This window comes from Thioalkalivibrio sp. AKL9 (assembly GCF_000377825.1).
Lineage (GTDB): Bacteria > Pseudomonadota > Gammaproteobacteria > Ectothiorhodospirales > Ectothiorhodospiraceae > Thioalkalivibrio > Thioalkalivibrio versutus.
Genome location: NZ_KB905109.1, coordinates 55,819 through 111,804 on the forward strand (window position 1 = coordinate 55,819; position 55,986 = coordinate 111,804).

General features: G+C 67.8%; 52 protein-coding genes and 2 pseudogenes (2 of these 54 cut by a window edge). 32 read left to right on the forward strand and 22 right to left on the reverse strand.

Translation table 11 applies throughout. The features are described 5' to 3' along the window. The 6 genes from D573_RS0107940 to D573_RS0107965 all read right to left on the reverse strand — a co-directional run. On the reverse strand, positions 1 to 264 hold the start of the coding sequence (locus D573_RS0107940; protein WP_018938456.1) for an alanine--glyoxylate aminotransferase family protein. The gene continues 921 nt to the left of window position 1, outside the view; 264 of the gene's 1,185 nt are visible here — the first part of the coding sequence; the start codon lies at positions 262 to 264; the stop codon falls past the left edge of the window. A gap of 64 nt (positions 265 to 328) precedes the next feature. Beyond that, positions 329 to 1,594 (reverse strand): glycolate oxidase subunit GlcF, encoded by a 1,266-nt coding sequence (gene glcF / locus D573_RS0107945; protein WP_018169391.1) that lies wholly within the window; start codon positions 1,592 to 1,594, stop codon positions 329 to 331. 4 nt (positions 1,595 to 1,598) lie between these two features. Next, positions 1,599 to 2,708 (reverse strand): glycolate oxidase subunit GlcE, encoded by a 1,110-nt coding sequence (gene glcE / locus D573_RS0107950; protein WP_018938457.1) that lies wholly within the window; start codon positions 2,706 to 2,708, stop codon positions 1,599 to 1,601. Positions 2,709 to 2,731: 23 nt separating this feature from the next. Next, positions 2,732 to 3,136, reverse strand: a complete 405-nt coding sequence (locus D573_RS0107955) for a DUF302 domain-containing protein (protein ID WP_018146111.1) — start codon at positions 3,134 to 3,136, stop codon at positions 2,732 to 2,734. A gap of 28 nt (positions 3,137 to 3,164) precedes the next feature. Then, a complete protein-coding gene (locus tag D573_RS0107960; protein ID WP_018939184.1) occupies positions 3,165 to 5,948 on the reverse strand; it encodes a TRAP transporter permease in 2,784 nt (927 codons plus the stop codon). Then, the gene (locus D573_RS0107965; protein ID WP_018938459.1) at positions 5,941 to 6,948 is read right to left on the reverse strand and encodes a TAXI family TRAP transporter solute-binding subunit; all 1,008 of its coding nucleotides are present in this window, start codon (positions 6,946 to 6,948) and stop codon (positions 5,941 to 5,943) included. Before D573_RS0107965 ends, D573_RS0107960 begins: the two co-directional genes overlap by 8 nt. 147 nt (positions 6,949 to 7,095) lie before the next feature. Between D573_RS0107965 and D573_RS0107970 the strand changes: the two genes are divergently transcribed. From D573_RS0107970 to D573_RS0108015, 10 genes are all read left to right on the forward strand, one after another. Beyond that, on the forward strand, positions 7,096 to 7,890 hold the full coding sequence (locus tag D573_RS0107970; protein ID WP_018146108.1) for a transglutaminase family protein: 795 nt from the start codon (positions 7,096 to 7,098) through the stop codon (positions 7,888 to 7,890). 280 nt (positions 7,891 to 8,170) lie between these two features. Beyond that, entirely contained in the window at positions 8,171 to 9,430 is a 1,260-nt protein-coding gene (glyA, locus tag D573_RS0107975; protein WP_018938460.1) for a serine hydroxymethyltransferase, read from the forward strand. Between the two features lie 33 nt (positions 9,431 to 9,463). Then, entirely contained in the window at positions 9,464 to 10,045 is a 582-nt protein-coding gene (gene nrdR / locus D573_RS0107980) for a transcriptional regulator NrdR (RefSeq protein WP_018176383.1), read from the forward strand. Next, entirely contained in the window at positions 10,045 to 11,220 is a 1,176-nt protein-coding gene (gene ribD / locus D573_RS0107985) for a bifunctional diaminohydroxyphosphoribosylaminopyrimidine deaminase/5-amino-6-(5-phosphoribosylamino)uracil reductase RibD (protein ID WP_018938461.1), read from the forward strand. Before nrdR ends, ribD begins: the two co-directional genes overlap by 1 nt. A 361-nt stretch (positions 11,221 to 11,581) precedes the next feature. Beyond that, positions 11,582 to 12,265, forward strand: coding sequence for a riboflavin synthase (locus D573_RS0107990; RefSeq protein WP_018938462.1), 684 nt, complete (start codon positions 11,582 to 11,584; stop codon positions 12,263 to 12,265). Positions 12,266 to 12,289: 24 nt separating this feature from the next. Next, positions 12,290 to 13,396: a bifunctional 3,4-dihydroxy-2-butanone-4-phosphate synthase/GTP cyclohydrolase II gene (gene ribBA, locus D573_RS0107995; protein ID WP_018938463.1), complete on the forward strand. Its 1,107-nt coding sequence runs from the start codon at positions 12,290 to 12,292 to the stop codon at positions 13,394 to 13,396. Positions 13,397 to 13,494: 98 nt separating this feature from the next. Further along, entirely contained in the window at positions 13,495 to 13,974 is a 480-nt protein-coding gene (gene ribE / locus D573_RS0108000; RefSeq protein WP_018169400.1) for a 6,7-dimethyl-8-ribityllumazine synthase, read from the forward strand. Positions 13,975 to 14,021: 47 nt separating this feature from the next. Beyond that, entirely contained in the window at positions 14,022 to 14,558 is a 537-nt protein-coding gene (gene nusB / locus D573_RS0108005; protein WP_018938464.1) for a transcription antitermination factor NusB, read from the forward strand. Between the two features lie 25 nt (positions 14,559 to 14,583). Next, complete coding sequence (gene thiL / locus D573_RS0108010) at positions 14,584 to 15,570, forward strand: thiamine-phosphate kinase (RefSeq protein WP_018938465.1); 987 nt, start codon at positions 14,584 to 14,586, stop codon at positions 15,568 to 15,570. Between the two features lie 20 nt (positions 15,571 to 15,590). After that, positions 15,591 to 16,112, forward strand: coding sequence for a phosphatidylglycerophosphatase A (locus D573_RS0108015; protein ID WP_018938466.1), 522 nt, complete (start codon positions 15,591 to 15,593; stop codon positions 16,110 to 16,112). Positions 16,113 to 16,566: 454 nt separating this feature from the next. On the opposite strand, the gene codB is transcribed toward D573_RS0108015, so the two are convergent. Continuing rightward, positions 16,567 to 17,829 carry a cytosine permease gene (codB, locus tag D573_RS0108020; protein ID WP_026287966.1) on the reverse strand — a complete coding sequence of 421 codons (1,263 nt, stop codon included), beginning with the start codon at positions 17,827 to 17,829 and terminating at the stop codon, positions 16,567 to 16,569. A gap of 45 nt (positions 17,830 to 17,874) precedes the next feature. Next, positions 17,875 to 18,003: pseudogene (locus D573_RS14580) on the reverse strand (flavodoxin family protein); the annotation flags it as partial. Between the two features lie 155 nt (positions 18,004 to 18,158). On the opposite strand from D573_RS14580, the gene D573_RS0108030 reads away from it, so the two are divergent. Then, complete coding sequence (locus D573_RS0108030; protein WP_018169409.1) at positions 18,159 to 19,106, forward strand: sodium-dependent bicarbonate transport family permease; 948 nt, start codon at positions 18,159 to 18,161, stop codon at positions 19,104 to 19,106. Between the two features lie 4 nt (positions 19,107 to 19,110). Continuing rightward, positions 19,111 to 19,401, forward strand: a complete 291-nt coding sequence (locus D573_RS0108035; RefSeq protein ID WP_018169410.1) for a hypothetical protein — start codon at positions 19,111 to 19,113, stop codon at positions 19,399 to 19,401. 193 nt (positions 19,402 to 19,594) lie between these two features. On the opposite strand, the gene D573_RS0108040 is transcribed toward D573_RS0108035, so the two are convergent. The 7 genes from D573_RS0108040 to dksA all read right to left on the reverse strand — a co-directional run bounded on the left by D573_RS0108040 (position 19,595) and on the right by dksA (position 26,660). Next, positions 19,595 to 19,819, reverse strand: coding sequence for a hypothetical protein (locus tag D573_RS0108040; RefSeq protein ID WP_018938469.1), 225 nt, complete (start codon positions 19,817 to 19,819; stop codon positions 19,595 to 19,597). A gap of 360 nt (positions 19,820 to 20,179) precedes the next feature. Beyond that, a complete protein-coding gene (gene thpR / locus D573_RS0108045) occupies positions 20,180 to 20,701 on the reverse strand; it encodes an RNA 2',3'-cyclic phosphodiesterase (protein ID WP_018938470.1) in 522 nt (173 codons plus the stop codon). 4 nt (positions 20,702 to 20,705) lie between these two features. Continuing rightward, positions 20,706 to 22,067 (reverse strand): sigma-54 dependent transcriptional regulator, encoded by a 1,362-nt coding sequence (locus D573_RS0108050; RefSeq protein ID WP_018938471.1) that lies wholly within the window; start codon positions 22,065 to 22,067, stop codon positions 20,706 to 20,708. Beyond that, complete coding sequence (locus D573_RS0108055) at positions 22,064 to 24,991, reverse strand: ATP-binding protein (protein WP_018938472.1); 2,928 nt, start codon at positions 24,989 to 24,991, stop codon at positions 22,064 to 22,066. Before D573_RS0108055 ends, D573_RS0108050 begins: the two co-directional genes overlap by 4 nt. Then, positions 24,981 to 25,154, reverse strand: a complete 174-nt coding sequence (locus tag D573_RS14680) for a hypothetical protein (RefSeq protein WP_018146090.1) — start codon at positions 25,152 to 25,154, stop codon at positions 24,981 to 24,983. The genes D573_RS0108055 and D573_RS14680 overlap by 11 nt, the downstream gene beginning before the upstream one ends. Positions 25,155 to 25,246: 92 nt before the next feature. Next, positions 25,247 to 26,194: a tRNA glutamyl-Q(34) synthetase GluQRS gene (gene gluQRS / locus D573_RS0108065; RefSeq protein ID WP_018938473.1), complete on the reverse strand. Its 948-nt coding sequence runs from the start codon at positions 26,192 to 26,194 to the stop codon at positions 25,247 to 25,249. Between the two features lie 13 nt (positions 26,195 to 26,207). After that, positions 26,208 to 26,660, reverse strand: coding sequence for an RNA polymerase-binding protein DksA (gene dksA, locus D573_RS0108070; protein ID WP_018146088.1), 453 nt, complete (start codon positions 26,658 to 26,660; stop codon positions 26,208 to 26,210). Between the two features lie 168 nt (positions 26,661 to 26,828). Here dksA and D573_RS0108075 point away from each other — a divergent pair, with 168 nt between their 5' ends. After that, positions 26,829 to 27,599 (forward strand): HAD family hydrolase, encoded by a 771-nt coding sequence (locus tag D573_RS0108075; protein WP_018938474.1) that lies wholly within the window; start codon positions 26,829 to 26,831, stop codon positions 27,597 to 27,599. A gap of 13 nt (positions 27,600 to 27,612) precedes the next feature. Here the strand turns inward: D573_RS0108075 and D573_RS0108080 are convergent, their stop codons facing one another. After that, the gene (locus D573_RS0108080; RefSeq protein WP_018169417.1) at positions 27,613 to 28,320 is read right to left on the reverse strand and encodes a MarC family protein; all 708 of its coding nucleotides are present in this window, start codon (positions 28,318 to 28,320) and stop codon (positions 27,613 to 27,615) included. Between the two features lie 389 nt (positions 28,321 to 28,709). Between D573_RS0108080 and cysM the strand changes: the two genes are divergently transcribed. The 10 genes from cysM to kdsB are packed head-to-tail and all read left to right on the forward strand — an operon-like array spanning position 28,710 to position 37,739. Next, positions 28,710 to 29,621 (forward strand): cysteine synthase CysM, encoded by a 912-nt coding sequence (gene cysM / locus D573_RS0108085; RefSeq protein WP_018169418.1) that lies wholly within the window; start codon positions 28,710 to 28,712, stop codon positions 29,619 to 29,621. After that, a complete protein-coding gene (locus tag D573_RS0108090; protein WP_018938475.1) occupies positions 29,618 to 30,424 on the forward strand; it encodes a 3'-5' exonuclease in 807 nt (268 codons plus the stop codon). The genes cysM and D573_RS0108090 overlap by 4 nt, the downstream gene beginning before the upstream one ends. Next, positions 30,424 to 31,752, forward strand: coding sequence for a 23S rRNA (uracil(1939)-C(5))-methyltransferase RlmD (gene rlmD / locus D573_RS0108095; protein ID WP_018938476.1), 1,329 nt, complete (start codon positions 30,424 to 30,426; stop codon positions 31,750 to 31,752). The genes D573_RS0108090 and rlmD overlap by 1 nt, the downstream gene beginning before the upstream one ends. A gap of 27 nt (positions 31,753 to 31,779) precedes the next feature. Beyond that, complete coding sequence (locus D573_RS0108100) at positions 31,780 to 32,418, forward strand: MotA/TolQ/ExbB proton channel family protein (protein ID WP_018938477.1); 639 nt, start codon at positions 31,780 to 31,782, stop codon at positions 32,416 to 32,418. Then, entirely contained in the window at positions 32,415 to 32,843 is a 429-nt protein-coding gene (locus tag D573_RS0108105) for a biopolymer transporter ExbD (RefSeq protein WP_018650355.1), read from the forward strand. The genes D573_RS0108100 and D573_RS0108105 overlap by 4 nt, the downstream gene beginning before the upstream one ends. Further along, positions 32,833 to 34,614, forward strand: a complete 1,782-nt coding sequence (gene msbA, locus D573_RS0108110) for a lipid A export permease/ATP-binding protein MsbA (protein ID WP_019568513.1) — start codon at positions 32,833 to 32,835, stop codon at positions 34,612 to 34,614. Before D573_RS0108105 ends, msbA begins: the two co-directional genes overlap by 11 nt. Beyond that, positions 34,604 to 35,740, forward strand: coding sequence for a glycosyltransferase N-terminal domain-containing protein (locus tag D573_RS0108115; RefSeq protein ID WP_018938479.1), 1,137 nt, complete (start codon positions 34,604 to 34,606; stop codon positions 35,738 to 35,740). Before msbA ends, D573_RS0108115 begins: the two co-directional genes overlap by 11 nt. 2 nt (positions 35,741 to 35,742) lie before the next feature. After that, positions 35,743 to 36,765: a tetraacyldisaccharide 4'-kinase gene (lpxK, locus tag D573_RS0108120; protein ID WP_018938480.1), complete on the forward strand. Its 1,023-nt coding sequence runs from the start codon at positions 35,743 to 35,745 to the stop codon at positions 36,763 to 36,765. Between the two features lie 3 nt (positions 36,766 to 36,768). Next, a complete protein-coding gene (locus tag D573_RS0108125) occupies positions 36,769 to 36,963 on the forward strand; it encodes a Trm112 family protein (protein WP_018169424.1) in 195 nt (64 codons plus the stop codon). A gap of 8 nt (positions 36,964 to 36,971) precedes the next feature. Continuing rightward, entirely contained in the window at positions 36,972 to 37,739 is a 768-nt protein-coding gene (kdsB, locus tag D573_RS0108130; protein ID WP_018938481.1) for a 3-deoxy-manno-octulosonate cytidylyltransferase, read from the forward strand. Positions 37,740 to 37,934: 195 nt separating this feature from the next. On the opposite strand, the gene D573_RS0108135 is transcribed toward kdsB, so the two are convergent. From D573_RS0108135 to D573_RS0108155, 4 genes are all read right to left on the reverse strand, one after another. Beyond that, entirely contained in the window at positions 37,935 to 38,795 is an 861-nt protein-coding gene (locus tag D573_RS0108135) for a PA4780 family RIO1-like protein kinase (protein WP_018938482.1), read from the reverse strand. Positions 38,796 to 39,271: 476 nt separating this feature from the next. Beyond that, complete coding sequence (locus tag D573_RS0108145; protein ID WP_018938483.1) at positions 39,272 to 42,724, reverse strand: AAA family ATPase; 3,453 nt, start codon at positions 42,722 to 42,724, stop codon at positions 39,272 to 39,274. Positions 42,725 to 42,731: 7 nt separating this feature from the next. Beyond that, positions 42,732 to 44,012, reverse strand: coding sequence for a DNA repair exonuclease (locus D573_RS0108150; RefSeq protein ID WP_018938484.1), 1,281 nt, complete (start codon positions 44,010 to 44,012; stop codon positions 42,732 to 42,734). Between the two features lie 199 nt (positions 44,013 to 44,211). Next, positions 44,212 to 44,958: an HAD family hydrolase gene (locus D573_RS0108155; RefSeq protein ID WP_026287967.1), complete on the reverse strand. Its 747-nt coding sequence runs from the start codon at positions 44,956 to 44,958 to the stop codon at positions 44,212 to 44,214. 127 nt (positions 44,959 to 45,085) lie between these two features. Here D573_RS0108155 and D573_RS0108160 point away from each other — a divergent pair, with 127 nt between their 5' ends. The 3 genes and pseudogenes from D573_RS0108160 (at position 45,086) to D573_RS14980 (ending at position 47,938) form a co-directional block, all read left to right on the forward strand. After that, entirely contained in the window at positions 45,086 to 45,670 is a 585-nt protein-coding gene (locus tag D573_RS0108160; RefSeq protein WP_018938486.1) for a cytochrome b, read from the forward strand. Between the two features lie 13 nt (positions 45,671 to 45,683). After that, the gene (locus D573_RS0108165; RefSeq protein WP_018938487.1) at positions 45,684 to 47,279 is read left to right on the forward strand and encodes a hypothetical protein; all 1,596 of its coding nucleotides are present in this window, start codon (positions 45,684 to 45,686) and stop codon (positions 47,277 to 47,279) included. 376 nt (positions 47,280 to 47,655) lie between these two features. After that, a pseudogene (locus tag D573_RS14980) lies at positions 47,656 to 47,938 on the forward strand (hypothetical protein). 300 nt (positions 47,939 to 48,238) lie between these two features. Here the strand turns inward: D573_RS14980 and fabA are convergent. Both fabA and D573_RS0108175 read right to left on the reverse strand, forming a co-directional pair. Beyond that, positions 48,239 to 48,751, reverse strand: coding sequence for a 3-hydroxyacyl-[acyl-carrier-protein] dehydratase FabA (fabA, locus tag D573_RS0108170; protein ID WP_018146069.1), 513 nt, complete (start codon positions 48,749 to 48,751; stop codon positions 48,239 to 48,241). A gap of 92 nt (positions 48,752 to 48,843) precedes the next feature. Continuing rightward, a complete protein-coding gene (locus tag D573_RS0108175) occupies positions 48,844 to 49,158 on the reverse strand; it encodes a hypothetical protein (RefSeq protein WP_018938677.1) in 315 nt (104 codons plus the stop codon). Positions 49,159 to 49,358: 200 nt separating this feature from the next. On the opposite strand from D573_RS0108175, the gene D573_RS0108180 reads away from it, so the two are divergent. The 6 genes from D573_RS0108180 to D573_RS0108205 all read left to right on the forward strand — a co-directional run. Beyond that, positions 49,359 to 50,693 carry a hypothetical protein gene (locus D573_RS0108180; RefSeq protein WP_018938678.1) on the forward strand — a complete coding sequence of 445 codons (1,335 nt, stop codon included), beginning with the start codon at positions 49,359 to 49,361 and terminating at the stop codon, positions 50,691 to 50,693. A gap of 110 nt (positions 50,694 to 50,803) precedes the next feature. Next, positions 50,804 to 51,505 (forward strand): TIGR04211 family SH3 domain-containing protein, encoded by a 702-nt coding sequence (locus tag D573_RS0108185; RefSeq protein WP_018146066.1) that lies wholly within the window; start codon positions 50,804 to 50,806, stop codon positions 51,503 to 51,505. A 254-nt stretch (positions 51,506 to 51,759) separates the two neighbouring features. Next, positions 51,760 to 54,060 (forward strand): putative monovalent cation/H+ antiporter subunit A, encoded by a 2,301-nt coding sequence (locus D573_RS0108190; protein ID WP_018938679.1) that lies wholly within the window; start codon positions 51,760 to 51,762, stop codon positions 54,058 to 54,060. Then, positions 54,057 to 54,482, forward strand: a complete 426-nt coding sequence (locus D573_RS0108195; protein WP_018146064.1) for a Na+/H+ antiporter subunit B — start codon at positions 54,057 to 54,059, stop codon at positions 54,480 to 54,482. The genes D573_RS0108190 and D573_RS0108195 overlap by 4 nt, the downstream gene beginning before the upstream one ends. Further along, positions 54,482 to 54,829 carry a Na+/H+ antiporter subunit C gene (locus D573_RS0108200; RefSeq protein WP_018146063.1) on the forward strand — a complete coding sequence of 116 codons (348 nt, stop codon included), beginning with the start codon at positions 54,482 to 54,484 and terminating at the stop codon, positions 54,827 to 54,829. The genes D573_RS0108195 and D573_RS0108200 overlap by 1 nt, the downstream gene beginning before the upstream one ends. After that, positions 54,826 to 55,986: the 5' portion of a Na+/H+ antiporter subunit D gene (locus tag D573_RS0108205; RefSeq protein ID WP_018938681.1), read on the forward strand. Its footprint extends 345 nt past the window's final position; the window shows 1,161 of its 1,506 coding nt (coding positions 1–1,161); it begins with the start codon at positions 54,826 to 54,828; the stop codon falls past the right edge of the window. The genes D573_RS0108200 and D573_RS0108205 overlap by 4 nt, the downstream gene beginning before the upstream one ends.

Genomic DNA, 55,986 nt, shown 5'->3' on the forward strand with positions numbered 1-55,986 from the left:
GACCTTGTCGCCCGGTTCGACCAGGTTCACGAAGCAGGTCTCCATGCCGGCGGAACCGGGGGCGGAGACCGGCAGGGTCAGGGCGTTGTTGGTCTGGAAGGCGTACTGCAGCAGGCCCTTCATCTCCTCCATCATGCCGACAAACACCGGGTCCAGATGGCCGATGATCGGGCGGCTCATCGCGGCGAGCACGCGCGGATTCACGTCGGAGGGGCCGGGGCCCATCAGGGTGCGCTGCGGGGGGAGAAAGGATTTTGCCTGCATGGATGCGTCTACCGGATTGGAAAAGGGGGAATCTAGAGTGCTGTCGGGGCTTGGGCAAGCGCCCCTACGCACCGGCGGGAGTTGCGCCGCAGTGGCGTTCGAGCAGTGTGAGCCAGTGCTCGACCGGCGTATCGGTCCCGTACTGCAGGTGCGTCTGGCAGCCGATGTTGGCGGTCACGATGCGCGCGGGGCCGCTGGCCTCGAGGTTGTCCAGCTTGCGCTGGCGCAGACGGCCCGCCATCGCCGGCTGGAGAATGGAATAGGTTCCGGCCGAGCCGCAGCACAGATGCGGCTCGGCGACCGGCACCAGGTGGAAGCCGGCGGCCTGCAGTAGCGGTTCCACGCGGCCGGCCAGGCCCTGGCCATGCTGCAGGGTGCAGGGCGCATGCCAGGCGACGGGCGGGTGATCTGCCGGCGCCCGGATGCCGAGGCTGCGGATGGTCTGGATATCGAATAGCTCAACCGGGTCGCGGACCTGCGCCGTGAAGCGGGCGGCGCGTGCGGCATACGTCGGGTCGTCGGCGAGGATGTGCGCGTAGTCGCGCAGCATCACGCCGCAGCCGCTGGCGGTGCTGACGACGGCGTCCACCCCGTCCGCAAGAATCGACTCCCAGGCGTCGAGGTTGGCCCGGACCCGCTCGCGGGTGCGCTCCGCGAACGCCAGGTGGTGTTCCACCGCGCCGCAGCAGCGGGCCTCGCCGGCCTCGACCACCTCGATGCCAAGGCGCCCGAGCAGGCCCCGGAGTGCGGCGTTGATGCGGGCGTCGATCGCATCGTGCACGCAGCCGCCGAGCAGCAGCACGCGCCCGTGGGGAAAGCCCGCCGGAGTCGCCGCGCCAATGTTGGTTGCACCGGCCCGGGCACCGTGGCGTGCGGGCACGCGGCGCTTCAGGGTGGCGGGCAGCAGTGGGCGGGCCAGGCGGCCCAGCCCCAGGGCTAGACGGAACGGCCAGCGCGCCGGCAGCGCGCGGACCAGCAGGGTGCGCAGCAGCCGGTCGCGCCAGCCGCGCGGGAGGTCTTCCTCGATCACCTCCCGGCCAAAGGCGACCAGGTGGTTGTAATCGACCCCGGAGGGGCAGGTGGTCATGCAGTTGAGACAGGTCAGGCAGCGGTCCAGGTGGGTGCGGGTGGTGGTATTGGCCTCGCCGCTCTCCAGGACCTGCTTGATCTGGTAGATGCGTCCGCGCGGGCCGTCCAGCTCGTCACCCTGTTCCTGATAGGTGGGGCAAGTCGCGTTGCAGAAGCCACAGTGCACGCAGGCACGCAGGGCGTCTTCGGCGATGCGCGCCGCCGGATCATTCTCGAAGCGCGGGTGCAGGCGAGTTTCCATGGCCTCAGCTCGCCGGCACGGTGCGTGGATGAGGGGTGATCAGCGGGGCGAAGAACACGCCGTCAGGGTCCAGGGCGGCGCGGACTTCGCCCTCCAGGCGCGCATGGGCCGGTGCGCGGGGGTGCAGCCAGGCCGCCCCGGCCGGATCGCCGGACCAGAGGCGGGCGTGTCCGCCCGCTTGCTCGGTGGCAGCGCGCACTGCGTCCGGGGTGGCCGTGGAGCGCAGCCAGCGCTCGCCGCCGCCCCAGTTGAGCAGCCATTCGCCGGGCAGATCCAGCGGCGGGGTGGCGGGCGGCAGGCTCAGACGCCACAGGCGCTCGCCGCGGGCCATGGGTCGGGTGAGGAAGGGCAGGTGCCGATCGCGCAGTTGCGCCCAGAAGGCCGGGCCGTCGATATCCGGTGCCGCGCCCAGGCGCTCGGCGGCCTCCTGCACGGCCTCCTGGCCACCGCCCAGGCGGATGTGGCCGATACCGTCAGCCCAGGCCAGGCCCGAGAACGGCAGGGCGGTTCGGCCCCAGTCGCGCGCCTGCTCGATGAAGGCTGCGGCGGAGCTCTCCTGGCGCAGCCAGGCCTGGTAGGCGGGGGCGGGCAGCAGCTTGAAGCTGACCTCCAGCAGCAGGCCCAGGCTGCCGAGGCTGCCGGCCATCAGCCGCGAGACGTCGAAGCCGGCGACGTTCTTCATCACTTCGCCGCCGAAGCGCAGGATCTCGCCGCGACCGTTGACGATGCGGGTGCCAAGCACGGCGTCGCGCAGGCTGGCGGTCCAGGGGCGGCGTGCGCCGGACAGGCCCAGGGCCACCATGCCGCCCACGGAGCTGGACGGCGTGGGCATGGCCGGTTCGAAGGGCAGCATCATGTCCACCTCTTCCAGCGCGGCCTGCAGTTCCATCACCGGCGTGCCGGCGCGCACGGTCACCACCAGCTCGCTGGGTGCGAGGTTGACGATGCCGTGATGGCCGCTGGCCTCCAGTGGCTGGACATCCGGTTCGAAGCCCGTGGGGAAGGCACGCGCGCGCTGACTGCCGCCGCCGGCGATCGCCAGGCGGTGCCCGGCGGCGACGGCCGTTCGGATGCGCTCGGCCAGCCCGGCGGACTGGTCGGTTCCAGTATCCATAGGTGTGCTCGCGAAGCTGGGGACTAGCCAGTCTCGAGGGTCAGGCGCACGCGCTCCAGACGATGGCGTACCTCGCCGGCCAGGTCTTCGACACCGGGTTTGTCGACCAGACCCATGACCGCGACCGGGTCCATGAAGCCGACCGTGCAGGTGCCGTTCTCGTTGTCCTGCACCAGCACGTTGCAGGGCAGCAGAAGGCCGATGTTGGGGTCGGCCTCGACGGCCTGGCGTGCAAGGTTCGGGTTGCAGGCGCCGAGGATGCGGTAGGGGCGATGCTCCAGATCCAGTTTCTTCTTGAAGGCCGCAGCGACGTCGATATCGCTGAGGATGCCGAAGCCCTCCTCGCCGAGGGCGGCCGTGGTCTGCGCGATCACGTCCTCGATGCCGCCCTTCACGATGACATTGAAGCCGTAGTTGGGTTGTTCCATTGCGGTGTACTCCGATTGCGGTTCGTGGTTACGCCGAAAGGGCGGGGGTGTCGGCGGAAGGGCCGCGCCCCGGCGGTTCCGCGCGTCGGCGCTGATTCCAGACTACCAGCAGTCCCAGCGCCAGGGCCGGAAGGTAGAACCAGTATGGGCTGGGGCGCTCGGTCGGCACCAGTACGCCGGTGATGGTCCAGCCACCCTCCAACCCTACGCGGCCGGCCGGGCTGCCGAAAGCGACCGTCTGGATCTGTGCTTTCTGGTCGTCCGGGTCGAAGCGGACGTCCAGCCCGGCGTCGGCCAGACGCTCGCGCGGGGCCAGGTCGGGGTCGCCCAGGGGGAACATCACCGTGCGGGTGATCTCGCGGCCCTCCAGGTCGATGCCGGTGGCCTCCAGGCGCAGCGAGTCGCGGTCCGGGATGGTCTCGACGACCTCGAGCAGGGTCTCCGCCGGCTGGTGCTGATAGGGAGCCGCGATGCGGTCCATCAGCACGGTCGGGACCAGCAGCACGAAGGCGACTGCCATCAACGCGGCGGACTCCCAGTAGCGGCTGCGGGTCAGGAACCAGCCCTGGGTGGCCGCGGTAAAGGCGAGGATGCCGGCCAGCGAGCCGAGGAAGACCAGCGCCAGCTGGAACACGTTGTCCACCCCGATCAACAGCAACTGGCTGTTGAAGATGAAGAAGAACGGCAACGCGATGGTGCGCAGGCTGTAGGCGAAGGCCTGGATCCCGGTGCGGATCGGGTCGGCCTTGGCGATCGCCGCGCCGGCAAAAGAGGCCAGGCCCACCGGTGGCGTCACGTCGGCCATGATGCCGAAATAGAACACGAACAGGTGGGCCGCGATCAGCGGGATCAGGATGTCGTGCTGGGCCCCCAGATCGACGATGATCGGGGCCATCAGGGTGGCCACAATGATGTAGTTCGCGGTGGTCGGCAGGCCCAGGCCAAGGACCAGGCTGATCACCGCGGTCAGTACCAGCACCAGCAGCAGGTTGCCGCCGGACAGGGTATCCACCAGGTCGGTCAGCACCAGCCCGACGCCGGTCATCGCGACCGTGCCGACGATGATCCCGGCCGCGGCGGTGGCCAGGCCGATACCGATCATGTTGCGCGCGCCGGTCTCGAAGCCCTGGAACAGTTCCCAGACCCCGACCCACGCGGCTTGCAGGAGATGCCCCTGGCGCCGGAACAGGGCCACCAGCGGGCGCTGGGTCAGCACGATGAAGATCATGAATGCCACCGCCCAGAACGCCGCCAGCCCCGGCGACAGGCGTTCGACCACCAACGCCCAGACCAGCACCACCAGCGGCAGCAGGTAGTGCAGCCCGCTCAGGACCGTGGGGGCGACCCGCGGCAGCGGGCGTTCGGTATCCAGGGCCTCGGGGTCCGGCTCGCGCGCGACGATCCAGACCAGTACCAGGTAGGTGGCGAACAACAGGCCGGCGATGATCCAGGCCGCGGCATCCCCGGCGACGATCTTGATCCAGCCCAGTCCCCAGTACACCGCACCCGCCAGGATGATCAGGCTGGCCACGGTCAGGGCGAAGCTGATCAGGCGCCCGCGCCAGGTCGTCACGGTGGCGCGCTGGAGGCCCTCCATGCCGTTCTTGCAGGCCTCCAGGTGGACGATGTAGATCAGCGCGATATAGGCGATCAGCGCCGGCAGGATGGCGTGCTTGAGCACCTCGACATAGGGGATGCCGACGTACTCGACCATCAGGAACGCGGCGGCGCCCATCACTGGCGGCATCAGCTGCCCGTTGACCGAGCTGGCAACCTCCACGGCCCCGGCCTTGTGCGGGGCGAAGCCCACCCGTTTCATCAGCGGAACAGTGAAGGTGCCGGTAGTGACCACGTTGGCGATCGACGAGCCCGAGACCACGCCGGTCATCCCGGAGGCCAGCACTGCCGCCTTGGCCGGGCCGCCACGCAGGTGCCCGAGCAGGGCGAAGGCGACGCGGATGAAGTAGTCGCCGGCCCCGGCGCGTTCCAGCAATGCGCCGAACAGCACGAACAGGAACACGAAGCTGGTGGAGACCCCCAGCGCGATGCCGAACACCCCCTCGTTGGACAGCCATTGCTGAGCCATCGCGCGCGGGTAGCTGGCGCCGCGATGGGCGATCAGGTCCGGCATCAGCGGCCCGGCGAAGGTATAGAACAGGAAGATCGCGGCGATGATGGTCAGCGCCGGGCCGAGCACCCGGCGGGTCGCCTCGAGCAGCAGGATCAGGCCGATCCCGGCCATGATCAGGTCCAGCTCGGTGGGGGCGCCGGGACGTGCCGCCAGGGCCTCGTGGAACAGGTAGAGGTACAGGGCACTGAAGGCCGCGACCGCGGCGAACACCCAGTCCCCCAGCGGCACGCGATGCACGGGGTCGTTCCCGCGCAGCAGCGGCCAGGCCACGGCGACCAGGGCGATGCCGAGCGCCAGGTAGACCTCGCCCAGGCGTTCCAGGCCGAGGAACTGCCACAGCCCCAGTCCAGTCAGAGCCAGCCCACCCAGGGCATAGAGGATACCGATGGCGTGCTGCCAGCCCTTGCCGCGGGCGGTGGCGCGGACCGCCGGGAACAGCAGATAGCCGAGGAAGATCGCGAACGCCAGGTGGATCGAGCGGGCCTCGGTCTCGGAGACGACGAAGATGTCCACCCAGTCGGCGATCGGCGAGGCGATCCAGATCTGGAACAGCGACCAGGCCACGGCGGTGAGCCAGATCAGGCTGCGGGTGGCGCGGCCCGGGTGGCGGCCGCCGGTCTCCAGTTCGGCGACCTGGCGGTCATCCGGGGCGGCTGGGTCCTGGGGTCGAGTCTCAGTCATCGATCAGTCCTGCCTCGCGGAAATAGCGCCGTGCGCCGGGGTGCATGGGGGCGGACAGGCCCTCGTCCACCATGCCCTCGCGTTCGAGACCGCTGAACGCCGGGTGCAGGCCGCGGAAGGTCTCGAAGTTGTCGAATACGGCGCGGGTCAGCTCGTAGGCGGCCGTGTTCGAGGTGCGGTCCGAGGTGACCAGGGTCGCGCCCACGCCGTAGGTGCGGATGTCCTGGTCCTGCCCCGGGTAGGTATCGGCGGGGATCACGGCCGTGAGGTAATAGGGCGTCGAGCGGATCAGCTCCTCGATCGCCGGGCCCTCGATGGACACCAGGCGGGCGTCGCAGGTGGCGATGGGCTCCTGGATCGCCGCCGACGGATGCCCGACCGAGAAGACGAAGGCGTCGATCCGGTTGTCGCACAGCGCCTGCGCCTGCTCGCGCGAGGGCAGTTCGCCGACGCGGCGGAAGGTGTCGTGGTCCCAGCCGAGCTCCGCCATCAGTTGTTCCATCAGGGTGCGCTGGCCGGAGCCGGGATTGCCGATGTTCACCCGCTTGCCCGGCAGGTCGTCCAGGCCCTGGATGTCCGCATCCGGGCGGACCACCAGGGTCAGTGGCTCGGGGTGCAGGCTGAACATCGCCCGCAGGTGGTCGGCGGGCCCGAAGGCCTCGAAGCGGCCGCTGCCATGATAGGCGTGGTACTGGAGATCCGACTGGGCCACGCCGAAGTCCATGTCGCCGGAACGCACCATGTTCAGGTTGAATACCGAACCGCCCGTGCTCTCCGCGGTGCAGCGCATCCCGTGGCTGTCGCGGCGGGTGTTGAACAGCCGGCACAGGTGCTGGCCGGCCGGGTAGTACACACCGGTGACGCCGCCGGTGCCGATGTTGATGAAGCGTTGTTCCGCCTGGGCCAGGGGTGCGAGCAGCAACAGGCCGAGGGCAAGCAGCCCACCGGTCAGGTGCCGGGTGCGGCGTCTCGCGGTGCGGTGGTCGGGTCGTCCTCGCATACGGGCTCCGGGGAACAGGCGATTTCGGAAGTGTAGGGAATCGCGGGCCAATGTACACGGTCGCAGCCGGCTGCCAGGGCCACCTACGTGTAGCCCCGCCGCCGGGCAGGGCGTAGTGTAGGAGGTTCACCCCAAGAGGCCCCGTTCATGTGGCTCGAGACCCGTTGTGACTTCGAGTTCGAGATCGTCGAACCCACGCCGTTTGTGCTGATGCTGCGACCGCGCAGTGGCCCGCTGCAATGGGTCGCGCGCGAGGAATATCGCCTGGTGCCGACGGCGCCGGTGTCCGAGTTCGTCGACATCTACGGCAACCTCTGCCAGCGCCTGATCGCGCCGCCAGGGACGTTCTCCATCCATACCGCGGCGGAGGTGCAGACGGCCGAGGCCCTCGACCGGGCCCCGGGCGCACCGTTTGTCGAGGTGCAGTCCCTGCCGGATGCCGTACTGAGTTATCTCCTGCCGAGCCGGTTCTGCGAATCGGATCGCTTCAACCTGATGGCGACCGAAATCACTGCCGGCCAGTGGCTGGGTTACGACCAGGTGGCGGCCATCGAGCAGTGGCTGCGCGAGCGCATCGAATATCTCCCGGGGACCAGCGATATCCCGATCTCGGCCGCGGAGGTGAATCAGCGCGGGAGCGGGGTGTGTCGCGACCTGGCGCATCTCGGGATTGCACTGTGCCGCAGTCTCAGTATCCCGGCGCGCATGGTGGTCGGGTACCTGCACGGCCTGCAGCCGATGGACATGCATGCCTGGTTCGAGGCCTTCGTCGGGGGGCGCTGGTACACCTTTGATGCGACCCAGGCCGAGTTGCGGGGTGGCTACGTGGTCGTAGGCTATGGCCGTGATGCGGCCGATGTGGCGGTCTACAACCAGTTCGGCCTGCCGGTATACCCGACCCGCCACGACGTCGACGTCCGTCGAATCGAAGGGCCGAACTAAGGCGTTGGAGCAAGCGCACGCGGCCCGTTTTCCGGATGAGCGGAAGGGGTTTGTGCCTCTGGTCTTCCCGGGGTGCGGCCGGGCATCAAAGTGCCTGATCGGACTTGCGAAACACCGGTCTTGGAAGGGGGCTCGGTGGTCCGCAGCGGCCGTGTCGGGAGACGCCCGGCCTGAAAAGAAGGGCCGGATGGCGTATGATTGGCGGCCTTTTTGCGGCAGCGCCCCAAGTAGCTGGCGCGCCGAAATCCGCTGAATCCAACGCTTTGAACGGGAGACCCGAATGTTTTCGATCGACATGAGTATCCACGGCTACGATGACGACCTCTGGAATGCCATCCGCGACGAGTCGCAGCGTCAGGAAGAGCACATCGAGCTGATCGCGTCGGAAAACTACACCAGCCCGCGCGTGATGGAAGCGCAGGGTTCGGTGCTGACCAACAAGTACGCCGAGGGCTACCCGGGCAAGCGCTACTATGGCGGTTGCGAGCACGTCGACGTGGTTGAGCAGCTGGCGATCGATCGCCTGAAGCAGCTCTACGGCGCCGACTACGCCAACGTGCAGCCGCATTCCGGCTCCCAGGCCAACGCCGCGGTGTACATGGCCCTGCTGCAGCCGCATGACACCGTCCTGGGCATGAGCCTGGACGCCGGCGGCCACCTGACCCACGGTGCCAAGCCGAACTTCTCCGGCAAGATCTATAACGCGGTGCAGTACGGCATCACCGACGAGGGCCTGATCGACTACGACGAGGTCCAGCGCCTGGCCACCGAGCACCAGCCGAAGATGATCGTCGCCGGCTTTTCCGCCTATTCGCGCGTGGTCGACTGGATGCGCTTCCGCGAGATCGCGGATAGCGTCGGTGCCTACCTGATGGTCGACATGGCCCACGTCTCCGGCCTGATCGCTGCCGGCGAGTACCCCAACCCGATCGACCACGCCCATGTGGTCACCTCCACCACGCACAAGTCCCTGCGCGGGCCGCGTGGCGGCTTCATCATCTCCAAGGGGCAGCCGGAACTGAACAAGAAGTTCCAGTCGCTAATCTTCCCGGGCACCCAGGGTGGTCCGCTGATGCACGTGATCGCCGGCAAGGCGGTAGCGTTCAAGGAGGCCCTGGAGCCGGAGTTCAAGACCTACCAGAAGCAGGTGATCGCCAACGCCCGCGCGATGGCCGAGGTGCTGGTGGAGCGTGGCTTCGATATCGTCTCCGGCGGTACCGACAACCACCTGTTCCTGCTGAGCTTGGTCGCCAAGGGCATGACCGGCAAGGCTGCGGATGCCGCGCTGGGCCGCGCCAACATCACGGTCAACAAGAACGCCGTGCCGAACGATCCGCAGTCCCCGTTCGTGACCTCCGGCATTCGCATCGGCACCGCCGCGCTGACCACTCGCGGCTTCACCGAGTCCGAGTCCCGCGAGCTGGCCGGCTGGATCGCCGACGTGCTGGATGATCACGAGAACGAGCAGGTGATCGACGCGACCCGCGAGAAGGTCCTCGAGATCTGCCGTCGCTTCCCGGTGTACGGTCACGGCGAATAACCACCGCCAGTTGGCCGGCTGACGGGGCCCGGGATGCGCTGTCCGTCCTGTCATGATCAGGACACCCGCGTGGTCGATTCGCGGGTGGCCGGCCCGGAGCAGGAACAGATCCGGCGCCGGCGGCAGTGCCGTGCCTGTGGTGCGCGCTTTACCACCTTCGAGCGGGCGGAGTTCAGCCTGCCGCGGGTGGTCAAGCGTTCCGGTGAACGGGTCGCCTTCGACGAGGAAAAGCTGCGCAGCGGACTGCGCCGGGCACTGCACAAGCGCCCGGTGAAGACCGATGATGTCGAGCGCGTGATCGACGACATCAAGCGCCAGCTTTCGGCCGTCACGGCCCCCGAGGTGAAGTCCGACCGCATCGGCGAAATGGTGCTGGCGGCCTTGCACGGGCTGGACCATGTGGCCTATATCCGTTTTGCCTCTATCTATCTCAGCTTCGCCAGTGTGCAGTCCTTCCGTGAGGCGATCGAACGGCTGGAGGATGACCTTAGCCCGGAGATGCGCCGTTCGCAGATGCGTCTGATCGACGAGGAGGCGACCGGAAACGCCCCGGAATCCGCGGCGGACGGGCGGGCCACCCCGGAGACGGACGGCGGCTCGCAGGAGGGGATGTAATGGAAGCGCCGACGACCGAGCAGGTCATTGCCGACCGCCGGCACATGGCGCGCGCCCTGAAACTGGCGGATTACGGCCGCTTCACCGCGGATCCGAATCCGCGGGTGGGCTGCGTTATCGTGCGCGACGGCCGGGAGGTAGGCGCGGGCCTGCACTGGAAGGCCGGCGAGGTGCATGCCGAGGTGAACGCGCTGCAAGCGGCCGGTGAGGCCGTGCAAGGCGCGACCGCCTACGTGACCCTGGAGCCCTGCAGTCATCAGGGCCGCACCCCGCCGTGTACCGATGCGCTGATCCGGGCGGGCGTCGCGCGGGTCGTGATCGCGATGCTGGATCCGAACCCACAGGTATGCGGGGGCGGGATCGATGCCTTGCAGGCGGCCGGTATCCGGGTCGACAGCGGCGTGCTGGAGGCCGAGGCACGGGCGCTGAACCCCGGCTTCGTGCAGCGCATGGAGCAGGGGCGCCCCTGGGTGCGGGTCAAGCTGGCTGCGAGCCTGGACGGGCGGACGGCCATGGCCTCCGGCGAGTCGCAGTGGATCACCGGCGAGGCGGCGCGGCGCGACGTGCAACTGTGGCGGGCGCGGGCCGGGGCGATCGTCACCGGCAGTGGCACCGTGGTCGGCGATGACCCGCGCCTGAATGTGCGCATGAGGCCGTTTGATCTGGCTGCCCACGCCGGCTTCCCGGATGACCCGCGGTATCACGATCTGCCGACCCGGCAGCCACTGCGCGTCATCCTCGATGCGCGCCTGCGCACGCCCCCGGGCTCGCAGATCCTGCGTGACGGGCCGGTCTGGATCCTCACCAGTCCCGATGTGGTGGGCTCGCCTGCGGCGGATGCCCTGCGCGGCAAGGGTGCCGAGGTGCGGGCCGTGCCGCTGGCGGAGGAATCTGCCGAGGGCGGGCTTGATCTGGGTGCGGTGCTTACGGAGCTGGGACGGGCAGAGGTCAACGAGCTCCACGTGGAATCCGGCCCCGGCCTGGCCGGTGCGCTCGCCCGCGGTGGCTGGGTTGACGAGTGGCTGATCTACCAGGCGCCGTTGCTGATGGGCTCCAGCGCCCGTCCCCTGGTGGAGTGGCCACTGGCCCGCATGGCCGAACGCGCCGAACTCGAAGTCGTCGACACCCGCTGGGTTGGCGATACCCTGCGCCTGCTTGCCCGTCCGCGTTCCTAAGGGCTTGTTTGCATCACGAAGCGCACGACGACAGGAAGAGAGGGCAGGGCAAGTCGCAAGAGCGATCGACAGGAAGACGGGGAGGATGATGGAGCTCGAGGCGCGGCAATCCAACGCCTCGGCGCTGGATAAACCATAGGGCCCCCTGTTCGGCTTCGTTCCAAGGCCTTCCGATCTGCAATCGCCATTGACCCTGCTTCGTGTCTTCGTGGGCTTCGTGATGGCCCTTGAAGGACTTGCGAGGACAGGCGTTGCCACTATAAACGCCCGGGTCGTGGTGCGAATTCATTAGCGTTTCCCTATGATGGGGCGCCTGTGGCCCGGCATTGTGCTCCGGACCCGACCGAACGAGTGGACATCCATGTTTACCGGAATCATCGAGACCCTTGGCAGCCTGGAGCGCCTCACCCCCAGCGGGGGCGATGTGCGCTTGCACGTCAATGCGACCGGGATGGACCTGTCGGATACCCGCCTGGGGGATTCGATCGCGGTCAATGGGGTCTGCCTGACGGTGACCGATCTGCCGGGCAATGGCTTTGCCGCCGATGTCTCGCGGGAGTCGCTGGATGTCACCACGCTGGGCCATCTCGGTCCGGGGGATCGGGTGAATCTCGAACGCGCGCTGGCGCTGGGTGATCGCCTGGGCGGGCACATGGTGTCCGGGCATGTCGACGGTGTGGGCGAAGTCGTGGCGATGGAGCCGGACGCGCGCTCCACCCGCGTGCGTTTTCGCGCGCCGGCCCCGCTGGCCCGCTACATCGCGGCCAAGGGCTCGATCACCATTGACGGCACCAGCCTGACGGTGAACCGGGTGGACGGTGCCGAGTTCGAGGTGAACATCATCCCGCACACCTGGTCACTGACCCGGTTTGCCGTGTACGCAGTGGGCACGCCGGTCAACCTGGAGGTGGACCTGATCGCTCGCTATCTGGAACGCCTGATGCTGGGCGATCGCGCGGCCGAGCCGGGCGGGCAGGCGGGCGATCTGTCCGAGGCCTGGCTGGCCGAGCAGGGCTTTCCCAATCACTCCGGTTCGCGCGACTAACTGCGCGGCCGAAAGCAGGAATCTATGGAATTTTCCAATACCGAAACCATCCTGGAAGAGCTTCAGGCCGGACGCATGGTGGTCATCGTCGATGACGAGGATCGCGAGAACGAAGGCGATCTGCTGATGCTCGCCTCGCACGCGCGCCCGGAAGACATCAACTTCATGGCCAAGTACGGCCGGGGGCTGATCTGCCTGACGCTGACCCGCGAGCGCTGCAAGCAGCTGGCGCTGCCGTTGATGGTGACCGACACCAACGACGTGCACGGCACCAACTTCACGCTGTCGATCGAGGCGGCCGAGGGCGTGACCACCGGAATCTCCGCCTACGATCGCGCGCACACCATCCGCACCGCCGTGGCGCCCAATGCGAAGCCCGAGGACATCGTCCAGCCGGGCCACGTGTTCCCGCTGATGGCGCAGCCGGGCGGGGTGATCGTGCGCGCCGGGCATACCGAGGCGGGTTGTGACCTGGCGCGCCTGGCCGGGGCCGAGCCGGCCGCAGTGATCGTCGAGATCCTGAACGAGGACGGCAGCATGGCGCGGCGTTCGGACCTCGAGCGCTTCTGTGCCGAGCACGACTTGAAGATGGGCACCATCGAGGACCTGATCCGCTACCGCATCGAGAACGAGAAGACCGTCCGGCGGGTCTCCGAGCGTCCGTTCCCGACCGAGCATGGCGAGTTCCGCCTGCTGGCGTTCGAGGACGAAGTGGACCACGAACTGCATTTTGCCCTGGTGCGCGGCGAGCCGAAGCCCGACCAGGACACCTTGGTGCGCGTGCATCTGGAGAGCACCCTGTGCGACACCCTCGGCTATGCCGGCCCGGATCGTGGCTGGCCGCTGGACGACGCCCTGCGCCGGATCGACGAGGCGGGTGCGGGCGTGGTGGTGGTGCTGCGCAAACACGAGAGTGCCGACGCTCTGGCCCAGCGCCTGGAGAACATCGGTCAGCCCGCGCCGGAGGAACGCAGCGGGCGCGAGAACTCCGCCGAATGGCGCATGTACGGGATCGGCGCGCAGATCCTGGCCGACTGCGGCGTCGGGCGCATGAAGCTGATGTCCGCTCCGAAGCGCTTCCATGGCCTCGGTGGCTTTGGCCTGGAGGTCGTGGACTACGTCCACGAGTAGCCCCGATGGCGGGAGCCGCGGTGCTACACTAGCGGCTCCCTAGCCCGATCGACTTACTGGACCGACAGGTCCGTCATCTGCCCAACCGGAAGCTCATCATGTCCGAGATCAAGACCCTGGAAGGCGTATTCACCGACGCCGCCGACCATCGCTATGGCCTGCTGCTGGCGCGCTTCAACAGCCTGATCGTCGAACGCCTGCTGGAAGGGGCCGTGGATACCCTGAAGCGCCATGGGGTGCAGGAGACGAACCTTACGATCGCCCGTGTTCCGGGTGCCTATGAACTGCCGTTGGCGGCGCAGGCCATGGCGCGTTCCGGGCAGTACGATGGCGTGATCGCCCTGGGCTGCGTGATTCGTGGTTCGACGCCGCATTTCGATTACGTCGCGGGCGAGGCGGCCAAGGGCCTGGCGCAGGTGCAGATGGCGGAGGACCTGCCGATCAGCTTCGGTGTGCTGACCACCGACTCCATCGAGCAGGCGATCGAGCGCGCCGGCACCAAGGCCGGCAACAAGGGCGCCGATGCCGCCATGGGCGCGATCGAGATGGTCAGCCTGATGCGCCAGCTGCGCGGCTGATTCCGCACTGCCTACCAGTGTTATCCGTCCACCCGAACAGGTCTGCCGTGACTGAACCCTCTGATCCCCGCCCCGAAGGTGGTGCCCCGCGCAAGGATGCCGATGCCGGCAAGTCCGCTCGGGCCCGGCGCCCGCGCAGCACGCCCGAGCAGCGCGCGCGGCATGCGCGTTCCTTCGCGCGTCGGCGCGCGATGCAGGCGCTTTATTCCTGGCAGCTCACGGGCGCCCACCCGAAGGACATCCTGGCCGAGTTCCGTGACGACGAGGAACACGCCAAGGCGGATGCGGAGTACTTCCGCGAACTCCTGATCGGCGTGACCGCTGACCGCGAGGCCCTGGATGCCCGCATGGAGCCGTACCTCGGCCGCCCGCTGGATCAGCTCGATCCGGTGGAGCACGCCCTGCTGTGGTTGGGCCAATGGGAGTTGGTCGAACGCATGGAGGTGCCCTACCGCGTGGTGATCAACGAGGCCGTCGACCTGGCCAAGCGCTATGGCGCCGAGCAGTCGCATCGCTACATCAACGGCGTGCTGGACCGGCTCTCCGCCGACCTGCGCGGCCCCGAGCGTTCCGCCCCGCGCTGACCCCGGGCGGGTCAGCACCACGGCCATGGCCGGCCCCGAGTCCGAATTCGATCTGATTCAGCGCTACTTCGGCACGCCGAGCGCGGGCGCGGTTGCCGATGGCGTGCGTCTGGGCATCGGAGACGATGCCGCCCTGCTGGCCGTGCGTAGCGGCCACGAATTGGTCGTCACCGTTGATACCCTGGTCGAGGGCACCCACTTCTTTCCTGATCACCCGCCGGCAAGCGCCGGCCACAAGGCCCTGGCCTCCAATCTCAGTGACCTGGCCGCGATGGGGGCCGAGCCGTTGGGCGCGGTGCTGTCGCTGACCCTGCCGCGTGTGGATCATGACTGGCTGGCGGGCTTCAGCCACGGCTTTCTGGCGCTGGCCGAGGAGGTCGGGATCCCGCTGGTGGGCGGGGATACCAACCGGGGTCCGCTGGCGATCAGCGTGACGGTCCTGGGCGAGGTGCCCGCCGGCCAGGCGCTGCGCCGCGAAGGTGCCCGGCCTGGCGATCGCCTGGTGGTTTCCGGTGCGCTGGGCGGAGCGGCCTGCGGGTTGGCCCACGAGACGCAGCGGCGTGCAGAGGGGGGTCCCGTAGACGCCTCGAGCCCCGCCTGCGCCCGGCTGTTCTGGCCCGCGGCGCGTCTGAGTCTGGGCCGTGGTCTGCGCAACCGCGCACGGGCCGCCATCGATATCTCTGACGGCCTGCTGGCGGACCTGGGCCATCTGTGTGCCGCCTCGGGTTGCGGTGCGCGAATCGACTGGCCCAGCGTCCCGCGCGACCCGCTGCTGGCGGAGGTGTCCGAGCAGCAGGCTCGCTCCTGCGCACTGGGCGGTGGCGAGGACTACGAGCTGCTGTTCGCCCTCCCGCCGGGGGAGTCGCTGGACCTGCTCGCGTTCAGCGTGGGCGTCCCGCTGACCGTGATCGGTGAGTGCACCGAGGGTGCGGGTGTGGTGGTGGAGGACGCAAACGGGCAACGGTTGGACGTGGCGCGGGCGGGCCACGATCATTTCGCGAACACAGAATAAAGAATAGGGACAGGGGAGCCATGCCGGAGCAGAAGATCCGTAATCCGAAGATGCCATCGGTGAAGACCGTGTTCGGCGATCCCATTCACCTGTTGGCGTTCGGCTTCGGTAGTGGCCTGTCGCGCTGGGCACCGGGTACCACCGGCTCGCTGGGTGCACTGGTGCTGTACTTCGCGATCATGAATTTCCCGGAGTGGGCCTACCTTGCGATCACCGTGGTCGTGGTGATGGCCGGCTTCCACATCTGTGGCGAAAGTGCGCGCAAGCTGGGAGTGCACGATCATCCCGGCATCGTCTGGGACGAATGGGCCGGCATGCTCATCACGCTGGCGTTTGCCCCGGCGGGGCTGATGTGGGTGGTCGTCGGCTTCCTGCTGTTCCGGGTGTTCGACATCCTCAAGCCCTGGCCGGCGAACTACTTTGATGAAAAGTGGCACGACGGCCACGGGATCATGATGGACGACGTCGTGGCGGGCCTGTACGCCGGCTTCGCGCTGGTGATCCTGGGTGGGCTGTTCCAACAGCTGGTGGTCGAGGCTTAAGGAGCGCTGAAACGTGTTTCCCTGGACGTGATGGACTTGGCAGAGTCACATGCTGCGGGGAATCATGGGTACGCGCGGACGCCTCAGGGGCAGGCAACGACGCAAGGAGTGAGTGGCATGAAGTCCCTCTTTCGTTCCCTGACGCAGGTTGCGGTCATGGGCGCCGTGCTGGCGTTCGGTGGCGCGCAGGCTCAGCCGTCGGGCGGGCCGCCGCCCGGATCTCCGGGCGCCAGTGGCGACACGCCCGCGGCGGGCAATTGGCCGCCCGGGCATGGTGGGACCCCGCCGGGGCAGCGCCGCGGCGACTCGCGCCCCGATCAGCGCCTGGATCTCCCGCGGGCGCCCGGTTCATCCTCGGCGCCGACTCCGGACGATCCGCCGCTGCCGGACCCGTCCGATCCTCCGAAACCACCGATGCCACCGGCACCGAACCTGCCAGGGCTTTGATCAGTCTTCAATCCGCACTTCCCTGGCGCGGGCGCCACGCGGCGGGTGAGGCGGGAGCCATCAGGACGGCATAGGCAGCCGTTGCCACGATGACGCCCAGCAGAGGAGGTACCACGGGTGCGTAGTACGCCGCGGCGGATCCCGCCGCGTACGCCAGCAGGCCGGGCCAGTGGAACCCGGGCAGGCGGGCCGAGCCCAGGCGGGGGTATTGCCCGCGATGGCGCAGCCAGAAGTCGGCGACGATCACGCCACCGAGCGGCGGGATGAAGGTCCCCAGCAGGATCAGGAACGGCACCAGATAGTCATGCATCCCGGCGACCGCGAGGGCCGTCCCGATCGCGGCCCCGAGCACGGTGACCAGCCGCCGGCGCTGGGTGCGCAGCAGATTGCAGCCGGCCACGCCGAAGTTGTAGATGGTGTTGTCCTGGGTGCTCCAGATGTTCAGCAGGAGCATCAGTACCGTGATCGTCACGAAGCCCTGCGCCAGCATGACGTGGACGATGTCGGCCTCGTGGTAGATCAGGGCGCCCAGCGCGCCGGTCAGCACCATTAATCCGTTCCCGAGCACGAAGGCCGCCAGGGTCGCGATGACCGCAATGCGCGGGGTGCGGGCGAAGCGGGTCCAGTTGGTGGCGAGGGTTGCACCGCCAACAAAGGTGCCGATCACGATGGTGAGGGCGGCGTGGAAATCCATCTCGGTGCGCGGGTCCTGACCAAGCAGGCCGCCGGGGCCGCCGGCGTCGCCGATCCCGATGAACAGCGTGAACAGGATGAACAGGAGCATGACCGGTACCGCGACGCGGGAAAGCCAGTCGAGACCGCGATAGCCGATCATCGCGGTGATGCAGAAGGCGAACCCGAACAGCACCATCAGCCCGACTTCCATCGGTTCCGGCAGTGCGGTGGTCTCGACCAGGATGATCGCGACGGTGGCCGTGCCCCAGGCGTACCAGCCGATCTGGGTGAACGCGAGGATGATGTCGGAGAGTTTGCTGCCCCATTCCCCGAAGCAGAAACGCCCCATCAGGACCGTGTGCAGTCCGCTCTTGCAGCCGATGTAGGCGAGCGTGGCCGCGTAGGTCCCCAGTAGCAGGTTGCCCAGTGCGATCACCAGCATCAGCTCGCCGAAGCTGAACGCCAGGCCCAGCGACCCGCCGGCCCACAGGGTCGAGGTAAAGAAGGTGAACCCGAACAGCACCACGGCCATGGACCAGAAGCCCTTGCGGGCATGGTCCGGTACTTCGCTTAGGGGGTGGTCGTTGTGATTCACGCGCACGGCCGGTCGGAAGACCGCACGAGTGTACCGGCCACAGGGTTACCGTGCCGCGTGTCCGAGCTCGCGCATCTTCTTCAGCCAGCGTTCGCGGGCGGCGGCATCACCGCCGTTCTGCCCGATCAGGGTGTGGCGGATCGGGCCGAAGCCGCAGAAGCGGAAAAGGATGCGCGTCATGCAGCTGTCCTCGTGCCGGGAAGACTTCTCTTCAAGCCTAGATTAGATGACGGGGCTTGTTGCCACGCAATGGTTTTCTGCCGGGCGGGTCTCGCCTACGATTAGGGTGCGAGTTGCAGCGCATTGCGGCTTCAGCACACGGAGGCGAGATGGCATTCGATCCGGTTGTACTGTTCTTCCTGCTGGGCGCCATTGCGGGCCTCGCCAAGTCGGATCTGAAGATCCCGATGGCGATCTACGAGGCGCTTTCGATCTATCTGTTGCTGGCGATTGGCCTGATGGGCGGGGTCAAGCTGGCCGAGAGCGAGCTGTTGCCCTTGCTGCTGCCGGGGTTGGCGGTGCTGGCGGTAGGTTCGTTGATCCCGCTGATCGCGTTCCCGGTTCTGCGCTGGGTGGGGCGCATGCCGCGGGCGGACTCGGCCTCGATCGCGGCGCACTATGGCTCGGTCTCGGTGGTGACCTTCTCGGTCGCCGTGGCCCTGCTGGCTTCGCGCGGGATCGATTACGAGGGCCACATGGTGGTCTTCCTGGTGCTGCTGGAGATGCCGGCCCTGATCATCGGCATCCTGCTGGCGCGCATGGGCAGCAAGGGCCCGACGCGCTGGGGCAAGACCATGCACGAAGTGTTTTTCGGCAAGAGTATCTTCCTGCTGGCCGGCGGCCTGGTGATCGGTTTCATCGCGGGTCCCGTGCACATCGAGCCGCTGGAGCCGATGTTCTTCGACCTGTTCAAGGGCGTGCTTGCGCTGTTCCTGCTGGAGATGGGGCTGGTCGCCTCCAGTCGCATCGCCGACGTGCGCCAGTACGGCTTCTTCCTGGTGACCTTCGCGATCGTGATGCCGATCGTCTCGGCCGTCCTGGGTACGCTGCTGGGGTATGCGCTGGGCATGTCGATGGGCGGTACGCTGTTGCTGGCGACCCTCTATGCGAGTGCCTCCTACATCGCCGCACCGGCGGCCATGCGTATCGCGGTGCCCCAGGCCAATCCGGCGCTTTCGATTGGCGCCTCGCTTGGGGTCACGTTCCCGTTCAATATCTTCCTGGGTGTACCGCTCTATTTCTGGATGGCCCAGACCCTTTATTCGCTGGGAGGCTAGCGCGATGGAATCCGATGACATGCATCTGCTGACGGTGGTGGCCGAGGCGATCCTGGAGGAGATGCTGATCGACGAGGTGCGCGGCATGGGTGCGGCCGGCTACACGGTGACTGACGCGCGCGGCTGGGGCCGGCATGGCAAGCGCCGGGGCAACTGGCGCCAGGGTGGCAATATCAAGGTCGAGGTGGTGGCTTCGGCCGAGTTGTGCGATCGCATCGCAGCCCGGTTCAAGGAACAGTACGAGGCGGACTATGGTTTGTTGATGTTCACCGTCCCGGTGGCGTTGAAGAATTAGGGACGCACCGGGTCCGGGGAATCGAGTTTCCATGGAGTGAAGTGTTTCGCGGAATTTCCGGGAACTCGACTGTCACCCTTGGGGCGCGCGGGGTCTGGCTGCTATCAAGGGGGCCTGAATAAACGCCCTTACAGCCCGCAGGAGGCTCCCAATGACGAGATTTCGCAGCACGGCCCTGGCCATCGCGCTGGGTTCACTGTTTGCCGCCGGTTCGGCATACGCGCAGGCCCCGCAACATGGAGACCCACAGGGCGGAATGGGCCAGGGTATGCCGCCCGCCGAACAGGGTGCCCCGCCGGCCGGTGGTCAGCAGGTCCCGGGCCAGGGCGGCATGCCGCGCGGCCAGGGTCAGGAGCGTGGGCAGGGCATGCCTCAGGGGCAGCCGCCGGAGCAGCCCGGCCAGCGCAGGCAGGGGCAAAAAGCTCCCGGGCAGATGGAGCGCGGTGGCCAGCCGGCACCGGGGCAAAGCGGAGCGCCGACTCCGCCCCAGGGGCAGGGCCAGCCGCCTGAGGGACAGGGTCAACCTCAAGGGCAGGGGCAGCCCCAGGATGCGCCCCCGCTGGGACAGCAGCGCCAGCCCCAGGGCGAGGATGCACCGCCGCTGGGCGAGGGAACACCGACGCGACCGGGTACCGGAACCCAGCCAGCCGATCCGGCAGACCCCGCCCAGCCAGCCGACCCTTCGGCAACGGATAACCTTCCGCCCCTCGATTGATCCGACTCTCGCGGCTGGTCCGACTCTCGCGGCCGCCGCTGGCCTGCCGTGCGGGTGGGCTGGTCAGGTTCGGGCGAGGATGCGGTAGGGCCCGGGATGGCCGTCTTTTCCCGACTCGATCAGCGCAATCGTGTCCGCCAGCCAGCGCAGGGGCGGTTCGATGCGTTCGGTGTCGGGCGGCGCGGCGTGGCGTCGCAGGGACACGTGGGGTCGGAAGGGGCGCGGCGGACCGAGGTCGATACCGCAGTCGTTGCACAGGGCATGTGCCTGCTCGGCGAGGTCGGTCAGTGCGGCGGGCGGCTCGGCAGGAGCGGCCCAGGTGATGCGCGGCCCGGTGAAGTGGCCCAGATGATCCAGGGTCAGGTCGATCGGCGCGCAGGCGAGTTCCGTGATGCGCCCGGCCAGACAGTCGGCCTGTCCGACCGGGATCGTTCCGGCGAAGGCCAGCGTCAGGTGCAGGTGATCGCGCGGGACCGGTCGGCCGGGGCCGTCGAGTTCCTGGCCGAGGCGGGCTAGTGTGGCGCGTGTGGGGTCGTCGGGCCACAGGGCCAGAAAGACCCGCTGGGCTGCGGGGGATGCCGCCACCGATTCAGCCGCGCGGGCGGGGGAGATTCTCACGCTGACGGCGTTCCCACAGGGTCTTGCGGCTGATGCCGAGGGCCCGGGCCAGCTCGGTCTCGGTCATGCTGCCCTGGTTTTCCTGCACGAAGTGCCGGAAATACTCGTTCAGGCTCGAGCCCTTGCCCTTGCGGGTCGGAAACGCGGGGTTGGGGATCTCGTCGTCCCGGGCCGGAGTGCCCGTCGAGAGTCCCATGTGGTCCGCTTCGATACAGCCGTCCGGGCTCAGTACCCACCCGCGTTCCAGGGCGTTCGCCAGCTCGCGCACGTTGCCGGGCCAATCTTGCGACTCCAGTGCCTGGCGTGCCGCGTGTGACAGTTGTGGCACTGGCCCCGAACCGGCCAGTGCCTCGAGGAAATGCCGTGCCAGGGGGATGATGTCCTCGCGCCTTTCGCGCAGGGGCGGGATGGACAATTCCAGGACCCGCAGGCGGTAGTAGAGATCGGCACGAAAGGCCTGTTCCTCGATCATGGCCTCGAGGTCGCGGTGGGTGGCCGCCAGCAGGCGCACATCCACCTTCAGGTTCTCGTTGGACCCGACCGGGCGGAGCTCGCCATCCTGGAGGACCCGTAGCAGGCGGGCCTGGGCCGCAGGCGCCAGTTCGCCGATCTCGTCCAGGAACAGCGTGCCGCCGTGGGCGCTCTGGATCAGGCCGGTGCGCGCCTTGACCGCACCGGTGTAGGCACCCTGGGCATGACCGAACAGCTCGGCCTCGACCAGACCCTCGGGGATGGTGGCGCAATTGACCGCGACGAACGGGCCGCTAGCGCGCGGGCTCAGCTCGTGCAGGGCGCGCGCGGCGAGCTCCTTGCCGGTACCGGACTCGCCGCGCAGCAATACCGTGGAGTGGGTCATGGCCACACGCCGGATCTGATCACGCAATTGCTGCATGGCCTGGCTCTCGCCGATGAGGCCCAGTCCGGGGCGCGGAGCGGAATCGGTTCCCTCGTCGTCGGGTTCGGTGTTGGGGCGGTCGCGCTCGGCGCGCTCGCGCAGCGCGGCACGCAGGGTCAGCAGCAGGGCGTCGTGATCGAAGGGCTTGGCGATGTAGTCGGCAGCCCCTTCCTTCATCGCGTTGACCGCGGAGGGCACCGACGCATAGCTGGTCATGATGACCGTGGGCGTGTGGGCGAATTCCGGCAGCAGCTCGATCCCTTCGCCATCCGGCAGGCGCAGATCCACCAGTTGCAGATCGTAGGGATCGGCGGCTGCCAGCGCCCGCGCCTCGGCCAGGTTTTCGGCCACGCCGACCTCGAAGCCGTGATGCTCCAGGAACCGCCGCACGGCGCGGCGGATCGGGGCTTCGTCGTCAACCAGGAGGATGCGGGTCATGAGTCGTCGCGTGGCAGCGTGAGCAGGAATCGGGCCCCGCCTTCGGGGCGGTTGGCGGCCATCAGGGTACCACCGTGGTCGCGCACGATGCTGTAGGCCACCGGCAGGCCCAGGCCGGTGCCTTGGCCCGCCGGCTTGGTGGTGAAGAACGGCTCGAACAGGCGTTCCAGGCTGGATTCGTCGATTCCGGGGCCGGCGTCGTCGATGGTGATCTGGACATGCCGTCCGTGGAGCCGGGCCGCGATGGCGACGGTGGCGTTTTCGGGCGAGGCCTGCTCGGCGTTGGTCAGCAGGTTGATGAACACCTGCAACAGCGTGGCATGCGAGCCGCGGACGTGCAGCCCCGCGAGGCCCGAAGTCGTGAATTGCAGGTCGTTGCGCCCGGCCAGGCGCATCAGGCGGATGGCCTCGGCCACGAGCTCGTCCAGTGCGATGGTCTCGAAGTGTCCGGCCGATGGGCCTTCGTCGGCGTGGGCGAAGGTGATCAGCGACTGGACGATGGCGTTGATGCGCCGTGTCTGGGCGAGGATGTCGTCGGCGATGCCGTGGATCTCCTGCGGGTCGTCCTCCAGGGGCAGGGTCTGCGCCAGCGAGGCGATACCGGTCAGTGGATTGCCGATCTCGTGCGCGACCCCGGCGGCAAAGCGGCCGATGGAGGCCAGGCGATCGCCGTGGGCGATCTCGGACTCGAGCTGGGCGCGTTCGGTCACGTCCTCGATCAGGACCACGCGGCCTTCCACCTGACCCTGGGCATCCTGCAGTTCGGAGCGGTGCAGGTTCAGGCGGCGGTTGCCGCTGGGCAGATCCACGTTCAGCTTGTACCACTGGCGGTCCGGGCTCTCCAGGAAGGCGGTCAGCAGGCCGCTCCAGGGGCTCTCGAGCTGACCGATGTTCTGGCCCACGGCGTCTTCCGTAGCGACCTGTGTGAGCTGGGCCAGGGCCTGGTTCCAGCCGGTGATCTCGCCGGTATTGGTGAGGCTGGCTACCCCCAGCGGGAGCTCGTGCAGGATCTGGCGATGAAAGCGGCGCAGGGCGTCCAGCTCGGCCGCCAGGCCGGACAGCGGCAAGGGGCGGGTCTCCAGCTGTTCCTCGATCCGCCGCAGGCTTTCGCTCAGGGTGTGGCGCCCGGCGGCATCCAGGCGCAGGTGCTGGTCGACGATCATGCGAGCCAGTACCGGCCCCAGCAGGCCGGAGAGATTGCGCTCGATCCGTTCGCGGAGGTGGCGCAGATCGCCGCGTGAACGCGTATGGCGGGGCAGGCCGAGATCATCCAGGGCGCGCTGGACCTCGTGGCGCGCCGTGCCCGGGCCCAGGGTGGCCGCAAGTGCGGTCTCCATTTCGGTGACGTCGCCCGCCAGTGGCAGGCCCGCGCCGGTGGCGGTGGATTCGTTAGGGCAGCAGGCCCGGCCGGCCTCGGCCTCCTCGGGGTTCGGCCGGGTCAGCAGCGAGCCGACGACGAACAGGACCGCGTTGACGCCCAGGCTCAGCATTAGCGCGAAGGTCCACGGGTCCAGCATCTCCGCGCGCAAGAGGCGTTGCGGGTCGGGCAGGGCCGTCGCGATCCCGGCATCCGACAGCAAAGGCATGACGAGGGTGAACGCCCAGCCGGCAATCCCGGCCCCCAGGCCCAAGAGAAATCCGACCCGGGTCGCCTGTTTCCACAGCATCAGGCCGATCAGGCCCGGCAGAAGTTGCGCCACCGCGGCAAACGAGATCAGACCCAGCTGCGCGAGGCCCTCGACGACCTGCAGCAGGCCGTAGAAGGCATAGCCGAGCCCGATGATGAACACGATCCAGATGCGCCGCCCCCAAAGCAGGCGGGTGTAGAGGTTGGCGCTGCGCTCCTCTTCGTGCAGTCGGGTCAGTGGCGAGAGGTAGTTGGTTCCCATATGGGCGAGCGCCAGGGTGGTCACGATCATCATCGCGCTGGCGGCGGACAACCCACCGATGAAGACCAGCAGGGCGAGGCTGGGCGACTCCAGCAACCCGGCGATGCCGATGGCGTAATAGTTGGGCGAGATGCCCAGCCCGGCCGCCTCCCCGGCCCAGTAGAGCACCGGCATCGGCAGGTTCAGCAGCAGCAGGAATGCGGGGAAGGCCCAGGCCGCGGTGTTCAGTGCCTGCGGGTTGATGTTCTCGGTGAACAGCATGTGAAACTGGCGTGGCAGCAGGAAGGCGGCCGCGAAGGCCAGGATCATCATCGCGAACCAGCCGCCCTGGCGTACCGGCTCGTACAGCGCATCGACCGCTTCGGGATGGGCGGCCAGCCAGTCGTTCAGCCCGCCGAGGCCGCCGAACACGGCGTACAGCGCCACGGCGGCAATCGCGAGGATGGCGAGCAGCTTGACGATGGACTCGAAGGCGATGGCCAGCACCAGACCGGCGTGCTTTTCGCGCGGGGCGATGTGGCGGGCGCCGAACAGGATCGCGAACAGCGCGATGGTGCCGCTGAAGGTCAGGGCGAGCAGATGCGGCGGGGTCTCCGCGGTCAGTACGGCGGCGGACTCGGCCACGGCCTTGATCTGTAGCGCGATGTACGGGAGTACCCCGGCGAGCATGAACAGGGCGACCACGGGCCCGGTGAAGCGGCTGCGGTAGCGAAAGGCGAACAGGTCGGCCAGCGAGGTCAGCTGCTGCTCGCGGGTCAGGCGCAGGAGGGGGCGCAGCAGCCAGGGGGTGGCGGCGAAGGCCAGGGTCACGCCGAGGTAGATGGTCAGGTACAGGTAGCCCTGGTCGGCGAGGAAACCAAGGTTGCCGTAGAAGGTCCAGGACGTTGCGTATACCCCCAGCGACAGACTGAACACCCAGCCATTGGCCGCCAGTCGGCCTACTCGGGGGACGCGGTCGGCCAGGAACGCTATGCCAAATAGCAGGGCGAGGTAGGCCACCCCGACCGCGTAGATCAGACCCAGGCTAAGGGTCACGGCGCCCGCTCCGGCTCAGTGCCGCGATGGCCACGACGAACAGCGCCCAGGCCGTGAAGGGCCACCACCAGGCAGGACTCAGGTAGGCAACCCAGAGGACCAGCGGGCTCAGAAACAGCAATGCGCCCAGCAGGGCGATCAGGATGGCGCGAGGGGCGTCCATCGTCAGCCGCTCGCAAGCACCTTGCGGTGCGCGGGCGAGCGATCCTGCGGGGCCGTCCGGGTTGGCGCGCGGGTGGAGAGCATGCGGCGAGTCTACACCGCGCGCGCGGCCCCGGGCAGTGCCGCCGGCAATGGCAGGTGGTCGCCGAGGGTGTGTCCCTGCAGGCGCTCCAGGGCTTCGGCCAGCTGGGCCTCCGGTGCGTCGGGTGCCTGGGCGTCGCCCGGGGCCAGGCCGATCACCGTCAGGGTGTCGGCCAGCTGCCGCCGGGCGGTATCCGCGTGGATGCCCTCGGCTCCGGTGGCCTTGGCCAGCTTGTCGCCGCCGGGCGCGACAAGGACCGGGTGGTGGGCATAGGCCGGTGGGGTGGCGCCCAGCGCCTCGTAGAGCTGCATCTGGCGCGGGGTGGAGCCGAGCAGGTCGATCCCGCGCACCACGCGGGTTACGCCCAGGTCCAGGTCGTCCACTACGGTGGCGAGCTGGTAGGCGACGATGCCATCCGCCCGGCGGATCACGAAGTCGCTTCCGAGTGCCTCCAGATCGAAGGCGACCGTACCCAGAAAGCGATCCGCGATCGTCCAGTAGCGGGTGGTCGCCCGGGCACGCACGGCCCGTGGCTCGCGTTCGGGCGGCAGGCCGTGGCGACAGGTCCCTGGATAGATCGGCCCTTCCCAGCCCGGCCGGCCGCGCGCGGCCAGGTCCTTGCGGGTACAGCCGCAGGGGAAAGCCAGGTTCGACGCCAACAGGGTGTCCAGGGCGCGCTGATAGGCGGGACCGCGTTGGCTTTGCCAGGTGACGGGGCCATCCCAGACCAGGGCGAAGGCCTCGAGGGCATGGAAAATGGCATCGGCCGCCCCCGGGTGAACCCGGGGGGCGTCGATATCGTCGATTCGCAGATGCCAGCGGCCGTCGGTACTCCGGGCATCGAGCCAGGAGATGACGGCGGCCAGCAGGGAGCCCGCGTGCAGCGGGCCGGAAGGGGTAGGGGCAAACCGGCCGACATAGCGGTCGGCCCGGGTAATCCGTTCGGGCGTGACCGTCACGGCCCGGCCGGGATCAGGCGCGCTGCTTTTCCTTGATCTCGTCGAGCTGCTTGCAGTCGATGCACATGGTGGCCGTCGGGCGGGCCTCCAGGCGGCGAATGCCGATCTCCACGCCGCAGGTCTCGCAGTAGCCGTAATCGTGGGTGTCGATCTTGCGCAGCGCCTCGTTGATCTTCTTCGACAGCTTGCGTTCGCGGTCGCGGGAGCGCAGTTCCAGGCCGAACTCCTCTTCCTGGGTGGCGCGGTCGGCCGGATCGGCAAAGTTGGACGCGTCCTGGCGCATGTGCCCCACGGTGCGATCGACTTCCTCGGCCAGCTCCTGGCGCCATGCCCGCAGCAGGCTGCGGAAATGCTCGAGCTGATCCGGATTCATGTAATCTTCGTCCGGCTTCGGCTCGTAGGGCGCAATGCCCCCGGCGACCATGTGCTGGGTGGAGGGCTTGTCGGTCTTTTCGTCAGCAGCCATGCGGGCTTTCTCCGGCTGGAAAAATGAGGCGCACTTAGTACCAGAGTCGGGCGGGCCGGGCAAGTCCCGTGCCATGACTGTTGGTGCCTGGTCTCGGTTGGATGCCGGGAATGTGCGGGCTCACGGCCGGTTTTTCAGCGAGATACGGGAAAAGGCGGAAATAACGGGATGACGGAATTGCAGGCGCTGATTTTCGATGTCGACGGCACATTGGCGGACACTGAACGCGACGGTCATCGCGTCGCCTTCAACAAGGCGTTCGCGGACGCGGGCCTGGACTGGGACTGGAGCATCGCGCGCTACGGCGAGTTGCTGCGCGTGACCGGCGGCAAGGAACGCATCCGCCAGTACCTGTCCGAGGACCGTCCCGAGGTCTTGAACGAGCCGGGGATCGATGCGCGTATTCGCGAGCTGCATGCGGCCAAGACGCGGCACTACGTGGCCCTGCTGGAGACCGGCGCGATCCCGCTGCGGCCGGGGGTGCGGCGGCTGCTGGACGAGGCGGAGGCCGAGGGTCTGCGCCTGGCGATCGCCACGACCACCACACCCGAGAACGTCACGGCCCTGCTGGAGGCCACGCTCGGAAGCGAGGGCCCGTACCGCTTCGAGGTGATCTCCGCCGGCGACATCGTGCCGGCCAAGAAGCCGGCTCCGGATATCTTTACCCATGCACTGGAGGCGATGAATCTGCCGGCGGAGGCGTGTCTGGCCCTGGAGGACTCCGATAACGGTGTGCGTTCCGCCCGGGGGGCGGGGCTGGAGGTCGTGGTCACGACGAACGACTACACCCGCGAGCAGGCGTTTGATGGCGCCTTGGCCGTGCTGGACGGGTTCGGTGAGGTGGATCAGCCCGCGACGGTCCTGGCCGGTCCGGCACTGGAAGGCTCGGTGGTGGATGTCGCGACCCTGCGCGCCTGGGTCTCCGGGGCGAAGGGATAGCCGGCGCGCCGGCTCAATCGTTTTCGCGCGGCGGCAGGCGCGGGTCCTCGATCTCGGTCCCGTCGAGCATCTGGGTATCCAGCAGGAAGCCGACGGCGGCGTCGCTGACCCCGTTGATCACGAACTGCACGGCCAGGACCGCGAGAATCAGACCGAACACCTTGGTCAGGATGTCCTTGCCGGTATCCCCGAGGAATTTCACCAGATAGCGCGAATGGACCATCGCGTAGTAGCACGCGACCATGCAGGCCAGCACCGCCAGGAACACGAGGACCAGGTGATAGATGGTGGGGGCCTCGCTGGTCAGGATCATGACCGTCGCAATCGCCCCGGGCCCGCTCATGAACGGGATGGCCAGCGGGATGACCGAGATGTCCTCGGTCACCTGCCCCTTGTCGGCCTTCACCTCCTCGGCGGTTTCGCGCTCGCTGGCCGCCTTCTGCCGGATCATGCCGATCGCGATGCCGAACAGGATGATGCCCCCGGCGATGCGGAACGCCGCCAGCGTGATCCCGAACAGCTGGAAGATCACCCCGCCCAGCAGTGCAAAGGCGAACAGCAGGGCCGTGGCGACCTTGACCGAGCGCAGGGCGGTGGAGCGGCGCTTCTCCTCGGAGGCGCGCGGCAGCATTGCGGTGAAGATGAACGCGGTCGTCAGTGGATTCACGATGACGAACACCGCGAGGAAAGTGACGATCAGGTATTCGAGCAATACGAGCATGGCTCTAGCTTAGGCAGAATGGGGTGTCGTTGCGAGGGCCTCCGTGGGGGTGCCACCGAGATCGTTCCGCACACCGTCATTGCCAGGGCCCGTGGCGATCGTTCGCCAAGCCCCCGAGTCCCATGGGTCTTCCGGACGGATGGCCGCGTCGCTGCGCTCCTCGCAATGACCCATACGACTACCCGTCATTGCGAGGCCCCGGAGGGGCCGTGGCAATCTCTGGAATGCCGCACGCCGTCGGAATCCGGTGGTTTCAGAGGGGGGCCGCCACGTCGCTTCGTTCCTCGCGATGACGGTGCACTGAAAAACACTGGTCCCTGCGGAGGCTCGCGATGACGGGGCGAGCGTGCATGGGCATGGATCGGGTCCGATCGTTATACTCTGCGCGCATGAAGAAACGCCTGCATCCGGAATCCTTCCCGACCCTCGAGCACTTTGTCGGCAATACGCCGCTGGTGCGCCTGCAGCGCATGGCGGCAGACCTGCCGTCCACCGTGCTGGTGAAGCTCGAGGGCAACAACCCCGCCGGTTCGGTCAAGGACCGGCCCGCGCTGAACATGATCCAGGCGGCCGAGCGCCGCGGCGACATCCAGCCCGGCGACACCCTGATCGAGGCGACCAGCGGCAACACCGGCATCGCGCTGGCGATGGTCGCGGCGATGAAGGGCTATCGCATGATCCTGGTGATGCCGGACAACATGTCCGCCGAGCGCCGCGCCTCGATGAAGGCCTTCGGCGCCGAGCTGGTGCTGGTCTCGCGCGAGGAGAGCATGGAGGGCGCGCGTGACCTGGCGGACCGCATGGAGGCCGAGGGCAAGGGCCGGGTGCTGAATCAGTTCGGCAACCCCGACAACCCGGATGCGCATTACATCGGCACCGGGCCGGAGATCTGGCGCGACACCGAGGGCACGGTGACCCACTTCGTCTCCGCGATGGGGACTACCGGCACCATCATGGGCGTGTCGCGCTATCTCAAGGAGCGCGATCCGGAGGTGCAGATCGTCGGCGTGCAGCCGGCCGAGGGGGCGTCCATCCCCGGCATCCGGCGCTGGCCGGAGGCCTATCTGCCGACCATCTTCGAGGCCTCGCGGGTGGACCAGACCGTGGACGTGACCCAGGAGGAGGCCGAGGAGACCATGCATCGGCTGGCGAGTGAAGAAGGCATCTTCGCCGGGGTCTCTTCCGGTGGTTCGGTGGCCGCGGCGTTGAAGCTGGCGGCGCAGACCGAGGGTGGGACCTTCGTCGCGATCATCTGTGACCGCGGCGACCGCTACATCTCCACCGGCGTGTTCCCCGCATGAGTGCCCCGGTCCTGATTTTCGATCTCGAGACGGTCCCGGATATCGAGGGCGCGCGCCGCCTGCACGACTTCGAGGGGCTCGCCGATCACGAGGTCGCCGAGGCGCTGTTCGCGCTGCGCCGTGCCCAGACCGGCTCCGAGTTCCTCAAGCATCCGCTGCATCGCATCGTGTCGATCGGCGTGCTCTATCAGGGCGGCGATGCGCTGAAGCTCTCCGCCTTCGGCCGCGAGGGCGAGGACGGCCAGACGCCCTCCGAGGCCGAACTGCTGCGGCAGTTCTTTGACGTGATCGACAAGCGCACGCCACAGCTCGTTAGCTGGAACGGCGGCGGCTTCGACCTCCCGGTGCTGCATTACCGCGCGCTGGTCAACGGCGTGCAGGCCCCGCGCTACTGGGAGCAGGGCAACGACGACCGCGAGTTTCGCTATAACAACTACCTGTCGCGCTTCCACTGGCGCCATGTGGATCTGATGGACGTGCTGGCGGGCTTCCAGGGCCGCGCGGTCACCAGCCTCGACATGATGGCCAGCCTGCTCGGCTTCCCCGGCAAGCTGGGCATGGATGGCTCGAAGGTCTGGCCGGCCTGGCGCGACGGGCGTCAGGACGAGATCCACGACTATGTCGAGCACGATGTGCTGAATACCTATCTGGTCTGGCTGCGCTTCGAATACATGCGCGGCAACCTGACCGACGCCGCCCTGGCCAGCCGGCAACAGCAACTGGCCGAGTACCTGGAGGGCAGTGGTGCGGCGCACCACCGTGAATTCCTCGACGCCTGGCAGCCTGCCGGGACCGACACCTGATGGCACGCATCGACAAGACCCCGTTCGAGGCCCGGATTGAGGAGGTCACCCTGGACGGCCAGGGCGTGATCCGTCGCGAGGGCAAGGCCTGCTTCATCCACGGCGTGCTGAAGGGCGAGCGCGTGATGGCGGTGCAGACCGGGCGCAAGCGCCGTTTTGATACGGCCGAGGTGGTCGACGTGCTGGAACCGGCCGCGGGCCGGGTCGAGCCGCCCTGCGAGTTCTTCGGCCTGTGCGGTGGCTGCAAGCTGCAGCACGCCTCGGTCGAGACCCAGCGTGAAATCAAGGAACAGGCCCTGTTCGACGCGCTGGAACGCATCGGCCACGTGACGCCGGAGGCGCACTTCGAGCCGCTGACCGCCGACACCCTGGGTTATCGCCGCACTGCGCGGCTGGGCGCCAAGCACGTGCCGAAGAAGGGCGGGGTGCTGGTCGGCTTTCGCGAGCGCGGCAGCCCGTATCTCGCCCAGATGACCCACTGCGAGGTGCTGCACCCGGCGGTGGGTGGGCGTATCCAGGCGCTGCGCGAGTTGATGGACGGGCTGGAGGCGCGCGACCGTCTGCCGCAGATCGAGGTCGCGGTGGATGACGACGAGCGCGTGGCGTTGATCTTCCGCAACCTCGATCCGTTGTCGCAGGCGGATACCCAGCGCCTGTCCGACTGGGCCGAGGCCGAGGGCATCCAGGTGTATCTGCAGCCGGGCGGAGCGGACACGGTGGAGCCGCTGGCCGGGCCGATCGAGCCGCTGATCTACCGCCATCCGGACTACGGCGTGTCGGTGCCCTTCATGCCGACCGATTTCATCCAGGTGCACGCGCAGATCAACCGCAAGATGGTGCCGCAGGCCCTGGAGGCGCTGGACCTGCAACCGGGACAGCGCGTGCTGGACCTGTTCTGCGGGCTGGGCAACTTTACCTTGCCGCTGGCACGGACCGTGACCGAGGGCGAAGTGGTCGGCGTCGAGGTGGACGACGCGATGCTGGCGCGGGCGCGTGCGAATGCCCGTGACCAGGGCATCGCCAATACCCGCTACGAGCGCGCAGACCTGGACGATGTCGAGGCGTTGAAGAGCGCCGCCTGGTTGCGCGAGGACTTCGACCGTGTGCTGCTGGACCCGCCGCGTACCGGCGCGGCCGCGGTGATCGAGGCCCTGGCGCCGCAGCGGATCGAACGCCTGGTCTATGTGTCCTGCAACCCGGCGACGCTCGCCCGTGACGCCGAGCGCCTGGTGCATCATCATGGCTATCGCCTGGAGCGGGCCGGGATCATGGACATGTTCCCGCACACTGCGCACGTGGAATCCATGGCCGTGTTCCGGCGCGCCTGACGCGCTTCGATACTTTAGGGGAATTGCATGCTGGAGATCGTACAAGCGGGTGGGTGGCTGATGCTGCCGATCCTGCTGTGTTCCGTACTGGCCGTGGCCATCGTGCTGGAGCGGCTGTGGACGCTGCGCCGCTCGCGGGTCGTGCCGCCGCGCCTGCTGACCTCGGTGTGGGAGCAGATGCGTACGCAGGGACTCAAGCTGGACGATATCCAGCGTCTGCGTGCGGGCTCCCCGCTGGGCGCGATCCTGGCCGCGGGTCTCGCGACCCATGACCGCGCCCGCCAGATCACCCAGGAGAGCATTGAAGAGGCTGGCCGCCGCGTGGCCCACGAGCTCGAGCGCTACATGAACACGCTGGGCACGATCTCGATGATTACCCCGTTGCTGGGCCTGCTGGGCACCGTGGTCGGGATGATCGAGGTGTTCACCGTGATCACCGAGATCGGCGTCGGCAGCCCGCGCGATCTGGCCGGTGGCATCTCGCAGGCCCTGATTACCACCGCGACCGGGATCGGCGTGGCCATCCCGGCACTGGCCTTTCATCGCTACTTCCGTGGCCACATTGACGAACTGGTGCTGGAGATGGAACAGGAGGCCACCAAGCTGGTCGAGGTGATCCATGGCGAGCGCGAGGCCGGTGTGGTCGAGGGCGGGGCCAAGGCGTGAACTTCCGTACGCCAAGCCGGCAGGAAGAGCCCGGCGTCAATCTGACGCCGTTGATCGATGTGGTGTTCCTGCTGCTGATCTTCTTCATGGTCTCCACCACCTTCGATCAGCACGCGGACATCGAGCTGACCCTGCCCTCGGCCGACCGCGAGGCCGAGGCCGTGGAGCGCGCGTGGATCGACATCATCGTGGACGCGAACGGCAACTACTTCATCAACGGCCAGGAACTGATCAACCGCCGCGCCGAGACCCTGGAGCGTGTGCTCTCAGAGGCCCGCGAGGGCCGCGAGGACGACCCGGTGCTGATCCGCGCGGACGCCAATGCCACCCACCAGTCGGTGGTGCGCGCGCTGGATGTCGTCGGCCGCCTGGGTATCACCTCGGTCTCCATCGCCACCCTGGGTGATGCCGCCGATGACGACTGACGACCCGCACCCACAGCACCTCGACTCCGGCTGGGCGGTTTATCGCCGCCTGCTTGGCTACGCCTTTGTCTACTGGCCGCTGCTGGCGATTGCGACGGTGGCGATGCTCGGCATGGCGGCGACCGAAGCGGGCTTTGCCGCGCTGATGAAGCCGCTGATGGACGAGTCGTTCGCCGAGGGTGATTCACACCCGCTGATTCCGTGGATTCCGGTGGTGCTGATCGGCTTGTTTCTGATCCGGGGCGTGGCCGAGTTCGGTTCGGTCTACGCGATGCGCTACGTCGGGCGGCAAGTCGTCAAGCGCCTGCGCGAGGAGCTGTTCGAGCGTCTGTTGCACATGCCGGTGCAGCGCTTTCAGGAGCAGAGCAGCGGCGAGCTGATTTCACGCGTGACCTACAACGTGGAGCAGGTTGCGACGGCCGCCACGGACGGCTTCAGCACCCTGGTGCGGGACACCCTGACGATTATCGCGCTGCTGGCATGGATGTTTTGGCTGACCCCGAGCCTGACCCTCACGATCCTGGTTATTGCGCCGGTGATGGCCATTCTGGTGCGGGTGGTGACCAAGCACTTCCGGCGTATTTCGCATCGCCTGCAGTACAACATGGGCGACGTGACGCACGTGACGCAGGAGGTGATCGAGGGCCACCGGGTGGTGCGCATCTTCGGTGGCGAGACCTACGAGCGCGAGCGCTTCGAGGACATCAATGAGCGCAATCGCCGCCTGCACATGCGTATGGAGGGTATCAAGGCCGCTTATACCCCGACCATCCAGTTCCTGGTGGCGGCAGTACTGGCTTTCGTGATCTGGGTGGCGACCTCCGATTTCGGCGATGACACCGTCACTGCGGGCACCTTCGTGTCATTCCTGACCGCGATGCTGTTGTTGCTGAGCCCGATTCGCCGGCTTTCGATGATCAATGCGACCCTGCAGCGCGGGATCGCGGCCGGGCAGAACATCTTCGCCGTGCTGGACGAGACACCGGAACGTGACACGGGGCACGTACCGCTGGATCGTGCCGAGGGGCACCTGGTGTTCGACGACGTCGCTTTTCGCTACGGTCCGGAAGGCCCGGACGTGTTGAAGGCGGTCTCCTTCGAGGTGAAGCCGGGCGAGAACGTCGCGCTGGTCGGCCGCTCGGGCAGTGGCAAGACCACCCTGGTCAACCTGCTGCCACGTTTCTATCACCCGACCGAGGGCCGCATTGTGCTGGATGGTCACGACCTCGAGACGATCCGTCTGCGCGACCTGCGCCGTCAGATCGCCTATGTCGGTCAGAACGTGACCCTCTTTGCGGATACAGTCGCAGCCAATATCGCGTACGGGCGGCCCGAGGCGAGCGAGGCGGAGATCCGCGAGGCTGCCCGGGCGGCGCATGCGCTGGAGTTCATTGATCGCCTGCCGGATGGGATGCAGACCCTGGTCGGCGAGAATGGCACACGGCTGTCCGGCGGCCAGCGCCAGCGTCTGGCCATCGCCCGGGCGCTGCTTCGGGATGCACCGATACTGATCCTGGACGAGGCGACCTCGGCGTTGGACAACGAATCCGAACGTCAGGTGCAAGCCGCTCTGGACGCACTGGTGAGCACCCGTACCACGCTGGTGATTGCCCACCGTCTGTCCACTGTCGAGGGCGCCGACCGTATTCTGGTGATGGATAACGGCCGTGTGGTCGAGACCGGACGGCACGACGAGTTGATTGCCCTCGGCGGGGTTTACACGCTCCTGCACCGCCTCCAGTTCCGCGAGGAGGTGGGGGATGCGGGGTGATGCAGGAGGTTACGGCGCTCGGCGGTTTGCGGTCTGGGGCGCGACCTGGCGCGATTATCGTCGCGGTGAGGGGAACCGTGCGCGGGCCCGTCGGGGCTTCCTGACGCCACCCGACGAGCGGGGGCGGCTGGTCTGGATCAAGGCCGGCGGCACGCCCGAGGAGGTGCGCCTGGGGATCGAACTGCTCGGCGCGGTGCGCGACAAGCGCCAGGATGTACGCATCGTCCTGACCTTCGAGCAGGACTACCCGGAGCTCTTTGAACGACACATGCAGCCGTTTCGCAAGGTGGGGGTGGGCTATGGCCCCTGTGATCGCCCGCGGGTGGTGCGCCGGGTGCTCGAGCGTTTTCAGCCCCATGGCATCCTGCTGGCCGGCGGCCAGGCCCCGACGAATCTCCTGGAGGCGGCCGAGGTCCCGGTGATCGCGGTCAATACGGGTCCGCCCGCCCGGGCCGTGCCTCCGGTCGTGCGCCACTGGCCGGTCGATCCGGCCGGGGCGCAGGCGTGGCCGGAGGCCGCGTTCGAAGCCGCACTGGCGCCCGCCGACCCGCAGGCGCGATTTGTCGAGGCCCAGGCCGATGTGGTCCTGCGCGCATTGGTCGGAGGTAACGTGGAGCGCCTGTGGTGGTGGCACGGCACGTCGGAGCAATGGCCCGCCTGGCGCACGGCCTGGCAGGCCTCTGGCCGGGGGCAGAGCGATATCCTGCTGGCGAGCCTGCGCGGGGATGCGACCGAGGCCGGGCTGCCCGGCGCGGATCTGGCGGTCTCGGCCTGGGATCGTTCGACGTTGGCGCCAGGGACCATCCTGCATCTGGATGACCGACGCTGGTTTGCCGCTGCGGCCAGTGCCGCCCATGCGGTGCATCTCGCGGCCTCGGATCGCCAGGCCTTGTGGCAGGGCCTGGCCGGCGGGGCGGCGGTGAGCCTGGGCGAGGCCTCGGCGGCGGCGTTGCCCTGCCCGGTGCTGGGCGAACCCACCGCGGTACTGGAGGCCTGGCAGCGGTTGAGCGCGGACCCGGCCGCGCGGCGTCAGCAGGGGGATGCGGCGCGGCGGCGCTTCTGGGACGAGCGGCGCCAGGTGGATGCCAATTTCGATGCTGTTCTGCAGCAGGTCTGGGATTGGTAGTCATGGGGTCGTTTCAGGCGTGGCTGAGCGCCCGGTTGTGGGATCAGTGGAGCCAGCGCGGGCCGTTCGCCGCCGCGATGTTCCCGTTGTCGTTGGCCTACGCCGGGCTTGCCGAGTGGAATCGCCAGCGGCAGGAGCAGGCGCGGCGCGATATATCCATCCCGGCGCGCGCGGTGATCGTGGTGGGCAATCTGACCCTGGGCGGCAGCGGGAAGACACCGATGACGGTGTGGCTGGCCAAGCGCCTGCGCGCCGCTGGCTATCACCCCGGCATTGTCAGTCGCGGCTATGGCGGGCGTGGGGATGTGGCCGGGATCGCGGTGACGGCCGATTCCGATCCGGTGGTGGTGGGCGACGAGCCGTTGCTGATCGCCCGGCGCACGGGCGTCCCGGTGCAGGTGGACCGCGACCGGGTGCGCGGGGCGCGGGCGCTGACCGATCAGGGCGTGGATGTGGTGATCGCGGACGACGGCATGCAGCATCACCGCCTGCCGCGCGATATCACTATCCTGATGGTCGACGGGAGACGCCGCTTCGGCAATGGGCTTTGTCTGCCGGCGGGGCCGTTGCGGGAGCCGAAGCGGGCCCGGGAACGGGCCGATTTCGTGATCGTGACCGGTGGCGAGCCGGGTCCCGGCGAGATCCCGATGGAACTGGTCCCGTCCAGTCGGTTGCAGCGGGTGGACGGGGCGGAGGAGGCGCGCAAGCCCCACCGCTTTGCCCGGCGTGATGCCCACGCCATCGCCGGGATCGCGGATCCGGAGCGCTTCTTCCGCACCCTCGAAGAAGCGAAGATCGGTATCATTCGGCATCCGTTTCCGGATCACCATCGTTTCCTGCCGCATCAGATCCGCTTCGATGACGAGTTGCCGGTTCTGATGACAGAGAAGGATGCCGTAAAATGCCGGTCGTTTGCGCAGGATAATCACTGGTACTGGCCGATCGCGGCCCGGTTGCCAACCACTTTCGAGCCGGCGCTACTCGCGCGTCTGGAGACGGTCAGTCGGCTCAAACACCTGGGGTAATGCATGGACAAGCGTCTGCTCGATATTCTGGTCTGCCCGGTTACCAAGGGTCCGCTCAAGTACGATCGCGAGAATCAGGAGCTGATCTCCGTCTCCGCCGGTCTCGCCTATCCGATCCGGGACGACATCCCGGTGATGCTGGAGGACGAGGCGCGCAGTCTCTCCGAAGACGAGAAGGAACGCTGGCGCGAGGCCTGAGCATCCGCATGACGGGCTTCGTTGTGGTAATACCGGCACGCATGGCCTCCAGCCGTCTGCCGGACAAACCGCTGGCTGCGGTGGCCGGGCGCCCGCTGATTGCGCATGTGATCAGCCGTGCGCAGGAGAGCGCCGCCACCCGCGTGATCGTCGCCGCGGATGACGAACGCATCCTGGCGGTGGCGCGCCAGTGCGGCGTCGAGGCCTTCCTGACCGATCCCGCGCTCCCTTCCGGCACCGACCGCATCGCGGCTGTGGCCGCCGCCGAGGGCTGGGGCGACGAGTCCATCGTGGTCAACCTGCAGGGCGACGAACCGCTCACCCCGGGGGCGCTGCTGAATGACCTGGCGGCCCTGCTCGAACAGACCCCGCAAGCGGATATGGCCACCCTGGGCGTGCCGATCCGCTGCGCGGAGGATTTGGCCGACCCCAACCAGGTGAAGCTGGTGACCGACCGCAACGGCCGGGCCCTGTATTTCTCGCGCGCCCCGATCCCCTGGGACCGCGAGGCGCGCCGGGCGGGGCAGCGGCCCTCGGTCGACCATGCCATCCGGCACCTGGGGCTCTATGCCTACCGCGCCGGCTTCCTGCGGCGCATGAGTGCCGAGCCGCCCGCGCCGCTGGAGCAATTGGAGCAGCTGGAACAGCTACGCGCGCTGGACATGGGGGCCTGGATCCAGGTCGGTCGCCGGGCCGAGGCGCACCCGCCTGGCGTGGATACCCCCGAGGACCTGGACCGCGTGGACGCCTTTTTTTCGGGCACGGCCCGCGTGTAACGCGCAAGCGGACTTCTGACTAGCCCCATCCTTCGCGGGCCAGAGGGCCCCCTGAGCGCTTCCGAACCGCCGTTGGTTCGCCTGCAAGCAGGCTCCTATCGGGTCTGCCCTCGTAGGAGCCTGCTTGCAGGCGAAGGGCCCCCGCCAAAGAGCTTCGATCCTGACCAGGCTCGGTAGAATCGCGCGGACAGCCGCCTATTGGTTGTCGGGGTGGGTCGGGTCGAGGGCGGCCAGCAAGGCCTCGTGCTCCAGTCGCGCATCCTCGATCTCGTCGAGCACCCCATCCACGTCGGGGGTCTCTTCGCTGTGCACAAAGTGCCCCGTCAGGGGTGTTTCCGGCGTCAGGTCACCGTTGGCGAACAGGTCCCACATCTCGTGGGCGTACTGCGTCTCCAGCAGCGTGGGGTCCGCGCGGCCGAAGGTTGTGCGCATGTTGTTCACGTCCCGCTGCAGCATGCGGAATGCGCTGTTGTTGCCGGCGGCGTTGACGGCCTGGGGGAGGTCGATGATGACGGGTCCGTGCGCGTCCACCAGCACGTTGTACTCGGACAGGTCGCCATGGATCAGGCCGGCGCACAGCATGCGCTGGATCTGGCGGATCATGAATGCGAACCACTCGCGTGCTGTCTCGGGGTCCAGCTCGACTTCGTGCAGCTGGGGCGCGGTGTTGCCGTCGGCGTCCAGCACCAGTTCCATCAACAGGACGCGGTCGAATACGCCGTAGGGGACGGGCACTCGAACGCCCGCGTCGGCAAGGCGGTAGAGCGCCTCGACTTCCGCGTTCTTCCACTGCGTCTCCTCGACCTCGCGGCCGTGACGCCCACGTCTGGCCATGGCCCGCGCATCGCGGCTGCCGCGGACCTTGCGGCCTTCCTGATACTCGGCCAGTTTGTGGAAGCCGCGATGCTTGGCTTCCTTGTACGCCTTGGCACAGCGTGTCGCGCCCCCGCTGCGGACGAGGTAGATGTTGGCCTCCTTGCCGCTTTGCAGCTGCCCGAGGACGGTATCAATGACGCCGTCTTCGATCAGCGGCTGGAGGATCTTGGGGATTTTCATAAGCGCGTACGGGGTTGGCGAAACGAAAGACGCCGACCTGGGGGAACCCCGGAGGCCGGCGTCGTGCGTTCCAAAACGGGTGGGTCAGGGCAGAAAGATCTTGGGTTTGCGCTTCTCCGCCTTGGCGGTGCGTTTCTCCATCAGTGTCTTTTCGGCCTTCTTCTTGCTGTCGCGCTTACGATCCATGGTCTTCATGGGGTGGGTCCTCTGGGGCGCCGGACGGGTCATCCGGCTGATTGCGTGCCCGTTTCTGCTGGCGTTTTTCTTCCTGCTTGGCGGCTTTCTTCAGCTCGCGCTGGCGCTTTTCGTATTGGTAGTTCGGTTTGGCCATAGGGCAGCAGGGTCTCCATTGGGGTGTCGCCAGCGAGGCGGGGTCACGAAGCGTTGTCTCTCCACAATAGCACCGAAACATCGCCGTGGGGGCGACCGCCCGAAGAAGGGCAAGGAGGTGCCTGGCGTTTTCGTCCCCGTGCGGTTCAGGCGGGCGGGTGCAAGCCGGCTTGCAGGGCGCGGGCCAGGGCCTGGCCTTCGCGGATGGCCCGCTCCGGTGTGGAATGGTGCGGTTTGAGGGTCGCGATCAGGCGGTGTTCGAGCTCGGTCTCGGTCAGGATTGTGTTCGGGTCGATATAGCCGTTGTCGGTGAGCCATTCGGACAGCCGTTCGCGGGCACTGCTCTGGAAGCGCTTGACCGTACCGTTCTCCAGTTCGCGCAGGAGCTGTTCGCCGTTGCCGTTCAGCTGCTTCGCCAGGTCGGAGACGGCGTCGATGAAGGTCGCACTGACCGCCTCGGAGGCCTCCAGGGCCTCGCGGTCTACCGGACGGCCGCGACCCTGGCGCCAGGCGCGAGTCCAGGCGCGGGCGGCCTCACTACGGGCCTGCAGCGTCTGGCATTCCGGGGGTTCCAGCAGGGAGTCGGCGGGGCCTTGTAGCAGGGACTCCAGCGCGCCCAGGCGATCCACCCCCAGCTCCAGCAGACGCTGCAACAGTTCCAGACGGTCCCGCAGCAGGTGAAATAGATGGATACCGGCCGGATCCTGCCAGGGGTCGATCAGGGGAATGCCCCCAATCCGCTGCGCGTAGTCCTCGGGCGCGTCGCTGCCGGGGGCGGGTACCGCTTCGGTTTCCGGAAGGCTCAGCTGCTCGTGGCTACCCAACGCTTGCTGCCCCCAGCGGCGTGCGGCCAGGTCGATGATCTCGACGCTGGACTCCTGTGCCTGCCAGTAACGCGCGTCTTCGGGCTGGGCGGTCAGGTAGAAGACCTGTCGGCCGGCCTCGTGGGCCAGTGCCTGCAGGCTTTCGGCCACCGCCCGGAAACGGTCCGGGTCCGCCGTGCCCAGCGCCTCGTCGAGGATGAGCGGGAGCGCGCTGCGCCCGCGTTCGGCCTCCAGCGCAAAGGCGATGCGTACGGCGAGCAGAAGCTGCATCCGCGTCCCGCTGGAGAGTTCGCTGAGCGAGCGGGTGGCCCCGCTGGCGGTCTCGCGGGCGCTGAACCGGGCCGAGGCATGGGGCGAGAACTGAAGTTCGTAGTGATGCCGTGTGAAGCGCCGGAACCACTCGCGGGCCTGGCGCAGGGCGGCGGGCTGCACCGCCTGTTCGTGTTCCATCTCGACCTGGTCCAGCAGGAAGTTGCCGGCCGTGGCGAACAGGGCCTGGTCGAGGCGCTGGGTCAGGGCGTCGCGGGCGAGTTCGCGGCGGGCGCGGGCGGTTTCCAGCTGGCGTTCATGGCCGGCGCGGTCGATGGCCGCTTCGATGCGGGCGATCTCCTCGCTCAGCCGGTCGCGTTCCGCCGCCTGGTCGCGCAGGGTCTGAAGTTGCGATTCCAGGGGTTCCGCGGCATCGGCCTCGACCGCCTCCAGTAGGTCCGGGCGGTCCTCGAGGTGGCGGCGGCGTTCGCGTTCGCGTTCGCGCACATTACCGAGTTGCTCGCTTAGCTCCTGCCAGTCGGGCCACAGGCGCAGCCTTTCGCGCAGGGTCGACTCATCGTCATTCTCCAGGCCGGCCGCTGCGTACAGGGCGGCGATCTGCTCCCGCGTGCGGTTCGCGTCGGCTTGCAGGCGATCGAGTTCGCGCTGGGCGGCCTTCTCCTCCCGCTGCGCGGTGTCCCGCGTCTGCAGCCGGGCGGCGAGACGGTCCAGGTGCTGGGCCAGGGTATCCGCCGAAGGCTCGGAGTCCGGAGGGGCCACGGCATACTGGGTGAGAAAGGCCATGACGGGTGCCCGGGTCGCCTCCAGCTCGGCTGTCAGGCGTCCCTGCTCCGCCCGGGCCGTGTTCACGGCCTGGCGGGCCCGGTCATGGTTCGTGGTCAGGTGGATCCAGCGCTGCAGCGAGGCATCCATGCAGCCCGGGTCGAAGCCGACCTGCTCGGCAATGTCCTTCATGCGTTCCTGTTCCTGCTCGCGTGCGGCGCGCCGCTCTTGCAGTTCCCGTTCGAGTCGAGCGCGGCGCTCCGCCGTTCGCCGTGCGGCCTCCGCAGTTTCCAGTTCGCGCTCCAGGTGGGCCAGGCGCTCGCGGACCGCGTCGGCCTCCCATTCCGTGGGTAGCGCCAGACCGGTATCGCGGAAGCGTGCCTTCGCAGCCTCGCGGGGTATGTTGTCGGTCGCCGGGCGAGCGGCGATGTAGGCGCCCCAGGCGACCGGGAGCGCGAGTACGGCGAAGGCGGGGTGTACCAGCAACGTCGCTGTGCCAATGGCGCCGCCCGCCGCGAGCAGGGCGATCCCGGCGGCGACCCGGCGCAGGCCGGTCCAGGGGGTGGGGCGCGGGGACCCCAGCCAGTGCAGCAGCTCGTCGCGGCCGCGGCGCAGTGTGTCGGGGGTGGGCCGGGCGTCCTCTGTCGGAGGCAGAGAGGCGAGTTCGTCTTCCCGTTGCGCGATGCCGGCCTGCAGCCCACGCAGGGTCTCCAGGGACTGTTCCACCGAGTGGAGCGTGGCGGGGTCCAGGGCCGGAATCGCCTCTGGCGTGCCCCCCAGTTCTTCGGTTGCCTGGTGCCGTGTCGCCTGGGCCGCGTGCAGCTCCCTTGTCGTCTGCTCCAGCCCCCTCTCCAGCTCCAGCAGCCTGCGAACCACGGGGCGTTGATCGTCCACGCGATCGGCATCCAGCTCGGGATCCGCCAGTCCGGCTGCCTCGCGGCGCTGGCAAGCGTCCTCCAGGCGTTCGCGGGCCTGTTGTTGTTCGTGTTCCAGGCGTCGCAATTCGTCATGGAGTGGGGCGAGGCGTTGCAGTTCGTCGCCGCGGAGCCTGTCCAGACCGGGAGGCAAGGCCGCCACCCGGGTCTCCAGGTCTCGGTGTTCGCGTCGGGCCCCCAGCAGGTCCATGGCGCGTTCGTACTGATCGGCCTCGTGGGCAGCGCGCTGGGTCTGCTGGCGTTGCGCCTTCAGGTCGGTCAGGCGCTGTTCGTCGTGTTGCAGGCCGCGTTGCTGCTGACGGCGCTCGCGCAGTTCCTGTTCCGCAGCCGTCAGAGCCTGGGACTCGCTACGGGCGTGGGTCGTCTTCAGGGCCAACGCGGGATCGTCGCGCAGGGTGGGCAGGTCGTAGCCACCGGCCAGTTCGCGGGCTAGGCGCAGGCCGATCTCCTGCTCGGTGCCGTGGTCGGCGTTCAGCAGATCCTCGATGCGCAGGGTGTAGCAGTCGATGAAGCGATGATCCGGCAGTGGGGGCGCCTCGACGCGTTCGCCATTGCGGGACCAGGACAAGTCGGTCCCCAGCCGATGGGCCTGTAACGGGCCCTGGGCGTCGACGAAGGTCGCCTCGATGTGGACTCCTGTCTGGCGCAGTTCCTGGGCATACAGGGCGGCTCGCAAGGCGCGCACCAGGCTAGATTTTCCGGACGCGTTGGGCCCGATGGCCACGTTCACGCCTGGCCCCAGGGCATCCAGGCGGAACCCCGGATGGATGCCCGGCAGACGGACGATATCCAGTGAGTCCAGTCTCATGCGGCCCTCACGCTTCGCTCTCGCGCTGGAGCAGCAGCCGGTCAAGGGCGTGCAGGGCGGCCGCTTCCAGGTGGCGGGCGATCGCCTCGTCATCCGGGCCCTCCGGGGCGAGGGCGCGATAACGCGGGTCATGAATCACCTGGGCGAGCGGAGCCCGGGCCTTCTCCAGGAGTTCGCGGCGGGCCGCGTTGTCCGGGCCTTGCAGCAACTGGAGCTTGCGGGCCAGCAATGCGGCGGGATCGCTGCCCGCGGCGAGTTCCGTCAGGTCCAGGGCGGGCAGGGCCTCCAGGCGCCAGTCATGGACGAAATACAAACGGCCGCCGAGTTCCTGCGGGGTGGCGCGCGGGTCGTCGGCGTACAGGCTGCGCTCCAGCGCATGGCGTTGATCGCTGCGTCCGGTCAACCGCAGGCGGCAGCCGACGGCCGCAGGCCTGTGGCTCCAGGTCTCCAGCTCGGCATGGAGGGCTCCCAGTGCCTCGGTCACCCGGCGGTGGATATCGGCCGCTTGCTGCAGGCCATCCACGGCGATCTCGAGGGTATGCCAGTACAGCGGTGCCAATGGAATCTGCTCGATCGCGAGGTCGCCGCCCGGGGTGATCTCGAGACACCAGGGGCCATGGCGGCCGGGCTCGCCCGGATCCATGCCGCTCAGGGAGCCCAGATAGCCCATCGGTCGGGGCGCGGCGAGCGGATCGGGGCGGTGGATGTGGCCCAGTAGCCAGGCCTCGACCGGGGCGGCCTCCAGGTCGCTGCTGCGCACGGGGGCGTGCGGGCTGCGGGACTGGTCACGATCACAGTGCAGGAGCCCGACGGTGGGGCAGTCTGTGGGGGCGGGAAAATCGCCTTCCAGCGGACTGGTGGTTACGCGCGCTTCGGGGAACGACCAGCCCGCAATCCGTAGACGCTGATCATCGTGGCCGCGCAACTCGCGGGTTTCCCACTGCCCGCCGGCCCCCAGCAGCTCGAAGGCCGGCAGGGATTCGGCCAGTCGTGGCAGGACCCGGACGTCATGGTTGCCAGCGACGCCGAGTACCCGGATGCCCGCCTCGGTCAGGCGCTCGACACCCGCCCTCAGGTCGCGGTAGGCCTCGTAGAAGTCGTCCTCCTGTTCGACCACGTCGCCGGCCAGCAGCACCGCGTCGATGCCCTGTTCCACGGCGTAGTCGACGCTGCGGCGCCACGCAGCGGCCGGGCCGAGGTTTGCGATGCCGAGCGCCTCGTCCACTGCGGGCGGGATGCGCGACGGCTGTCGGCCCAGATGGATGTCGCCCACGCACAGGAGCTTCATGGACGCGGGGAGGGGGTCGGGATCATGGGCGCAGTTTGGAAGAATCGCGGACCAAAGCCAATCCCGGAGCATGGGATGGGCCCCTTCATCGGTTCTGCCCGCGTGGGAGCCTGCTTGCAGGCGAAGCCCCTGCCAGAGTCGGACGCGGGCAGGGGCTTCGCCTGCAAGCAGGCTCCCACGGGTGTGGTGGTGCGCAGGGTCAGGTGTCGATGCCGAGTTGCCGGGGCAGCTGGCCGAGGCGGCCGAGGGTCAGGCAGGGGCGGGGGTGACCGTGTTCCCAGGGGAGGGATTGCGGGTTGAACCAGGCGGCACGGAAGCCGGCCTGCAGCGCGCCCAGGACGTCCGCCGTGCTGTCGTCCCCGACGTGCAGGATGGCGTCGGGCTCCATCCCCGCATGCTTGCGGGCCTGATCGAAGATATGCGGATCGGGCTTGGCCGCACCCGCTTCGCCGGCGGCGACGGCGAAGCCGAAGTACTGCCCGAGGGGCGTGCGAAAGACATCCGCGTTACCGTTACTGATCGCGCCCAGGCGGAAGTGGCGTGCCAGGGTTGCCAGCACATTCTGGGCCTCGGGATAGGGCGTGACCTCGTTGCGCGCCTCCCAGAACACCTGGAAGCCTTCACCCGACAGACGCTCCGGGCAGCAGCCACAGGTTTCGGCCAGTTCGCGCAGCCAGCGCTTGCGCAGGCGGGTCAGGTCGTGGCGCTCGTGGTCGGGGGCCGCGCGCATGAAGGCCGTGCGTGCCTGGATCAGGGCATCGGGACCGAAGCGCTCGCACACCTCGGGCGCCTGTTCACGAAGCCAGGCATAGAAGCGTGCCTCGGCGTGATGGATGACCGGCATCACCGGCCACAGCGTGTCGTCGAGGTCGAAGGTCAGGCAGCGGATACCGCCGGGTTCGAACGCTTGAGGTCGAAAAGGCGCGGGACGGGGTGTGTGGTTCATCCGTACAAGGGTAGCGTGGAACTGCGACGGCGCGACCATTCGGATAACACCTTTGGGGGTACTCACGGCGTTCGGCCGTCGGAGTGGACTGCTACGCTGGGAAGGAAGCGACGAGGAGGTCTTCGACATGCAAACAACCAACGATTCCGGTGTCTGGCCGCGTTACAGCCGGGGCCAGCGGGTGGTGCACTGGCTGGTGGCGGTATTGGTGCTGGGCGCGTTGAGTCTCGGCGGGACGATTGGCTGGTTCGGTTTCGAGGGGTTGCAGGCGCGCTTCGGCGAGGATGCGACCAACACCATTTACACCTGGCACAAGAGCTTCGGGGTGCTGATTCTGGCACTGATGCTGGTGCGCATCGGGCTGCGGCTGCGTCATGGCAAGCCGCCCTACGCGGTGGCACTCGCCCGTTGGCAGCGGATTGGCTCGGAGGTGGTGCACGGGCTGCTCTATGTCCTGCTGATCGTGATGCCGGTGATCGGGTGGTGGGCGACCGCGGCCGGGGGCTATCCGGTCCAGCTGGGGCCGTTGATCCTGCCGGGCTTGTTCCCGGAAAACGAAGCCCTTTCGGAGATCCTGTTCGGCTGGCACCAGGCGCTGGGGGTGGCCATCCTGATCCTGGCGCTCGGCCATATTGCGGTGGCGCTGTTCCACTGGCGCGTGCGTCGGGATGGCGTGATGCAGCGAATGACCTTCGGTTCGGCTCGGCGCTGATTCCGGGGCGCCGATGCTGCGATTGCTGCTGACCCTTGTTGCGCTGAATGTGGTGCTGCTGGGTCTGGAAATCCCGCGCTACGCGGGACTCGCACCGTACTGGTTGGCCTGGGAGGCCGTGCTGCTGGTGGGCCTGTTCGCGCTTCTGCCGGCGGGCCGGCTGGCGCGGGGGTTGGCGTGGCTGGCGGGCGGGCTCCTGCTGGCGCTGGTGGTGCTGGCGTTGTTCGATGCCCTGACCCGGGCCAGCCTGACCCGGCCGCTCAACCTGATCCAGGACTGGATACTGCTGGATGCGGTGTACCAGTTGGTGACCGGGAATCTCGGTACGCTGGCCACGGTGTTGCTGGCCATCGTCCTGATCGCCGGGCTGGTCGTGGTGATCTGGGGAGCGGCTCGGGGGCTGTATGCGCTGGGCAGCCGTGCCGCAGGCGCGCGGCGGGTGCCGCTGCCCCTTGCCGTTGGGCTGCTGGCGCTTGGCCTGGTGGGTACGGCCGCCGGCATGCGCGACGTGGCGCCCGCCGGAACGGTCGCGCCGGCGGCTGGGATGGTGCAGCAGCAGATCGCGGCGGGGCAGGCCGCCATCGCGGAGAACCGGGCCTTTCGTGCGCGGCTGCAGCAAAGCCGTGAGCAGGCCGGGGCACAACCGCTGCCGGGACTTGCCGGGGTCGACGTGATTCTGGGCCTGGTGGAGTCCTATGGCGTATCCGCCGTTTTCGACGAGCGCTATGCGCCCGTGATCGTGCCGGGACTCGAGTCGATCGGCGACGATCTCGACGCCGCGGGCCTGCACGTGGTGACCGGCGTGCTGGAGGCGCCGATCGCCGGCGGGCAATCCTGGCTGGCGCAGGCCTCGCTGCTGTCGGGCCTGCAGGTCCGCTACGCCGGGCACTACGACGCGTTGCAGGCCGAGCCACGCGATACCCTAGTGCAGGATTTCCAGACGACCGGGCACCGCACGGCCATGCTCGCGCCGGCGATCCAGCTTGACTGGCCGGAGGGCCGGTGGTTCGGCTGGGACCGGATCGTGGACAAGTACGACTTCGACTACGCTGGGCCGCCGTTTTTCTGGGTCACGATGCCGGACCAATACACTTGGTCGTTCTTCGAGCGCGAGGTGCGCGCGACGTCGGAAGACGCGGTGTTCGCGATGCTGGGGCTGGTCAGTTCGCATGCGCCCTGGACGCCGATCCTGCCGGTGCTGGAGGACTGGGATGCGATCGGGGATGGCGCGATCTTTGACCAGTGGGCCGACCAGGGGCCCGCGCCGGAGACGCTGTGGCGGGACTTTGGTCGCGTGCGCGAGTACTACGCGGAGTCGGTGCGCTACTCGCTGGAGGTGACCGGGGCCTACGCCGCCCGGTTTGCCGATGAGGAAACGCTGTTTTTCATGCTGGGCGATCACCCGGCGGCCGCGCTGATTACCGGTCAGGACGCCAGCTGGGCGGTACCGGTCCACGTGATCTCGGGCGATCCGGAATTACTGGAGCCGTTCCGGGCGCGCGGCTTCGTGCCGGGGATGCTGCCGCCTTCGGAGCGGGCGGAACATGGCTTTGACGCCCTGCGTGGCTGGCTGCGCGATGCATTTGGCGGGGCGCCCGGAAAGGACTGATCGAGTGACGACTGTCGCGGTTTCTCGAGCCGAATGGCCGGGCCTGGTTAATCGTCTGGTGTTTACGGTGGCGTCGGTCCGCCGCCTGCCACGCGCTCTCTCGCGAGCGCACCGCGAGGTACTTCTTTGCTCGTGCAAAGAAGTACCCAAGAAACACGCCCGACTGCCGCGACCCCGGCCCGCTGCGCGGGCCGGGGTTTCCCTCGCTCCGAGGCTTTTCGCGGGCGGCGCTGAACTCGCTGCGCCTGCGGCTGCGCTCAGACATCCAGCGCCCCGTGTCTATTTAGAATCGTCCCGCGAAAAGCCTCTCCACTCGGCGCGACGACAACGGGGAGGCAGGTCCAAAAAACGGCTATCCCGGCGCTATGACCAATGGATGATGGCTAGGTGTTCATACATCTTCGGCACGCTCGGCCTTTGGCCATGGCGTGCCGCACCCGCGAAGCGGGTGCCGGGGGGCGTAGGATGTGATGAGCGCAGCGAATCGCATCAGGGTTTCGCACGGCGCGGGAAACAGTGCGTTTCGCTACGCTCAACCGCACCCTACGGGGTGCGGGCTGGTTACTGGTGTCTGGATACCACCTGTTTTGACCTTCTCCTCCCGTATGGAGCCCCTCGCGGAGGGCGTGATGGGCCGGGAGAAGGCGCTGGATGTCTGAGCGAAGCGCAGCGTAGCGAGTTCAGCGCCGCCGGCCCAGCGCGTCCGGAGCGAGGTTCCCGGGCGAAATCCGGGTGCCCTTCTTTGGGTCCTTTCTTGGACAAGCAAGAAAGGACCTCGCGGCGCGCTCGCGAGAGAGCGCCTGGCAGGCGGCCAGACGAAGGCACCGTAAACACCTAGCGCCGAACCATGGCCAGCCAGCAACCGGCAGGCGTCGGACCCGAGCCACCGTAAACACCAGCGACGAACCGGGGCCAGCCCGGGCCTGATGGCAGTAAGCAGGGGCCGGGTGCCGGTGGGTCTAGAAGTTTTCGGTGGAGGTGAACAGGCCGACGCGGAGGTCGTGGGCTTCGTAGATCGGGCGGCCGTCGACCTTGACGATGCCGTCGCCGATGCCGAGGACCAGCTTGCGCGAGATCACCCGTTTCATGTCGATGTGGTAGGTGACCTTCTTCGCGGTGGGCAGGACCTGGCCGGTGAACTTGACCTCGCCCACGCCCAGGGCGCGGCCGCGTCCCGGGTTGCCGAGCCAGGCCAGGTAGAAGCCGACCAGCTGCCACATCGCGTCGAGGCCGAGGCAGCCGGGCATGACCGGGTCACCCGGGAAGTGGCAGGCGAAGAACCAGAGGTCGGGGTTGATATCCAGTTCGGCGATCATCTCGCCCTTGCCGTACTGGCCGCCGTCGCTGTTGATCTCCAGGACGCGGTCCATCATCAGCATGTTGGGGACCGGCAACTGGGCGTTGCCGGGGCCGAACATGTCGCCGTAGCCGCAGGCCAGGAGTTCGTCGCGATCGTACTGATTCTTCTGCATGGGAGCGCCGCTCGGGGAAAAGGCCGGTATTGGACCGAAACCCGCGCGCAAAAGCAATTGCGGCGGGCGTGGTGGCGCTGACGGGCCGGTCGTCAGGCGTCGGATGGATACCGTAGCAGGTCCGCGAGGGTGAAGAAGCGATCGCCGCGCAGGTAGCCGGCCTGGATATCGGCGGTCAGGGCCGTCGGGCGCCCCTTGCTGTCGCGTTCGGCGACCCAGGGCGCGGGCACGGTATCCAGGATGTGCGTGCAGGCCAGGCGCCCGTCATCCAGATGGCTGGCATGGACCGCGCCGGTGCGGCGGTCGCGGAAGGCCGGGAGCCAGCCGGCGGTGAACCCGGCATCCAGCCAGGCGGGGTTCTCGGTGCGGGCCGGGGCGGGTGCCGGCAGGAGGTCGAGGCTGAGCATCGCGAAGTCTCCGGGGATTTAATCCGGATATCGGCGCGGGCACCGCAAACTTGAGTACGGATCCTTCCGTGCGCCGGCAGGCGCGGAGGCGTTGCGACATAATCGGAGCGCGAAGGCGGAGGTCCGAGTTGCGCTGTAGGGTGCGGGCACCGACCATGCCGTAAAACAATAAGCAAGGGGTCGTCGTGGCGGTCACTGTAATGCTGTGGGTAGTGGGGGTTGTTGTCGCGATTATCGTGCTCGATCTGGCGCGACGGCCGCTGCGGCGATTGCTGGTGGGCCTGACGGGTGGGATTACGCGCCTGGTCTGTGCCCTGCGGCGCCAGGTGTTGCATCTGCGCGATGCGGCTCAGCGCTGGCACCAGGCGCATCTGGCGAGGCTGGAGGCGGAGCGCGTCCATGTCGCGGTGCATGCCCTGGAGCGACGCTACGCTCGGCTGGTGGGCCATGATCTGGCCGAGATCCCCGATCTGCGCCAGCAGGTCCACGAGACGCTGCGCCAGCTGGAGGACGCCTACGCCCGCGACGAGGGGCGCTTGTCCGCCGAACCGGGCTGGGTCAGCCGGCTGGAGGCGCTGGTGAGCACGCCCGTCGGCGAGAGCCCGCAGGGGCAGCGTCTGGCGCAGGACATGCAGGAGACGGTGCTGCGCATCGCTCGCCTGGGTATGGAGGAGCACCGCCAGATGTCCCGTGGCCTGTTGTCGGCGCGCCGCCGCATGGAGGCCCCGTTGCACGAGCTGACCGGGCGCCTGGAGCAAGTTCACCGGCGACTGGCGGACCTGCAGCGTCAGGGCGAACGTCTCGACAACGGTCTGACTCGTTGCGAGAGCCGCGACCATCCGGCGCACCGACAGTGGCCGGCGTATGCCCAGGCGGGTAGCCAGTGGTTGCTGGGCGCAGCGGGACTGGCGCTGACGGCTGTGGCAGTGATCGTGTACCAGCGCCTGTTCGACCCGGCCCTGGGCTCGCAATTTCCGGCGTCCATGGAGGCCGGCGGCGTGGCCTTTCCGGATCTGGTGGTCGTGATCCTGTTGGGCGCGGCCGCGGTCTGTGGCTGGCTGCTGGCGGAGGCCCGCGGTGTCTCGCGGCTCTTGCCACAATCCCTGATGGACGGCAGCGAGGGCGTGCGCCGCGCCCTGGTGGTGGTGGCTGCGGTGGCATTGGCCGCACTGGCGCTGGTCTCCGGGTTTGGCGGTTTCCACCTGGAGTGGGTGGCTTATCGCCAGGAAATGGTCGATACCCTGCTGGCAGGGGACGAGGCACCCCCGGTGACGCTGGATCTGTTCGAACAGTCGGTGGGGGCGATCCTGGGGCTGGTAATCCCGCTGATCGTGGCGCTGGCACCGATCTGGCTGGTGGGCGTCCTGCAGGCGACCCGAGTGATGCTGGGTGGGCTTCTGAGCTTGCTGCTCGCCGTGCTGGCCGGGGTCCTGTATCTGCTGGCGGTGACGGCGGCGCAGATGCGCCGGCTGGCGCCGATGGCGTTTGACCTGCTCACGTTTCCGTCGCGGGTGGTGCGCGAGCAGTTCTTGTAAGGCTCGCGGTAACCGTTATGTGAACTCGATCAACCCCTGGCGCGGCCTGGCACGCGCTGTGCGGATACCGCTGTAGAATGCAGCGCCGTTGATCCCTGACGAATCAAGAGATGGCAGAAGACATGACGACGAATGGGTGGCCGATGCGGGTGATGGTGCTGGTTCTGGGCGGATTGCTGATGGTGGCCTGGAGCGGCGCCGCCGCTCAGCAGACCCGGTATATCAGCGAGGAGCTGGAGGTTGGCGTGCGTGGCGGTCCGTCGAACCAGAACCGGATCGTCAGCGCAGTACGTGCCGGACAGCCAGTGGCCGTGATGGAGCAGTCCGGTGACGGCTGGAGCCGGGTGCGCCTGCCCAGCGGCAACGAGGCCTGGATCCTGACCCGCTACCTGCAGGACGAGCCGCATTCGCGCGAGCGCCTGGCCGAAGTCGAGGCCGAGCTGGCCGAGATCCGCTCCGGGGCAGATGACCAGGAGGGCCGGATCGCGGAACTGCTGGATCGGCGCAATGCGTTGACCGCGGAACGTGACGAACTGCAGGCACAGCTCGCTGAGATGGAAACCGAGCTGGAAGAGTTGCGTGATATCGCCTCGCGGCCGCAGGAAATCCAGCGCGAGAATCGCCGCCTGGAAGAGAACCTGATCGATGCCCGCGACTCCGCCGACGAGTATCGCCGTCAGGTCGAGGTGATGCAGGCGGACAGTCAGCGCAAGTGGTTCATGACTGGGGCATTGGTCACGGTTGGTTCGGTGATTCTCGGGATCGTGCTTACGCGGATTCCCGCCCGTCGCCGTCGCAGCGAATGGAGCTGATACCGGGGTCTTGATCGGCGCTTTCCTGAGACCGGTTCTTCTCGTCTGAATCGGTCGCTGTCAGCGTGTCTTTCGGGGCTTGCGCGAGGAACGTCACGTTTCTTGCGCGGCCTCGGCCGAGTCGGTAGGCTTCCGCGACCGATTTGACCCTGGTGTGCCTTGAGCGGCTCGCCCCGTCAGGATCGGATGGACCCTCACATGCGCGGTCGCGGCCGCGTGCCTTGGCCCGGAACTGAAAGGACTGAGCTGACCGGATGCTGTACGCAATTCTGTCAACGTTCCTGGTGGCGGCGTTTGCGCCCACGATCCACCGCCTGACCGGCCGCACCAGTGGCTGGGTGCTGGGCTTGTTGCCGGCCGGGCTGTTCGTCTATTTCCTGAGCTTCCTGCCGGCGGTTTCCAGCGGCGAATCCATCGTGCTGGCCTGGCCTTGGCTGCCGGGGCTGGATATCCAGCTCTCGTTCCTGGTGGACGGCCTGTCACTGCTGTTTGCGCTACTGATCTCGGGTATCGGTTTCTTCATCGTCACCTACGCCGGGCGCTACCTCGAGAAGGATCGCGATCTCGGGCGCTTCTACGTGATTCTGCTGGCCTTCATGGGGTCCATGCTCGGGCTGGTGCTGGCGGATAACCTGATCGCGATGTTCGTGTTCTGGGAGCTGACCAGTATCACGTCCTACTTGCTGATCGGCTACAACCACGAGAACGCAGACGCCCGCAAGTACGCGCTCCAGGGTCTGTTCGTAACCGTCGGCGGCGGTCTGGCAATGCTCGCCGGCATCATCATGCTGGCGATGGCCGGCGGCTCCTACGAGATCTCCGAGATCCTCTCCAACGGCGATGTGGTGCGCGAGCATGCGCTGTATCTGCCGCTGTTGTTCCTGATCCTGCTCGGGGCCTTCACGAAGTCGGCACAGGTCCCGTTCCATTTCTGGCTGCCGCGCGCGATGGCGGCGCCCACGCCGGTCTCCGCCTACCTGCACTCGGCCACCATGGTAAAGGCCGGCATCTACCTGCTGGCGCGCCTGAATCCCTCGCTGGGTGGCACGGATGTCTGGTTCACCACGCTGGTGTTGGTCGGCTCGGTGACCATGTTCACCGGCGTGTTCCTGGCCTACCGCTCCACGGGCGTGAAAAAGGTGCTGGCGTATTCCACGGTGATGGCGCTGGGCACCCTGACCATGTTGATCGGCATTGGCACCGAGACCGCGTTGATGGCGGCGATGGCCTTCCTGCTGGCGCATTCCCTGTACAAGGGCGCGCTGTTCATGGTCGCGGGCATCCTGGATCACGAGGCCGGGGCCAAGGACTTCCTGCAGACCGGCGGACTGCGCAGCGCGCTGCCGGTGACGGCGGCATTCACGATCCTCGCGGCGCTGTCGCTGGGGGGCGTGATCCCGCTGTTCGGCTTTGTCGCCAAGGAGCTGATGCTGGAGTCGGTGCTTGGGGCCCCGGGGCTGGTCGGCATCCTGACCCTGCTGGCGGTGCTGACCGCGATCCTCGGGGTGGCGGTCGCCGCGATTGTCGGCATCCGGCCGTGGTTCGGGCCGAAGACGGACACGCCCAAGACCCCGCAGCATGACGCCCCGGTGGCCATGCTGGCCGGCCCCGCGGTGCTCGCGAGCCTGGGCCTGATCTTCGGCCTGGGGCCGGGGCTGGCCGACGAGGGCCTGATCAACGCGGCGGCGGCCAGCGTGCAGGGTGCGCCGGTGGACGGCTATCTGTCGCTGTGGCACGGCCTGAATTGGCCGCTGGCGATCTCCGCCTTCAGCCTGGTGGCCGGTGGGGTTCTCTACTGGCGCTGGGAACAGGCGCGCCGCGCGCTGGCCTGGGTCGATCGCGTCGCCGAATACGGCCCGGAGAAGGGCTATTTCAAGATGATGGACGGCCTGGTGTGGCTGTCCGAATGGCAGACCCGAGTGCTGCAGAACGGCTATCTGCGCTATTACGTGATCGTGATCGTCGTGGCGACCGCGGGTCTGGTCGGGGTCACCGCCCAGCTGTTCGAGGTCGGCGTAGGCTCGCTGAATCTCGAGCGCCTGAAGGTCCACGAGATCGCCATTCTGGCGGTCCTGGTGGCCTCCACGCTGTTCGCGGTGCTGACCCGCTCACGACTGGGCGCAGTGGCGGCCCTGGGCTCGCTGGGCTTCACCGTGGCGCTGGTCTACGTGCTCTACAGCGCGGCGGACGTCGGCATCACCCAGGTGCTGGTCGAGACCCTGACCGTGATCCTTCTGGTGCTGGTCCTGTTCCGACTGCCGGGCTTCCTGAATCTGTCGTCCACCGCGCTGCGCCTGCGTGACGCCGGGATCGCGCTGGTGATGGGCGGCATGATCACGCTGCTGATCCTGAGCACCGTGGATGCGCGGCTGTTCGACTCCATCTCGCAGTACTTCATCGACGAGTCGGTGCCGTCCGGTTACGGCCGCAACATCGTTAACGTGGTGCTGGTGGACTTCCGTGCACTGGATACCCTGGGCGAGATCTTCGTGCTGGCGCTGGCGGCGATCGGGGTGTACGCGATGCTTCGTTTCCGCGCGGAGGACCGCCGATGAACATGCACTCCCTGATCCTGCGCACCGCGGGACATTTCCTGCTGCCGCTCCTGCTGCTGTTTTCCGTGTTCCTCCTGTTGCGCGGGCACGACGAGCCGGGCGGCGGTTTCATTGGTGGACTGGTCGCGGCGGCGGCGATCCTGCTGTACCTGTTTTCGATGGATACCGAGTCGGCACGCAAGGTGCTGCGGGTGGACCCTCGGGATCTTCTGGGTGCCGGCATGGTGCTGGCGGTGATCAGTGCCATTCCCGGCGTGTTTCGCGGGCAGGCCTTCTTTACCGCCCAGTGGTGGGAGTTCACTGCGCCGATCTTCGGCGAGATGAAGCTCTCGACCGTGCTGATCTTCGATATCGGGGTGTACCTGGTGGTCATCGGCTCGGTGCTGACCATCATGCTCAACCTCGCGGAGGCGGAGGACTAATGGAAGTCGTCATGGCCTTCGTGGTCGGCGGTCTCTATGCCGCGGCCATCTACATGATGCTGCGCCGCTCGATCGTGAAGCTGGTGATCGGCCTGGTGCTGCTGTCGAATGCCGCCAACCTGCTGATCTTTACCGTCGCCGGCATGACATCGGGCGCGCCGCCACTGATCTCCCCCGGGGACACGGTGCCCGAGGGGGTCGCGGCCGATCCCCTGGCGCAGGCCGTGGTGCTGACGGCGATCGTGATCGGTTTCGGGGTGCTGGCGTTCGCCGTGGTACTGATCCACCGCGCCTACGAAGTGGTGCAGGCCGATGACATGGACCAGATGAAGGACACCGATCGATGATGATGTCCGTGGCCCTCCCGATCATCGTGCCGCTGCTGGTCGGTGCGTTGTCGGTGATGTTGTGGCGTTCGCACTTCGCGCAGCGGGCCCTCGGTGTGCTCGGCACCGGGCTGATGCTGGCCGTCAGCGTGTGGCTGCTGGCGGATACCTGGGAGCACGGGCACGTGGTGATGGAGATGGGCTCCTGGCCCGCGCCATTCGGTATCGTGCTGGTGTCCGACATGCTGGCGGCGATCATGGTGGTGCTGACCGGTATCATCGGCTTCGCCACGGCGATCTATTCGCTCTCCGGCATTGGCAGGATGTCGGAAAAGTTCGGCTACTACCCGTTGCTGCACCTGCTTCTGGCCGGCGTGAACGGCGCCTTCCTGACCGGCGATATCTTCAACCTCTACGTGTGGTTCGAGGTGATGCTGGTCGCCTCCTTCGCGCTGCTGATCCTGGGTGGCGAACGCGCGCAGATGGAAGGGGCGATCAAGTACGTCACCCTGAACCTGCTGTCGTCGATGATCTTCCTGACCGCGATCGGCCTGACCTACGGGCTGACCGGCACCCTGAACATGGCGGATATCGCCGACAAGCTGTCCACCGTCGAGGACACCGGTCTGGTGACCGTAATCGCGATGCTGTACCTGGTCGCGTTCGGGGTGAAGGCCGCGGCGTTCCCGTTCTTCTTCTGGCTGCCGGCGTCCTACCACACGCCGAAGGTGGCGGTCTCGGCGCTGTTCGCGGCGTTGCTGACCAAGGTCGGGGTCTACGCGCTGTACCGCGTGTTCACGCTGATCTTCAATCAGGAAGTCGACTACACCCACGAGATCCTGCTGTGGGTCGCAGCGGCGACCATGCTGACCGGCGTGCTCGGGGCGGCCGCGCACTACGAATTCCGGCGCATCCTGTCGTTCCACATCATCAGCCAGATCGGCTACATGATCATGGGTCTGGCGCTGTTCACGCCGCTGGCCCTGGTGGGCGGGGTGTTCTACATCATGCATCACATCATCGTGAAGGCGAATCTGTTCCTGATCAGCGGGATCACGTTCGTGATGAAGGGCACCCACGAGCTGAAGCTGATGGGCGGGATCTACCGTACGCATCCAATGCTGGGGGTGCTGTTTCTGATTCCGGCCTTGTCGCTGGCAGGGCTGCCGCCGCTGTCG

Excerpts from the sequence above, each read along its gene's own strand:
- glcF (WP_018169391.1), bottom strand. The coding sequence starts at position 1,594 with ATGGAAACTCGCCTGCACCCGCGCTTCGAGAATGATCCGGCGGCGCGC.
- glcE (WP_018938457.1), bottom strand. The coding sequence starts at position 2,708 with ATGGATACTGGAACCGACCAGTCCGCCGGGCTGGCCGAGCGCATCCGA.
- D573_RS0107955 (WP_018146111.1), bottom strand. The coding sequence starts at position 3,136 with ATGGAACAACCCAACTACGGCTTCAATGTCATCGTGAAGGGCGGCATC.
- D573_RS0107960 (WP_018939184.1), bottom strand. The coding sequence starts at position 5,948 with ATGACTGAGACTCGACCCCAGGACCCAGCCGCCCCGGATGACCGCCAG.
- D573_RS0107965 (WP_018938459.1), bottom strand. The coding sequence starts at position 6,948 with ATGCGAGGACGACCCGACCACCGCACCGCGAGACGCCGCACCCGGCAC.
- D573_RS0107970 (WP_018146108.1), top strand. The coding sequence starts at position 7,096 with ATGTGGCTCGAGACCCGTTGTGACTTCGAGTTCGAGATCGTCGAACCC.
- glyA (WP_018938460.1), top strand. The coding sequence starts at position 8,171 with ATGTTTTCGATCGACATGAGTATCCACGGCTACGATGACGACCTCTGG.
- nrdR (WP_018176383.1), top strand. The coding sequence starts at position 9,464 with ATGCGCTGTCCGTCCTGTCATGATCAGGACACCCGCGTGGTCGATTCG.
- ribD (WP_018938461.1), top strand. The coding sequence starts at position 10,045 with ATGGAAGCGCCGACGACCGAGCAGGTCATTGCCGACCGCCGGCACATG.
- D573_RS0107990 (WP_018938462.1), top strand. The coding sequence starts at position 11,582 with ATGTTTACCGGAATCATCGAGACCCTTGGCAGCCTGGAGCGCCTCACC.
- ribBA (WP_018938463.1), top strand. The coding sequence starts at position 12,290 with ATGGAATTTTCCAATACCGAAACCATCCTGGAAGAGCTTCAGGCCGGA.
- ribE (WP_018169400.1), top strand. The coding sequence starts at position 13,495 with ATGTCCGAGATCAAGACCCTGGAAGGCGTATTCACCGACGCCGCCGAC.
- thiL (WP_018938465.1), top strand. The coding sequence starts at position 14,584 with ATGGCCGGCCCCGAGTCCGAATTCGATCTGATTCAGCGCTACTTCGGC.
- D573_RS0108015 (WP_018938466.1), top strand. The coding sequence starts at position 15,591 with ATGCCGGAGCAGAAGATCCGTAATCCGAAGATGCCATCGGTGAAGACC.
- D573_RS0108030 (WP_018169409.1), top strand. The coding sequence starts at position 18,159 with ATGGCATTCGATCCGGTTGTACTGTTCTTCCTGCTGGGCGCCATTGCG.
- D573_RS0108035 (WP_018169410.1), top strand. The coding sequence starts at position 19,111 with ATGGAATCCGATGACATGCATCTGCTGACGGTGGTGGCCGAGGCGATC.
- D573_RS0108050 (WP_018938471.1), bottom strand. The coding sequence starts at position 22,067 with ATGACCCGCATCCTCCTGGTTGACGACGAAGCCCCGATCCGCCGCGCC.
- D573_RS14680 (WP_018146090.1), bottom strand. The coding sequence starts at position 25,154 with ATGGACGCCCCTCGCGCCATCCTGATCGCCCTGCTGGGCGCATTGCTG.
- dksA (WP_018146088.1), bottom strand. The coding sequence starts at position 26,660 with ATGGCTGCTGACGAAAAGACCGACAAGCCCTCCACCCAGCACATGGTC.
- D573_RS0108075 (WP_018938474.1), top strand. The coding sequence starts at position 26,829 with ATGACGGAATTGCAGGCGCTGATTTTCGATGTCGACGGCACATTGGCG.
- D573_RS0108080 (WP_018169417.1), bottom strand. The coding sequence starts at position 28,320 with ATGCTCGTATTGCTCGAATACCTGATCGTCACTTTCCTCGCGGTGTTC.
- cysM (WP_018169418.1), top strand. The coding sequence starts at position 28,710 with ATGAAGAAACGCCTGCATCCGGAATCCTTCCCGACCCTCGAGCACTTT.
- D573_RS0108090 (WP_018938475.1), top strand. The coding sequence starts at position 29,618 with ATGAGTGCCCCGGTCCTGATTTTCGATCTCGAGACGGTCCCGGATATC.
- rlmD (WP_018938476.1), top strand. The coding sequence starts at position 30,424 with ATGGCACGCATCGACAAGACCCCGTTCGAGGCCCGGATTGAGGAGGTC.
- D573_RS0108100 (WP_018938477.1), top strand. The coding sequence starts at position 31,780 with ATGCTGGAGATCGTACAAGCGGGTGGGTGGCTGATGCTGCCGATCCTG.
- msbA (WP_019568513.1), top strand. The coding sequence starts at position 32,833 with ATGACGACTGACGACCCGCACCCACAGCACCTCGACTCCGGCTGGGCG.
- D573_RS0108115 (WP_018938479.1), top strand. The coding sequence starts at position 34,604 with ATGCGGGGTGATGCAGGAGGTTACGGCGCTCGGCGGTTTGCGGTCTGG.
- lpxK (WP_018938480.1), top strand. The coding sequence starts at position 35,743 with ATGGGGTCGTTTCAGGCGTGGCTGAGCGCCCGGTTGTGGGATCAGTGG.
- D573_RS0108125 (WP_018169424.1), top strand. The coding sequence starts at position 36,769 with ATGGACAAGCGTCTGCTCGATATTCTGGTCTGCCCGGTTACCAAGGGT.
- kdsB (WP_018938481.1), top strand. The coding sequence starts at position 36,972 with ATGACGGGCTTCGTTGTGGTAATACCGGCACGCATGGCCTCCAGCCGT.
- D573_RS0108135 (WP_018938482.1), bottom strand. The coding sequence starts at position 38,795 with ATGAAAATCCCCAAGATCCTCCAGCCGCTGATCGAAGACGGCGTCATT.
- D573_RS0108145 (WP_018938483.1), bottom strand. The coding sequence starts at position 42,724 with ATGAGACTGGACTCACTGGATATCGTCCGTCTGCCGGGCATCCATCCG.
- D573_RS0108150 (WP_018938484.1), bottom strand. The coding sequence starts at position 44,012 with ATGAAGCTCCTGTGCGTGGGCGACATCCATCTGGGCCGACAGCCGTCG.
- D573_RS0108155 (WP_026287967.1), bottom strand. The coding sequence starts at position 44,958 with ATGAACCACACACCCCGTCCCGCGCCTTTTCGACCTCAAGCGTTCGAA.
- D573_RS0108160 (WP_018938486.1), top strand. The coding sequence starts at position 45,086 with ATGCAAACAACCAACGATTCCGGTGTCTGGCCGCGTTACAGCCGGGGC.
- D573_RS0108165 (WP_018938487.1), top strand. The coding sequence starts at position 45,684 with ATGCTGCGATTGCTGCTGACCCTTGTTGCGCTGAATGTGGTGCTGCTG.
- fabA (WP_018146069.1), bottom strand. The coding sequence starts at position 48,751 with ATGCAGAAGAATCAGTACGATCGCGACGAACTCCTGGCCTGCGGCTAC.
- D573_RS0108175 (WP_018938677.1), bottom strand. The coding sequence starts at position 49,158 with ATGCTCAGCCTCGACCTCCTGCCGGCACCCGCCCCGGCCCGCACCGAG.
- D573_RS0108180 (WP_018938678.1), top strand. The coding sequence starts at position 49,359 with ATGCTGTGGGTAGTGGGGGTTGTTGTCGCGATTATCGTGCTCGATCTG.
- D573_RS0108185 (WP_018146066.1), top strand. The coding sequence starts at position 50,804 with ATGGCAGAAGACATGACGACGAATGGGTGGCCGATGCGGGTGATGGTG.
- D573_RS0108190 (WP_018938679.1), top strand. The coding sequence starts at position 51,760 with ATGCTGTACGCAATTCTGTCAACGTTCCTGGTGGCGGCGTTTGCGCCC.
- D573_RS0108195 (WP_018146064.1), top strand. The coding sequence starts at position 54,057 with ATGAACATGCACTCCCTGATCCTGCGCACCGCGGGACATTTCCTGCTG.
- D573_RS0108200 (WP_018146063.1), top strand. The coding sequence starts at position 54,482 with ATGGAAGTCGTCATGGCCTTCGTGGTCGGCGGTCTCTATGCCGCGGCC.